The sequence below is a fragment of the Phaeobacter sp. CECT 5382 genome (genome assembly GCF_001457775.1).
In the GTDB taxonomy this organism is placed as follows: domain Bacteria; phylum Pseudomonadota; class Alphaproteobacteria; order Rhodobacterales; family Rhodobacteraceae; genus Pseudophaeobacter.
Genome location: NZ_CYSG01000021.1, coordinates 1 through 57,671 on the forward strand (window position 1 = coordinate 1; position 57,671 = coordinate 57,671).

The 57,671-nt window shown below is 59.4% G+C and carries 49 protein-coding genes and 1 riboswitch; of the genes, 13 read left to right on the forward strand and 36 right to left on the reverse strand.

All coding sequences use genetic code 11. The annotated features are described in order from the left end of the window. Window positions 1–158 precede the first annotated feature (158 nt). From PH5382_RS16680 to bioB, 10 genes are all read right to left on the reverse strand, one after another. Window positions 159–674, reverse strand: coding sequence for a DUF2478 domain-containing protein (locus PH5382_RS16680; protein ID WP_058335533.1), 516 nt, complete (start codon window positions 672–674; stop codon window positions 159–161). A gap of 121 nt (window positions 675–795) precedes the next feature. Then, entirely contained in the window at window positions 796–2,832 is a 2,037-nt protein-coding gene (locus PH5382_RS16685) for an ABC transporter permease (RefSeq protein ID WP_058335534.1), read from the reverse strand. Continuing rightward, on the reverse strand, window positions 2,829–3,884 hold the full coding sequence (locus PH5382_RS16690; protein WP_058335583.1) for a quaternary amine ABC transporter ATP-binding protein: 1,056 nt from the start codon (window positions 3,882–3,884) through the stop codon (window positions 2,829–2,831). The genes PH5382_RS16685 and PH5382_RS16690 overlap by 4 nt, the downstream gene beginning before the upstream one ends. 5 nt (window positions 3,885–3,889) lie before the next feature. Then, a complete protein-coding gene (locus PH5382_RS16695; protein WP_058335535.1) occupies window positions 3,890–4,849 on the reverse strand; it encodes an ABC transporter substrate-binding protein in 960 nt (319 codons plus the stop codon). Window positions 4,850–5,224: 375 nt separating this feature from the next. After that, on the reverse strand, window positions 5,225–6,016 hold the full coding sequence (bioC, locus tag PH5382_RS16700; protein WP_058335536.1) for a malonyl-ACP O-methyltransferase BioC: 792 nt from the start codon (window positions 6,014–6,016) through the stop codon (window positions 5,225–5,227). Beyond that, window positions 6,013–6,630 carry a pimeloyl-ACP methyl esterase BioG family protein gene (locus PH5382_RS16705; protein ID WP_058335537.1) on the reverse strand — a complete coding sequence of 206 codons (618 nt, stop codon included), beginning with the start codon at window positions 6,628–6,630 and terminating at the stop codon, window positions 6,013–6,015. Before PH5382_RS16705 ends, bioC begins: the two co-directional genes overlap by 4 nt. Then, window positions 6,631–7,929, reverse strand: a complete 1,299-nt coding sequence (bioA, locus tag PH5382_RS16710) for an adenosylmethionine--8-amino-7-oxononanoate transaminase (protein WP_058335538.1) — start codon at window positions 7,927–7,929, stop codon at window positions 6,631–6,633. It lies immediately after the preceding gene. Continuing rightward, window positions 7,929–8,576 carry a dethiobiotin synthase gene (gene bioD / locus PH5382_RS16715; RefSeq protein ID WP_058335539.1) on the reverse strand — a complete coding sequence of 216 codons (648 nt, stop codon included), beginning with the start codon at window positions 8,574–8,576 and terminating at the stop codon, window positions 7,929–7,931. The genes bioA and bioD overlap by 1 nt, the downstream gene beginning before the upstream one ends. After that, entirely contained in the window at window positions 8,573–9,712 is a 1,140-nt protein-coding gene (locus tag PH5382_RS16720) for an 8-amino-7-oxononanoate synthase (RefSeq protein ID WP_058335540.1), read from the reverse strand. Before PH5382_RS16720 ends, bioD begins: the two co-directional genes overlap by 4 nt. Beyond that, window positions 9,709–10,689 carry a biotin synthase BioB gene (gene bioB / locus PH5382_RS16725; protein WP_058335541.1) on the reverse strand — a complete coding sequence of 327 codons (981 nt, stop codon included), beginning with the start codon at window positions 10,687–10,689 and terminating at the stop codon, window positions 9,709–9,711. The genes PH5382_RS16720 and bioB overlap by 4 nt, the downstream gene beginning before the upstream one ends. Before the next feature lie 200 nt (window positions 10,690–10,889). Then, window positions 10,890–11,016: riboswitch (TPP riboswitch) on the forward strand. Between the two features lie 123 nt (window positions 11,017–11,139). Between bioB and thiC the strand changes: the two genes are divergently transcribed. The 7 genes from thiC to PH5382_RS16760 are packed head-to-tail and all read left to right on the forward strand — an operon-like array spanning window position 11,140 to window position 17,232. After that, complete coding sequence (gene thiC, locus PH5382_RS16730; RefSeq protein ID WP_058335542.1) at window positions 11,140–12,999, forward strand: phosphomethylpyrimidine synthase ThiC; 1,860 nt, start codon at window positions 11,140–11,142, stop codon at window positions 12,997–12,999. Continuing rightward, window positions 12,996–13,976, forward strand: a complete 981-nt coding sequence (locus PH5382_RS16735; protein ID WP_058335543.1) for an FAD-dependent oxidoreductase — start codon at window positions 12,996–12,998, stop codon at window positions 13,974–13,976. The genes thiC and PH5382_RS16735 overlap by 4 nt, the downstream gene beginning before the upstream one ends. Next, a complete protein-coding gene (gene thiS, locus PH5382_RS16740; protein WP_058335544.1) occupies window positions 13,945–14,142 on the forward strand; it encodes a sulfur carrier protein ThiS in 198 nt (65 codons plus the stop codon). The genes PH5382_RS16735 and thiS overlap by 32 nt, the downstream gene beginning before the upstream one ends. A 3-nt stretch (window positions 14,143–14,145) precedes the next feature. Then, window positions 14,146–14,937 (forward strand): thiazole synthase, encoded by a 792-nt coding sequence (locus PH5382_RS16745; protein ID WP_058335545.1) that lies wholly within the window; start codon window positions 14,146–14,148, stop codon window positions 14,935–14,937. 14 nt (window positions 14,938–14,951) lie between these two features. Continuing rightward, window positions 14,952–15,542, forward strand: a complete 591-nt coding sequence (locus PH5382_RS16750; RefSeq protein ID WP_058335546.1) for a thiamine phosphate synthase — start codon at window positions 14,952–14,954, stop codon at window positions 15,540–15,542. Beyond that, window positions 15,542–16,516 carry a ThiF family adenylyltransferase gene (locus PH5382_RS16755; protein ID WP_197410066.1) on the forward strand — a complete coding sequence of 325 codons (975 nt, stop codon included), beginning with the start codon at window positions 15,542–15,544 and terminating at the stop codon, window positions 16,514–16,516. Before PH5382_RS16750 ends, PH5382_RS16755 begins: the two co-directional genes overlap by 1 nt. Continuing rightward, window positions 16,513–17,232 (forward strand): bifunctional hydroxymethylpyrimidine kinase/phosphomethylpyrimidine kinase, encoded by a 720-nt coding sequence (locus PH5382_RS16760; RefSeq protein ID WP_058335548.1) that lies wholly within the window; start codon window positions 16,513–16,515, stop codon window positions 17,230–17,232. Before PH5382_RS16755 ends, PH5382_RS16760 begins: the two co-directional genes overlap by 4 nt. A 36-nt stretch (window positions 17,233–17,268) precedes the next feature. Here the strand turns inward: PH5382_RS16760 and PH5382_RS16765 are convergent, their stop codons facing one another. From PH5382_RS16765 to PH5382_RS16815, 11 genes are all read right to left on the reverse strand, one after another. Then, window positions 17,269–19,719 carry a response regulator gene (locus tag PH5382_RS16765; RefSeq protein WP_231751914.1) on the reverse strand — a complete coding sequence of 817 codons (2,451 nt, stop codon included), beginning with the start codon at window positions 19,717–19,719 and terminating at the stop codon, window positions 17,269–17,271. Between the two features lie 384 nt (window positions 19,720–20,103). Next, a complete protein-coding gene (locus tag PH5382_RS16770; protein WP_058335550.1) occupies window positions 20,104–20,637 on the reverse strand; it encodes a DUF2478 domain-containing protein in 534 nt (177 codons plus the stop codon). A 13-nt stretch (window positions 20,638–20,650) separates the two neighbouring features. After that, window positions 20,651–21,958, reverse strand: a complete 1,308-nt coding sequence (gene glp, locus PH5382_RS16775) for a molybdopterin molybdotransferase MoeA (RefSeq protein WP_058335551.1) — start codon at window positions 21,956–21,958, stop codon at window positions 20,651–20,653. A gap of 224 nt (window positions 21,959–22,182) precedes the next feature. Then, on the reverse strand, window positions 22,183–22,818 hold the full coding sequence (locus PH5382_RS16780; protein WP_058335552.1) for a hemerythrin domain-containing protein: 636 nt from the start codon (window positions 22,816–22,818) through the stop codon (window positions 22,183–22,185). 24 nt (window positions 22,819–22,842) lie between these two features. Continuing rightward, complete coding sequence (locus tag PH5382_RS16785) at window positions 22,843–23,640, reverse strand: peptidylprolyl isomerase (protein ID WP_058335553.1); 798 nt, start codon at window positions 23,638–23,640, stop codon at window positions 22,843–22,845. 15 nt (window positions 23,641–23,655) lie between these two features. Continuing rightward, a complete protein-coding gene (narI, locus tag PH5382_RS16790; RefSeq protein ID WP_058335554.1) occupies window positions 23,656–24,387 on the reverse strand; it encodes a respiratory nitrate reductase subunit gamma in 732 nt (243 codons plus the stop codon). Window positions 24,388–24,398: 11 nt separating this feature from the next. Beyond that, window positions 24,399–25,112, reverse strand: a complete 714-nt coding sequence (gene narJ / locus PH5382_RS16795; RefSeq protein WP_058335555.1) for a nitrate reductase molybdenum cofactor assembly chaperone — start codon at window positions 25,110–25,112, stop codon at window positions 24,399–24,401. Further along, window positions 25,112–26,635, reverse strand: coding sequence for a nitrate reductase subunit beta (gene narH, locus PH5382_RS16800; protein WP_058335556.1), 1,524 nt, complete (start codon window positions 26,633–26,635; stop codon window positions 25,112–25,114). The genes narJ and narH overlap by 1 nt, the downstream gene beginning before the upstream one ends. Then, a complete protein-coding gene (locus PH5382_RS16805; protein WP_058335557.1) occupies window positions 26,632–30,360 on the reverse strand; it encodes a nitrate reductase subunit alpha in 3,729 nt (1,242 codons plus the stop codon). Before PH5382_RS16805 ends, narH begins: the two co-directional genes overlap by 4 nt. 81 nt (window positions 30,361–30,441) lie before the next feature. Continuing rightward, window positions 30,442–32,049 (reverse strand): MFS transporter, encoded by a 1,608-nt coding sequence (locus PH5382_RS16810; protein WP_197410067.1) that lies wholly within the window; start codon window positions 32,047–32,049, stop codon window positions 30,442–30,444. 59 nt (window positions 32,050–32,108) lie between these two features. Further along, window positions 32,109–33,449 (reverse strand): MFS transporter, encoded by a 1,341-nt coding sequence (locus PH5382_RS16815; protein ID WP_231751915.1) that lies wholly within the window; start codon window positions 33,447–33,449, stop codon window positions 32,109–32,111. A 335-nt stretch (window positions 33,450–33,784) separates the two neighbouring features. On the opposite strand from PH5382_RS16815, the gene PH5382_RS16820 reads away from it, so the two are divergent. Then, on the forward strand, window positions 33,785–34,483 hold the full coding sequence (locus tag PH5382_RS16820; RefSeq protein ID WP_058335559.1) for a cyclic nucleotide-binding domain-containing protein: 699 nt from the start codon (window positions 33,785–33,787) through the stop codon (window positions 34,481–34,483). Between the two features lie 51 nt (window positions 34,484–34,534). Here PH5382_RS16820 and PH5382_RS16825 read toward each other — a convergent pair whose 3' ends face one another. Both PH5382_RS16825 and PH5382_RS16830 read right to left on the reverse strand, forming a co-directional pair. Then, the gene (locus PH5382_RS16825; RefSeq protein ID WP_058335560.1) at window positions 34,535–36,010 is read right to left on the reverse strand and encodes a sensor histidine kinase; all 1,476 of its coding nucleotides are present in this window, start codon (window positions 36,008–36,010) and stop codon (window positions 34,535–34,537) included. Then, complete coding sequence (locus PH5382_RS16830) at window positions 36,007–36,759, reverse strand: response regulator transcription factor (protein ID WP_058335561.1); 753 nt, start codon at window positions 36,757–36,759, stop codon at window positions 36,007–36,009. Before PH5382_RS16830 ends, PH5382_RS16825 begins: the two co-directional genes overlap by 4 nt. Window positions 36,760–37,063: 304 nt before the next feature. On the opposite strand from PH5382_RS16830, the gene PH5382_RS16835 reads away from it, so the two are divergent. The 5 genes from PH5382_RS16835 to PH5382_RS16855 all read left to right on the forward strand — a co-directional run bounded on the left by PH5382_RS16835 (window position 37,064) and on the right by PH5382_RS16855 (window position 42,264). Beyond that, window positions 37,064–38,308 (forward strand): ABC transporter substrate-binding protein, encoded by a 1,245-nt coding sequence (locus PH5382_RS16835; protein WP_058335562.1) that lies wholly within the window; start codon window positions 37,064–37,066, stop codon window positions 38,306–38,308. A gap of 82 nt (window positions 38,309–38,390) precedes the next feature. Further along, a complete protein-coding gene (locus PH5382_RS16840; protein ID WP_058335563.1) occupies window positions 38,391–39,263 on the forward strand; it encodes a carbohydrate ABC transporter permease in 873 nt (290 codons plus the stop codon). Continuing rightward, a complete protein-coding gene (locus tag PH5382_RS16845) occupies window positions 39,256–40,164 on the forward strand; it encodes a carbohydrate ABC transporter permease (protein WP_058335564.1) in 909 nt (302 codons plus the stop codon). Before PH5382_RS16840 ends, PH5382_RS16845 begins: the two co-directional genes overlap by 8 nt. A gap of 4 nt (window positions 40,165–40,168) precedes the next feature. Then, complete coding sequence (locus PH5382_RS16850; protein WP_058335565.1) at window positions 40,169–41,266, forward strand: ABC transporter ATP-binding protein; 1,098 nt, start codon at window positions 40,169–40,171, stop codon at window positions 41,264–41,266. Window positions 41,267–41,268: 2 nt separating this feature from the next. Continuing rightward, the gene (locus PH5382_RS16855) at window positions 41,269–42,264 is read left to right on the forward strand and encodes a glucokinase (RefSeq protein ID WP_058335566.1); all 996 of its coding nucleotides are present in this window, start codon (window positions 41,269–41,271) and stop codon (window positions 42,262–42,264) included. Between the two features lie 32 nt (window positions 42,265–42,296). Here PH5382_RS16855 and PH5382_RS16860 read toward each other — a convergent pair whose 3' ends face one another. The 13 genes from PH5382_RS16860 to PH5382_RS16920 form a co-directional block, all read right to left on the reverse strand. Continuing rightward, on the reverse strand, window positions 42,297–43,268 hold the full coding sequence (locus PH5382_RS16860; protein ID WP_231751916.1) for a TDT family transporter: 972 nt from the start codon (window positions 43,266–43,268) through the stop codon (window positions 42,297–42,299). A gap of 153 nt (window positions 43,269–43,421) precedes the next feature. After that, window positions 43,422–44,144, reverse strand: coding sequence for an SDR family oxidoreductase (locus PH5382_RS16865; protein WP_058335568.1), 723 nt, complete (start codon window positions 44,142–44,144; stop codon window positions 43,422–43,424). Then, window positions 44,141–44,920, reverse strand: a complete 780-nt coding sequence (locus tag PH5382_RS16870) for a cyclase family protein (protein WP_058335569.1) — start codon at window positions 44,918–44,920, stop codon at window positions 44,141–44,143. The genes PH5382_RS16865 and PH5382_RS16870 overlap by 4 nt, the downstream gene beginning before the upstream one ends. A gap of 15 nt (window positions 44,921–44,935) precedes the next feature. Beyond that, the gene (locus PH5382_RS16875) at window positions 44,936–46,195 is read right to left on the reverse strand and encodes an SDR family NAD(P)-dependent oxidoreductase (RefSeq protein ID WP_058335570.1); all 1,260 of its coding nucleotides are present in this window, start codon (window positions 46,193–46,195) and stop codon (window positions 44,936–44,938) included. Continuing rightward, entirely contained in the window at window positions 46,192–47,421 is a 1,230-nt protein-coding gene (locus tag PH5382_RS16880; RefSeq protein WP_231751917.1) for a thiolase family protein, read from the reverse strand. Before PH5382_RS16880 ends, PH5382_RS16875 begins: the two co-directional genes overlap by 4 nt. Then, entirely contained in the window at window positions 47,418–49,073 is a 1,656-nt protein-coding gene (locus tag PH5382_RS16885) for an AMP-binding protein (RefSeq protein ID WP_058335571.1), read from the reverse strand. The genes PH5382_RS16880 and PH5382_RS16885 overlap by 4 nt, the downstream gene beginning before the upstream one ends. Next, window positions 49,070–49,549, reverse strand: coding sequence for an aromatic-ring-hydroxylating dioxygenase subunit beta (locus PH5382_RS16890; protein ID WP_058335572.1), 480 nt, complete (start codon window positions 49,547–49,549; stop codon window positions 49,070–49,072). The genes PH5382_RS16885 and PH5382_RS16890 overlap by 4 nt, the downstream gene beginning before the upstream one ends. Continuing rightward, entirely contained in the window at window positions 49,546–50,892 is a 1,347-nt protein-coding gene (locus PH5382_RS16895; protein ID WP_058335573.1) for an aromatic ring-hydroxylating dioxygenase subunit alpha, read from the reverse strand. The genes PH5382_RS16890 and PH5382_RS16895 overlap by 4 nt, the downstream gene beginning before the upstream one ends. A 23-nt stretch (window positions 50,893–50,915) precedes the next feature. Then, window positions 50,916–51,860 carry a PDR/VanB family oxidoreductase gene (locus PH5382_RS16900; RefSeq protein WP_231751918.1) on the reverse strand — a complete coding sequence of 315 codons (945 nt, stop codon included), beginning with the start codon at window positions 51,858–51,860 and terminating at the stop codon, window positions 50,916–50,918. A 74-nt stretch (window positions 51,861–51,934) separates the two neighbouring features. Then, complete coding sequence (locus tag PH5382_RS16905; protein WP_058335575.1) at window positions 51,935–53,467, reverse strand: indolepyruvate oxidoreductase subunit beta family protein; 1,533 nt, start codon at window positions 53,465–53,467, stop codon at window positions 51,935–51,937. Further along, complete coding sequence (locus PH5382_RS16910) at window positions 53,464–55,629, reverse strand: thiamine pyrophosphate-dependent enzyme (protein WP_058335586.1); 2,166 nt, start codon at window positions 55,627–55,629, stop codon at window positions 53,464–53,466. The genes PH5382_RS16905 and PH5382_RS16910 overlap by 4 nt, the downstream gene beginning before the upstream one ends. Window positions 55,630–55,736: 107 nt before the next feature. After that, a complete protein-coding gene (locus PH5382_RS16915; RefSeq protein WP_058335576.1) occupies window positions 55,737–56,219 on the reverse strand; it encodes a MarR family winged helix-turn-helix transcriptional regulator in 483 nt (160 codons plus the stop codon). 328 nt (window positions 56,220–56,547) lie between these two features. Next, the gene (locus tag PH5382_RS16920) at window positions 56,548–57,567 is read right to left on the reverse strand and encodes a TRAP transporter substrate-binding protein (RefSeq protein WP_058335577.1); all 1,020 of its coding nucleotides are present in this window, start codon (window positions 57,565–57,567) and stop codon (window positions 56,548–56,550) included. Window positions 57,568–57,671 lie beyond the last annotated feature (104 nt).

The following is a 57,671-nucleotide window of genomic DNA, read 5'->3' on the forward strand; positions in this document are numbered from 1 at the left end:
GCTCTTGGCATACCCGTTACCGAGCCCGTAGGATAATTCCGTCCGGGGAAAGGGGAAGTCCCCTCAGAAACCGATTTGTGCAACAAAGCCCATCACACCCGCTCTTTTCCAGCACCCGTCGCCGACTGGCTGCCGATTGGCTAATACGCCCCCTTTGTCTAGCCTTCTGTCAGCGCGTCTTCGACCCAGGCAACCAAAGCATCCAATTCGGTGGCCCCGGCAACCGCCATACCATCCGAGAAAGCCTTGAACGGCTCCACATTCATTCGGTTGACGCCAGAAACAACCACCATTCCCTGCGCCAGTGCCTCGCCGATGACAGGACGCATGCCGCGTCCGTCGGCTTCGTGCTTGCCGAATTTGTTGACAATCAGCACCTGCGGCAACGGGTCGGAGTGCAGGCTCGCTGTCACCTGCCCCACAGCCTGCTCCAATGCCTCGGGGTTCAAACGACAACCGCGTGCACCCGCGCCCAAGGATTGCGAGATGCGGATGGTGTCCCCGGCAGGCAAAACCCGTACATCCATATCGCACAGGGTCTCATCACTGCATTCCGTATTGCTCTGGACGATGCCCGCCAGGCGAATGCCCTTGGCATCAAGCGCCTCGGCCAGGCTGGTCAACAGCCGGTCGGTGGCCCCACGGGTTTCAGTCATGACATAGGCAAGATGCATCGCGTGGCCCTCTTATCGCTACTAGGAATATGCGCGATGATTGCTAACGGCAATTTTACCCAAGCGCCAGAGGGGCTTTTGCCGCGCCACCCTCACTTGGCGGCGCGGCACGCAAAGCCTGCTACAGGCCAAGCGCCTTTTTACGTTCTTCGGCAAAGCCCTGCACGATGCGGTCGGCAATCAGTGCCAGGATCGCCATGGCGGCCCCTGCTGAAATCCCGAGCCCGACATCCGCTTGCCCAAGCGCCAGATAAATTGACTGTCCCAAACCGGTGGTGCCGATCAGCGCCGCAATCACCAGCATGGCAAAGGCATAGAGAATGGTCTGATTGAGCCCCAGCAGGATAGTCGGTGCCGCATAGGGCGCGCGCACATCGCGCATCATCTGCCAGCCGGTTGCACCCGATGCGGTCGCCGCCTCGATCATCTCTTCCGGCGTCGCGATCAACCCCTGCCTTGTGTAGCGGATCATCGGCACAATGGCATAGGCAATGATCGCCAGAAAGGCCGAGAATTCGCCAATCTGAAACACCATCAGAACCGGGATGAGAAAGACAAACAGCGGGATGGTCTGCAGCATGTCACAGATCGGGCGCACCACGCGCCAAGCCAAAGGCGAGGCTGCACTGAGCAAGCCAATGCCACCGCCAAGAATGGCGCAGGCCACGACGGAGGCCCCCGACAGATACAGCGACAACAAAGCGCGCTCCCAAAGCCCCGAGACCAGAATGGTGCTCAGCAATCCTACGCTCAGCATCGCCAGCCGCAGCCCACCAGCCACCCAGGCGAGCGCACCAACACCGACCAGCACAAAAGGCCAAGGCAGCTGTGACACGCCGGTTTCCAGAATGCCGGCCATGATCAACAGCACCAGCGCCCCCGTCAGCTGGCCGCGCAGCGTCAGCACGACCGCCCCAGCCCCTGCGGCTGCAAAGAACCACAGGCTCATGCCGGTGGTCCACTGAAAGCCCCAGGTAAAGGGCAGGATCGCCTGATCCAGACCAATGCGCAGTGGCAACAGCACATAAAACATGATGCTATTCTTAAAGCTGGTCAGTAAGTCCGCATTTGAGCGGGTAAAATCAGTCAGCCAGCTGTCCAGCCCATCGGCCACCGGATCCAGAGCCTGATAGCTACCTGGATCCGCCAGCGCGCGCCAGAACAACAGGCTGCCAACCAGCCCCAGCGCCATAATTCCCAACGAGATGCGCCCATCCCAAAGGCGACGCCGTTCCTGGGCCAAGGTGCCGCTCATCCTGTCGATCAGGATAGCAAAAATCACAATCACCGATCCGGCCAGCATCGCCGGGCCAAACTGCGCCTTGCGCATGGTGAGCAGAACTTCCCAGCCGATGTCCTCAAAGCCGCCAATCACAGCCGCAATGATTACCATCGACAGGGCCGCCATCAGACACTGATTGACCCCGACCATGATCTGCACCTTGGCGGCAGGGATCTCGACCTGAAACAGCTGCTGCATCCGGGTGCCCCCGGACATCACCGCGGCCTCTTTTACCTCGGGCTCCACCCGTTGCAGGCCCAGCAGGACATTGCGCGCCATCGGTGGCGCCGCATAGATCGCCGAGGCAATAAGCCCCACCACAGGACCAAAGCCAAAGAGCACCAGCAAAGGAGTGAGATAAGCAAAGGTCGGCACTGTCTGCATCACATCCAGCAGCGCTTGTACCGGCGCGCGAAAACGCGGAAATTCATTTGCCAGAATGCCAATCGCGGCTCCTGCGATCAGCGCCAGAGGCACCGAAACCGCAACCAGCGCCAGCGTGTTCATCCCCTGCGGCCAATAGCCTGACAACAGCACCAGCCCCAAACCAAAAGCAGCCATTGCCGCCATCCTTACTCCGCCAAGCCGCCAGCCCAGAGCAACAGTCGCGGCAATCAACAGTGGCCAGGGAAGTGCTGCCAGCACATAATTCGTGGCCGCCATTGGATAGGCCATCAGCGCGGAAAACATCCGCGCGGCGGGTTTAACAAAGACCAGACCGGCCTCAACCCCCATGCCAATAGCGTCACTAGCAGGCAGCACCCAGGTCTTGGGATAGGTCGTGAGCCAGGGCAGCGCCCCCTCCAGCAGCAGACAGAGCACGCCGACCACAACCGTGATCAGTGCCGCAAGGCTTCCTTTGCTCAAGCCCCTCATTCGGTGGGTTCCACCTGCAGGGCGGCAGCCAGATCCGCCGGGTTGATTACCCCCACCAGGGTGCCGTCCGCGTCGCGCACCGGCACCGGTTCATAAAGGTCCATGCAGCGCGCCAACGCTGCATCCAGGGTCATATCCCGGCGCAATCCCGGATCATCTGCACCATAGACATGGTTTTCAGGGCTCTGCATGACCGAGGCGACCTTGGCGTGGCGGCCCTTGGCAACATCCTTTGAAAACTCCCGTACGTAGTCATCTACTGGATTCAGAACGATATCTGCCGGGGTGCCGATCTGCACGATCTTACCGTCGCGCATGATGGCGATGCGATCCGCCAGTTTCAGCGCCTCGTTGATGTCATGGGTGATAAAGACGATAGTGGTTTTCAGCTTGGCCTGAATATCAAGGAATTCATCCTGCAGCTGACGGCGGATCAGAGGATCCAGCGCCGAAAAAGGCTCATCCAGAAACCAGACACGGCAATCCGCCACCAGCGACCGCGCAATGCCAACCCGTTGGCGCTGTCCGCCAGACAGTTCGCGCGGATAATGATCCTCGCGGCCTTGCAGCCCAACCAGTTCGATCACATCGCGAGCCTTGGCCTGACGCGCCTTGCGTTTTACGCCCTGGACCCGCAACGGATAGGCAACATTGTCGAGCACGGTCATATGCGGAAACAGGCCAAAGTGCTGAAACACCATACCAAGTGTCTTGCGGCGCAGCTCAATCAGGCGGGCCTTGCTGGCCGAGACGATATCCTCGCCCTCGATGCGAATTTCGCCACTGGTGGCATGCAACAGATGCGAAATACAGCGGATGAGGGTGGATTTTCCGGATCCGGACAGCCCCATGATCACGAAAAGCTCGCCCTCTTTGACCTCGAAATTGGCATCCTGTACTGCAGGCACCAACCCCTGGGCACGCAGCGTCGCCGAGACATCATCTGGGGATTCATGCTGCGACAGCGCTTCTTTCAAAGCGCTGTCTGCGTTGTTGCCAAAGACCTGCCAGACATGCTGGCAGGAAATGGCAGGCGTATCAGAGGAGCTCACTGCGCTCACTTGGTCGCGGCGTCGACAACCGGGCGCCAGGCGTTCTCATTGGCAGCCATCCAGGCCGCAACGACTTCTTCGACTTTGCCACCGTCCACATCAACTGCACCCATCATTGGTTGCTGGTCTTCAACCGCCAGAGTGTAGTTGGACAGGATTTCAAACGCGGCAGGCCAGGTTTCCGCAGTGCCGGACCAAGCGGCTTTGAAAATCCGCGAGGGTGCAAAGTCACAATCGTTCACGGCATTCGGGTTCGGCCCCCAGGCCGGATCGTTAAAGCAGGCCTCTTCGCCCACTGGCAGGTCGACAAATTTCACATCATAGGCTGACATCGCCCAGTGTGGCTGCCAGAAGGTGATCAACAGCGGTGTTTTACGTTCGGTCGAAGCGCGCAGCTCGGCGATCAAGGCCCCTTCGGATCCGGCGGGCACCGCCTTGAACGGCAATTCAAGCCCGGTCATTCTATCAGCACCTGGTGTGCCCCAATCGGCAGGATAGTCAACCAAACGGCCCGCAGGCAGGGTCTCAGCCGAGGCAAACAGAGGCGCGCAATCCTTCAGGGCTTCCCAGGCAGGCAGGCCGGGGCACAGCTCTGCCACATGGGCCGGATATGCGATGCCTTCCTTGGCGTTGAGTTCCAGATCGCCCAGCTCGACAATTGTGCCCTCGGCCACCTTGCCGGCATATTGATCAGACACATTGGAAGACCAGATTTCCATGGTCGCATGAATATCACCATCGGCGATGGCCTGGAACTGGTTCAGCATGCCGGCGGTGACATATTCCACCTTGTAGCCAGCGGCTTTCAGCATCTCGCCCGCGATATGCGTCGAAACATGCTGGCCAGTCCATTCATTGATCGCCAGTTTGATCGGCTTATCCACGGCGCCAAGATCGGCGGCGGAGCCCATGCTGGCGGCCAGCGAAGCAGCACCCAGTACACTTGCAAAAGTTGATGTTTTCATTGTTCTCTTCCCTGTTAAATGGCTGCGTTCATTCTGTTTGAACTGCACCCTTTCCTGTTGGAACCTTCCGGCTCAGATGGTCTCAGTTTCAAGTCGGGGTCACGCCAGGATCAAATCAGCGTCGTTTTTCGCCCCTTCATGCAGACCTGCGTAAAGCGATGCCCTCGAGTGTGACCAGATATGCGATTGCCATTTGACCATATTGCGACGCTTTGTCGATGATTCACGCCAGATTTTTCAAAATTCTTGTAGCGATATTCAATTTTTTGGCAGCTGGAGCAATTTTCCGCCAGATATCTCAAGAATCTGTTTGCGACATGGGCTTAACCCAGCAGGGATCTGCGCTCACCTCAGAGGGGCGATAAAGAGGCCGCGCTAGCCAGGTTTTCGCGCCAGGATCCAAACCGCATCATAGGTGAGCGGCAACTGATCTGCACAGGCAAATCGCTGCCGGTAGCGGCGCTCGAATTGCTCCAGATCACGTCGCCCCCAGCCACGGCTGGCCTGACCATTCACCCCGGTGCGGCGCAGATGGCGTAGCAGGTCAATCGCGCTGGCAAACTGCAAATCAATCGTCTGTTGCCGCATCGCCACCAATTCCAGCCCCGCAGGCAGGATCAACGGCCATTCCCCGGCATCCAGATAATTGGGAGCCGCCGCTTGCGAACCAAGCTCTACCAGCTGGTGAAACTGATGCCTGCCAAACCCGGATAGCGCCAGCCAGCCTCCGGGGCGCAAAGCGTCCGAAAGCCGGGACAGGGTCGCGGGCAGATCGGCGATCCATTGCACCGTCGAGGCCGAGGCAATGAGATCCAGCTGTTGTGGCAAGACCAGCTCCTCGATGGCGCCAAAGCAGAAGCTGGCCGCTTGACCCCGCTGCTGTAGCAACGCTTGCAACGGCTGCTCGGCTTCTGACACCAGATCATTCAGGGTCAGCGCGTCAATATCAAATTGATCGAGCAAAGCAGAGGTCAGATGGCCAGTGCCGCAGCCAAACTCCAGCACCCGTCCCAGCGTCTTCGGCACGCCCTGCGCCGCCAGTATGGCAACCAGCTCCTCGGCGATCTGGCGCTGCACGCTGGCGTTTTCATGATAGCTTTGCAATCCGCGCGCAAAGCTGCGCTGCACACGAGTGTGATCAATGGATGACAGCGACTGGTCCTTCATGCCAGCAACTCCTGCCAGCTGGAAAACCCGGCAAAGGGCATATGCGGCGCTGCAAGGGATGTGATCCTATGCCCGGCCCAGGCGCGCTTCAGATTGGCGGCAGGGAAGATCTTATCCTTTTCGGAAATCCAGACATGGTCAAATCCGGGGTCCGGTGCCGCCCCGCGCGCTGCCACGGCGCGCAATTCTTCCTGACGGGCGGCGATATCAATCACCGCCTCCGGCTGACCTGCGCCAAAGACACGGGTGATAAACCGCTGATAGGAGGCCGCGCTGAGGGTCTCGATGGTTTTCTGCATCACCACTGGCGGAATGCCCGCCTCGCGGTCCACGGGCGTCAGGCTACCATTCACCGCGATCCTGCGCTGAAACAGGTCCGCGCGCGCCCGCTGCCAATGGCCGTAGGCCGCGACACCAAAGGACCAGGCAAGAAGGCTCACCTTCTCATAGCCGCTCAGGTCGGGCAGATCCGCCGCTAGATCACGGTAGTCGCTGACAAAAAGGATATCCTGATCGCCTGCCAGATGATCAAAGACCTCTGGCCCGACAGCCCAGCCGCCAAAGACAACGATGGCCTCGGGGCTTGCTGTCTGTTTCAGCCAGCGGATCTCCATCTACAACTCGCGCGCCAGGCGCAGCATGCCTGCCGTGATTTCGCTCAGCTGGTCGGGCGTGGTGATGAAGGGGGGCATACAATAGATATTATGGCCAAAGGGACGCAGAAAGACGCCCATCTCATGGGCGCGGGCATGGGCCTCATCCGCTGAGACCCGATGCTGCATTTCAATGACGCCAATGCCGCCCAGAACGCGTACATCACGCACATTCGCCAGATCGCGGGCCGGAGCCAGCTCTGCCTGCATCTGTTCCGCGAGACCAGCCACCGTGCCGCGCCAGTCCTGCGCAGTCAGCAGATCGAGCGAGGCCTTGGCGGCAGCACAGGCCAGGGGGTTGGCCATATAGGTCGGCCCATGCATGAAGATGCCGGGATTGCCGCCCCCGACGCCCAGCGCCACGCGGTCATTGGTCATGGTGCAGGCAAACGAGATATGCCCGCCGGTCAGCCCCTTGCCCAAGCAGATGATGTCTGGCTCCACAGTGCAGAAATCAGTGGCGAACATTTCGCCGGTGCGACCAAAGCCGGTGGCTATTTCGTCAAAAATCAGCAGGATGCCCAGATCGTCGCACAGGCAGCGCGCCTGATTGAGGTATTCCGGGTGGTAGAAATACATCCCCCCCGTGCCCTGCACTACAGGTTCCAGAATGAAGCCCGCGATCTGTTCGGCATTGGCCTCCAGCAGCGCCCGCAATGCACCGATGCCATTTTGCGCGGGATCCTCGACCCAGTCTTCACCCATGCGGATTGGTGGTCGCGGCACAAAATGCTGCACGCTGAGCGCGCCCTGAAACAGGTGATGCATGCCGGTATCGGGATCACAGACGCTCATCGCTTTCCAGGTGTCACCATGATAGCCGGACCGCACGGTGGCAAACTGGCTGCGGCCTGCAAACCCACAGGCGTGCTGGTATTGCACCGCCATCTTCATCGCCACCTCAACCGAGACAGATCCACTGTCGCAGTAAAAGATCCGCGTCAGGCTATTGGGGGTGATGTCCAGCAGCTTGCGCCCCAGGTCGATGGCCGGATCATGGGTCAATCCGCCAAACATCACATGCGGCAACCGGTCCAGCTGGTCGTGGATGGCCTGGGTTATCGCCGGGTTGCGATGGCCATGCATCATGCACCACCAGGATGACATGGCGTCAATCAATCGCGAGCCATCGCCCAGCGTGATATGCACCCCCTCGCCTTCCTTCACCACAAAGGTGGGTCCGGGTTTGGCCACATTGGTATAGGGATGCCACAGATGTTGCTGGTCGAACTCCAGCTGACTCAGCTCAGATGCGCTCATCACAGGGCCTCCCGGATCAGATCAAGGTTGATGGTGTCGCCAAATGCCTGAGCCAGAGCTGCGCAGCCCGTTCCGCCTGATGCCGCGCGGCCAAGACCGTCGATCACCGGCAGGCGCCCAAGATGCGACACCCCGCCAAACTGGCAGATGGTTTGCTCCACCTCCGGCTGCGCATTCCCGATGAAGGCCACGCCAACCACCGGGCATCCGGCATCGCGCAGTGCCTTGAGCGACAAAAGCGTATGATTGATGGTGCCAAGCTTGGTGCGGGCACAGAGGATCACCGGCGCGCGCCAGCGGGCGATGAGATCAAGGTACAGCTCTTGCCGGTTCAGCGGCACCATCAACCCGCCAGCACCTTCGGCCACCAGCAGGCCTTCGACGTCAGGCAGATCCAGAGTGGTGCTGTCAATCTCTACCCCTTCGGCTTCGGCTGAAAGATGTGGGGATGCGGGCAGCTGCAACAGGTATCCCTCCGGCAGCGCCGGGCACCCCGAGAGCCGCGCCACGATCTGGCTGTCGGTCTCCTCCTCCTGGCCCGATTGCACCGGCTTCCAATAGGTCGCGTTTAGCGCCTGTACCAGCCCTGCCGAGAACACCGTCTTGCCGATTTCCGTATCCGTGCCGGTCACCACGATCACGCTCATTTCAAGGCCTCCAGCTCACCTGCAAGTGCTTCAAACATCGCGGTTATCACCCTCATAGTCAGAGAGCCGGTCAGCGAAATCCGCAGCCGGGATGTGCCACGTGGCACCGTGGGCGGGCGGATGCCGCGAATATCAAACCCCTGCCCCTGCAACGCCTGCGCCACCTGCATGGTGCACTGATCCTCTCCAAGGATCACCGGCAGGATCTGACTTTGAAACCCCTTCAGGCCACACAGCCGCGCTGCCTCTGCATGAGCATGATTGATCTGGTCCCAGGCCTGCTCCCGCCGAACAAGGGTCTGCGCCAGATCCTGTAAGGCTGCGCGAACCAGAGCCGCATTCAGCGGCGAAGGCGCTGTCGCGAAAATGAACCCACGCGCGCGGTTGATCAGCGTGTCGATCAAGACCTGCGCGCCACAGATCAGCGCACCCGAGACCCCCAGCCCCTTGCCGCAGGTATGCAGTGTCAACACTCGAGAACGATGCGCAATGTCATGTGCCAGCCCGCGCCCAAGGTCGCCAAAGACCCCGGTGGCATGGGCCTCATCCACCACCAGCACCGCCCCAGTAGCCTCGGCCAGCACCGCCATCTCAGCAACCGGGCCCAAAGTGCCTTCCATCGAATAGACCGCCTCGATCGCGATCCAGATCTGTCCAGTTCCGCCTGAAACACGCCAGTCAGAAATCTGCGCGGCGGCGTCCTGCACATCGTTATGGGCAAATCTGCGCGTCTCTGCCCGGCCCAGTCGCATGCCATCATGGGTGCTGGCATGGATCAGCGCATCATAAAGCACCAAATCACCCTGCTGTGGCAGGGTCGAGAAAATCGCCTGATTGGCATTGAAACCACCGCCCATGAACAGGGCGGCCTCGGTGCCGAAGAACGCTGCAGCCTCCTGTTCCAGCAGACCATGTTCAACGTCATTTCCGCGCAACAGGCGCGAGCCCCCTGCCCCGACTGCAACCCCCCGCGCCAGGGCATCTGCTGCGGCTTGTTTCAACACATCACTAGCCGCCAGTCCCAGATAGTCATTGGAGGCAAAGTCATGCCCCGCCCGCGGCATCAGCTGACGAAAGCGACCCCGCTTTTGCAGAGTCTCCAGTGCTGTGGCATGTCGCGGGAAGGCCTCTGTCATGCGTGGCTGCCGTCGCAGCCGACGCCCATGGCAGTGATGCCAAGCCGGTCAAACAGCACCTGATCCTTGTCCTCTTCGGGGTTGTCGGCGGTCAGCAGGGTGTCGCCCACAAAGATTGAATTGGCCCCGGCAAAGAAACACATCGCCTGCAGCTCATCCGACATATCGGTGCGACCTGCGGACAGGCGCACATGGCTTTTGGGCATCAGGATCCGCGCCAGCGCGATGGTGCGGACAAATTCAATCGGGTCCAGCTTGGCCACATCGGCCAGCGGCGTGTCTGCCATCGGGATCAGCATATTGACCGGCACCGAATCTGGGTGCTCCTCCAGCGTGGCCAGCGCCAGGATCATGTCGATCCGGTCCATCTGCTTCTCACCCATGCCGACGATGCCACCGGCACAGACCTTCATGCCGGCTTCGCGCACCCGGTTCAAAGTGTCGATGCGATCGGCAAAGGTGCGGGTGGTGATGATTTCGGAATAATAGCGTTCCGAGGTGTCGATATTGTGATTGTAATAATCCAGTCCGGCATCGCGCAGGCGGAACACCTGATTGTCATCCAGCATGCCCAGGGTCATGCAGGTTTCCATCCCCAGCTCTTTGACCCCGTGGATCATCGCCTCAAGCGCGGCCATGTCGCGATCCTTGGGCGAACGCCAAGCGGCGCCCATGCAATAGCGAGTCGCTCCACCTTCCTTTGCCTTGCGGGCTTCGGCCAGCACCCGTTCAACTTCGATCAGCTTACTCGCCGAGAGTTTTGCGCCATTGCGAGCCGACTGCGAACAATAAGCGCAATCCTCGGCGCAGCCACCGGTCTTGATGCTGAGCAGTTTGGACTTCTGCACCTGATTGGGATCGTAGTGCTGGCGATGCGTTGATTGCGCCTGAAACAGCAGATCCATGAAGGGCTGGTTGTAGATCTTTTCCGCGTCGTTGCGGGTCCAGTCGGTTCGAATGGGGGCAGCGTCCAGCATGGGCTCTCCTGAAGGTCACAGTGTTTTTCATGGACCTGATGGCCCGTTTTCTTTTTATAGATAATTTGCGATCAACTACCAACACAATATGTTGCAACGCGGCAATTTCACCAAAATTCATCTTAATCACATGTTTTTTAATATTAAAAAATATCTATGGAATTTTCCATTGACCTAAACCCACGCTCTCCCCTAGGTCTAAGCCTACGCAGGGGAGTCCCACCGAGGGGACTGAGAGGCTGACAGGGCAGAGTAATCTGACCGGCGATGCGACCCTTAGAACCTGACCCAGTTGACACTGGCGTAGGAAGCTAGGACGCACCGCCAAAGGGCCTCGTACCCCCTCTCGGCTGCGCGCTCCGAACCGGCAGGGTCGTACCCCCTTTGCCGCGGCCTCCCTGCCCAACCTCATCTGGTGACTTTTTTGAGTTTGGCTCGAGGAGCACCAAAATGAATGTAGCGACCCCAAAGATCACCCCAAAGGTGACCACCGGCGCCCTGCCCGCATCGCGCAAAATCTTTGTCCCCGGTGAGATCTATCCTGATATCCGCGTGCCGATGCGCGAAATCGCCACCCACCCGACTGCGGGCGAAGCCCCCCTGCCGGTCTATGACAGCTCTGGCCCCTATACAGATCCGGATCAACAAACCGATATCCGCCAGGGGCTGGCCCAGCTGCGCCGCGACTGGATTATCGCCCGCGGCGATGTCGAAGAATATCAGGGCCGCGAGATCACCGCCGCCGACAATGGTTTTGTTGCGGGTGACCGTCTGACGCCAGAATTTCCAGTCAAGCCTGCACCGCTGCGTGCCAAGGACGGCAAAGCCGTCACCCAGCTCGCCTATGCCCGCGCCGGTATCATCACGCCCGAGATGGAATTCATCGCCATCCGCGAAAACCAGCTGCGCGAACTGTCGCCCTGCCACAAGAATTCCGACCGCGACGGCAATGATTTTGGCGCCAATATCCCCGACTACGTGACGCCGGAATTCGTTCGCAAGGAAGTCGCCGAAGGCCGCGCCATCATCCCGGCCAACATCAACCACCCCGAAATTGAACCGATGATCATCGGCCGTAATTTTCTGGTCAAGATCAACGCCAATATGGGCACCTCTGCCGTCACCTCCTCTATGGAGGAAGAGGTGGACAAGCTGGTCTGGTCGATCCGCTGGGGCGCGGACACGGTGATGGATCTGTCCACCGGGCGCAATATCCACAACACCCGCGAATGGATCATTCGCAACTCCCCCGTACCCATCGGCACTGTGCCGATGTATCAGGCGCTGGAAAAGGTCAACGGCATCGCCGAAGACCTGACCTGGGAGGTGTTTCGTGACACCCTCATTGAGCAGGCTGAACAGGGTGTGGACTATTTCACCATCCACGCGGGCGTGCGCCTGCACATGGTGCCAATGACGGTCAATCGCGTCACCGGCATCGTGTCGCGTGGCGGGTCGATCATGGCGAAATGGTGCCTGCATCACCACAAGGAAAGCTTCCTCTACGAACACTTCGACGAGATCTGCGACATCTGCCGCAAATACGACGTCTCTTTCTCGCTGGGTGACGGGCTGCGTCCCGGATCCATTGCGGATGCCAATGATGAGGCGCAGTTTGCTGAGCTGGAAACCCTGGGAGAGTTGACCAAGATCGCCTGGGCCAAGGATTGCCAGGTGATGATCGAAGGGCCCGGCCATGTGGCCATGCACAAGATCAAGGAAAACATGGACAAGCAGCTGGAGTGCTGCCACGAGGCTCCGTTTTACACGCTGGGGCCGCTCACCACGGATATCGCGCCGGGCTATGACCACATCACCTCCGGCATTGGTGCGGCGATGATCGGCTGGTTCGGCTGTGCGATGCTATGCTACGTGACGCCCAAGGAACACCTGGGCCTGCCCGACCGTGATGACGTCAAGGTCGGCGTCATCACCTATAAGATCGCCGCCCATGCCGCTGACCTCGCCAAAGGGTTGCCGGGGGCACAGCGCCGCGATGATGCTCTGTCACGCGCAAGGTTTGAATTCCGCTGGGAAGACCAGTTCAACCTCTCGCTCGATCCCGATACGGCGCGTGACTACCACGACCAGACCTTGCCGAAAGAGGCGCATAAGGTGGCGCATTTCTGCTCCATGTGTGGGCCGAAATTCTGCTCGATGCGGATCAGTCATGACATCCGCGCCGAGGCTCAGAAAGAAGGCATGGAGGCCATGGCCGCCAAGTTCCGCCAGGGCGGAGAGCTTTATGTGCCCGCCTCTGACGCAGTATCAGAGGCATCTGCCGAGCCCGCTCTGGAACCGGGCGAATGATCTCTATCGCGGGGGCGGGGCTTGCGGGCCTCGCCACCGCTTACGAGCTGTTGCAGCGCGGCGCTGAGGTGCAGATCTTTGAGCAGGGCCCCGGCCCCGGTACGACAAGCGTCGCGCGATTTGCCGGCGGTATGCTGGCCCCCTGGTGCGAACGCGAAAGCGCCGAGGAAGAGGTGATCACCCTCGGCAGCCGCGCCTGCGACTGGTGGGCCAAGATCACCCCCGTGCACCGGCGCGGCACGCTGGTCTTGGCACCAAGGCGCGACCGGGCAGAACTCACCCGTTTTGCCCGCCGCACCAGCGGTCATCACCCCGTGAGCCAAACGGATATCGGCGAACTGGAGCCCGCGCTTGCCGGGCGCTTTGCACAGGGGCTGTTTTTCAAGCGTGAGGCCCATCTGGACCCCCGCCGCGCTCTGCGCGACCTCAGCCGGGCGATCACCGATCTGGGGGGAGAGATCCACTACAACAGCCCGGCCCCTGCCAAGATTGACCTCAACTGCACCGGCATGGCCGCCGCCCTGCCCGGCCTGCGCCCGGTGCGTGGGGAGATGGCGATCCTGCACTGCCCGGATGTTGCGATCAGCCGCACCCTGCGGCTGCTGCATCCGCGCATGCCGCTTTATCTGGTGCCACGCGATGACCAGCATTTCATGATTGGTGGCACCATGATCGAAAGCACATCAAGCCGCCCGCCCTCGCTCCGGTCAGTGACAGAACTGCTGAGTGCAGCCTTTGCGCTGCACCCAGCCCTGGCAGAGGCTTCGGTGGTGGAGCTGGGCGCAGGGCTGCGGCCAGCCTTTTGCAACAACCTGCCGCGTCTCGTCGACCATGACGGCGTGCTGCATCTCAACGGGCTCTACCGGCATGGCTTTCTGCTGGCCCCGGCCATGGCGCAGCGCGCAGCCCAACGCCTGCTGCCCGCACAATTCTCGGAGGTGACTGATGAAAATTCTGGTCAACGCCACTGCGCGTGACATCCAATCCGGCACGCTGGACAAAGCCCTGGCTGAGCTGGGCATGACCAGCCCGGCGCTGGCCACTGCGCTCAACGGCATTTTTGTTTCGCGCGCGAAACGCGCGGACACCCAACTGTCTGAAGGGGACCGACTTGAGGTTCTCAGCCCGATGCAGGGAGGCTGACGAATGCAGCTCTATGACACCACGGTACAGTCGCGCCTGTTGCTTGGCACCGCACTGTACCCTTCACCGCAGGTCCTGAACGAAGCCATCGCCGCCAGCGACACCGAAATCATCACCGTCTCGCTGCGCCGTGAAGTCGCCTCAGGCGCGGATGGTGGACCAGATGGCAGATCGGGTGCCGGTTTCTGGGACAGCCTGCGCGCGACAGGCGCGCATATTCTGCCCAACACGGCCGGCTGTCACAGCGTTCAGGAAGCCGTCACCACCGCCCAGATGGCCCGTGAGGTCTTTGACACCAGCTGGATCAAGCTCGAAGTCATTGGCCATGCCGACACCCTGCAACCAGATGTCTTTGGTCTGGTCGAAGCCGCAGGCATTCTGAGCCGCGATGGCTTTCAGGTCTTTCCCTATACCACCGAAGATCTGGTGGTGGGCGAACGCCTGCTGGAGGCCGGCTGCGAAGTGCTGATGCCCTGGGGCGCACCTATTGGGTCGGGTCAGGGGCTGCGCAACCCAGACGGGCTGCGCGCCATGCGGGCGCATTTTCCCGACACGCCACTGATCGTGGACGCCGGAATTGGCCGCCCTTCGGACGCCGCACAGGCGATGGAGCTGGGAATGGATGCGGTCTTGCTGAATACCGCCGTCGCCAAGGCCGGTGATCCTGCCCTGATGGCCGCGGCCATGGCGCAGGCAATCGCGGCCGGACGCGCCGGATTTGTCGCCGACCCGATGGAACGCCGCAATATGGCGGTGCCCTCGACCCCGGTGCTTGGCCTGGCGGAACTGGCATGAAAGGACAAAGCCCGATGGAACGCTTCTACCTGATTGTCGGCCACGTAGGTCGGCTGGAACTTATGGTACCGCAGGGCGCGCGGCTGGTGCAGCTGCGCCTCAAGAACGAACCCGACGCCGAAGTGCACCGCCAGATTGCCCGCGCCCGTGATTTCTGCGCAGTGCAAGGCGCCCAACTGGTGGTCAACGACCACTGGCAGACCGCGCTGGATCTGAATTGCTCCTTTGTGCACCTAGGCCAGGAAGACATGGAGACAGCTGACTTCAAAGCCCTGCGCCGTGCCGGCATTCGCTATGGGCTGTCGACCCATGACGAAGACGAGCTGGAGCGTGCCCTGAGCCATGATCCGGCCTATGTCGCGTTGGGGCCAGTCTATCCAACGTTGCTGAAGAAAATGAAATGGGGTCCACAGGGGCTGGATCGGGTGACCCGCTGGAAGGCCCTGGCGGGCAAGGTGCCACTGGTGGCCATCGGCGGCCTCACCCCCGAACGCCTGCCCGGCGTGTTTGCCGCCGGGGCCGACAGTGCCGCCGTCGTGACCGATGTCCAGCAAGCCCAGGATCCCGAGGCGCGCTGCAGGCTTTGGGCCGAGGCCTGCGCCTGATGTCACGCTTCGCCCGGCAAATGATCCTGCCCGAGGTCGGCGCCAAAGGGCAGGCCCGGCTGGCCCGCGCGCATGTTCTGGTGGTGGGTGCAGGAGGGCTGGCCGCCCCGATCCTGCAATATCTCGCCGGGGCCGGGCTTGGCCAGATCACCCTGATGGATCCCGATCATGTTGAGGAAAGCAACTTACATCGCCAGCCGCTGTTTACGATGGCAGACATCGGCCGCGCCAAAGTCGCCGCTGCGCGTGACTACCTGCTGGCCCGCAACCCGGATCTGCAGTTGCACGCACGCCTTGACCTTTTGGATGCCTGCACTGCAGGACCCGCTGTCAGCCAAGTCGATCTGGTGCTGGATGCGGCTGACAGTTTTGCCGCCTCCTATATCCTGTCGGATGCCTGCAAGGCACAAAGCAAGCCACTGATCTCTGCGTCGGTGCTGGGACAAAAGGGCTATGTCGGAGGGTTTTGTGGCGGCCAGGCGCCCTCGCTCCGGGCGTTATTTCCCGATCTGCCCGACAGTGCCGCCAGTTGTGTCACAGCGGGTGTCATGGGGCCGGTGGTTGGGCTGATCGGGGCCCTACAGGCGCAGATGGCGCTGCAGGTTCTATTGCAGCAGCAACACCCGTCACCACTGGGCCAGCTCATGCAGGTAGATATGGCCAACCTCACCCTCTCGGGATTTCGTTTTGATGGCGCCGAAGAGCCCGATGCACCGCTGCGTTTCACCAGTGTCGCGCGCTTGACCGCACAGGACCAGATCATCGATCTGCGCCCGCCCCAAGAGGCTCCGAAAACAATTACCCCCGCAGCCCGGCGCATTTTGCCCGGTGACATCAACGCCCTTGAGATCGACGTGCAACGGCCATTGGTTCTGTGCTGCCGTTCCGGGGTGCGCGCCTGGAAGGTCGCGCGCCAACTGCAACAGAAAGGGATCAGCCGGATTTCAATCCTGGCGGCCGGAGACACGCAATGAGCCGGATACTGGTCATTGCCGGCACAGATAGCAGTGGCGGCGCCGGGCTCAGCCGTGATGTCGCCATGGCCACCACGCTGGGCTGCGCTGTCGCCCCGGTCGTGACCGCCGTGACAGTGCAAACCAATGCGGCAGTGATCGCGATCCAGCCCATTGACCCCGACCTCGTTGCCGCGCAGATCCGGGCTGCGTTCGACAGCAAGGATACCGCCCCCAAGGCGGTGAAAATCGGCATGCTGGGCACGCCGGAAATCGCCCAGGCAGTGGCCCGGAGCCTGCCCCTTAGCCTCCCGGTTGTTCTGGACCCCGTCCTCAAAAGCACTTCTGGTGGGCAATTGATGCCTGTGGCGGCGCTGGCGTCGCTGCTGCGCCATGTCACGCTGTTGACGCCAAATCTGGCCGAAAGCGCCTTGCTGAGCGACTCCGCTGAGACGCAGGATCGACAACAGCTACAGGTCCAGGCCCGGCGCCTGCTGGCACTGGGGCCGAAGGCCGTGCTGATCAAAGGTGGTCATGGTGACGGCCCCTGCGCGACGGATCATCTGTTTCACGCCACGGGGCATCAGGCCTTGTCCTGCCCGCGCCTGGCACGGGGAAAGCGCGGTACCGGTTGCAGCCTAGCTACTGCCGTTGCCTGCCGACTGGCCCTTGGCGATGAGCTGACAACGGCCTGCCATACGGCCAAGAACGCGCTATTTCGATGGTTGAAGACATAGCCTGAAAGCAATCTATTTCCCAGTTGCGGACTTTCTTCAGCCCGAAAGTCCCTGCAGCTCGCAGCGACCCGCATGCAGCATCGCCAGGGTCTGGATTAGAACCGGTTTGCTGATCGGTTTTTGCAGGAAGTAATCCATTCCCGCGGCCAAACAGGCATCACGATCGGAATCAAAGGCATTTGCGGTCAGCGCGATGATCACCGGTTGCACAATGTTGAGCGCGCGAATTTCACGGGTGGCTGCCAGACCATCCAATTCCGGCATGGACATGTCCATCAGGATGATATCCGGCAGGTTTTCCTGACACATGGCAACTGCCTCACGTCCATTTCTGGCCTCCCGAAGGTTCAAATCCAATCCCTTAAGGTATTTGCGGATCAGCAGGCGATTGGTCTTGTTGTCTTCGGCCAGAAGAATGTTGCACCCATTCAGCACCGCCGCATCCACCACGGTCTCTGTGTTTGGCAGTTGGTTGAGATCTTGTGCCGCCGCCAACTGGATCTGCAGCCGGAAGCAGGACCCTTTCTCCTTTAGGGTACAAAGATCAATTCCCCCCCCCATGCGCTTGGCCAAAATACTGGAGATCGTCAGGCCAAGCCCGGTGCCGCCAAAGGCGCGGGTGATTGCGGCATCGGCCTGCGAAAAGCGGTCAAAAATATGCGCGGCCTGGCTGGAACTTACTCCGATCCCGGTATCGTCGACCTCGATCAGCAAGCGGTAGGGATCCCCATCAAGACTGCAGATGGAAATATCAACGCCCCCAGACGCAGTAAATTTTACCGCATTGCCGATGAGATTGACCAGAATCTGCCGCAACCGGCCATCGTCACCATGCATCCGTTCCGGCAAGCCCTCTTCGAAACTGACCGAAATCCACAACCCCTTTTCGCGGGCACGGGGGCGCAACAAATTGACCGCACCGGCAACGCAAAGACGCAGATTGAAATCAACCGGCGAGATCACAAGTTGCCCAGCCTCCAGTCGAGACAGGTCCAGAATGTCATTGATGATTTTCAACAAAGCATTGGATGAGTCACGAATGGTGTCCAGATACTGGCGCTCTTCTGTGCCCAGATCTGATTCAGCCATCAGATCCGCCATGCCGAGAATACCGTTCATTGGCGTGCGGATTTCGTGGCTCATGTTGGCAAGAAATTCTGATTTTGCCCGGTCTGCCCGCTCTGCCGAAAGTTTCGCATCATTCAGCTCACTGTTGCGCTGCAACAGGGCCGAGTTCGCCTCGATAAGTTTTTCACGCAGATGCACATCGCGCGAGACGTCAAGATTAACGCCGATCATCCGCAACCAGCCTTCGGCATCGGCATAGGCGGCACCCATGGCACGGATGTGCTTTACCTCGCCGTTGCGCAGCACAATACGGAACTCGGACGTATGGCTACCGCCGACATGCGAGGCCTGTCGATGAGCGTCCACCGCCTGTTGCCGATCATCGGGATGAAGGAGATTCTCCCATGTTTCGAAAGTCACGAAATCATCCTTGGAAACCCCATAGATGCTACGCAGATTTTGATCCCAGATCAGCTCACCCGTCTTTGAGTTCAATTCCCAAATGCCAATTTCAGAGATATCAACGGCGATTTCCAGGCGGCGTGACAGGGTTTCCAATTCCCGTTCGCGCCGGGTCAGCATCGCGATAACATCTTTTCGCGCTTCGGACAGACGCCCGGCCGTATAAGTTGGGATCAAGATCAGCGCACCGGCCACCAGAACCAAAACGCGCCAAGCCCAGGGGCTGCCGCTGCGCGACGACCAGCCGCCCTTTGGCCGGGCCGCAAACTGCCAGGATCCGACGGGCAGAGGAATATCCAAAAGCACAGGATCATCTTCAAAGATTTCAGGGTCGCCGTAGAACTGAGCCCCCTGCGCGCCCATCCCGTCACGCCCCATCAGCGCGATTTCAATGCCAAGATCCGGGTTGTCAAAACCATGCGCCTCATAAAGCAGTTCTGCCTTCATCACCGATGACAGGATCCCCCAGAAACGGCGATTTTTCCCACCACCGGTGAAGACGGGAAAGCGGCCGATAAAGGCCGTCCCCCCCTGCACCAGATTGACAGGGCCGGCCAGAACCATTTCACCGCCATCGCGCACCTTATAGGCAGCCTCACGCTGGGCTCGGTTTTGATTGTAATCCAGCCCCAATGCCGCCTCGTTGCCCTGCAAGGGGTAGATGAGAGAGATTACCAGATCCGGTGCCGCCGCCACATGGCTGATGCCACTATGCGTGCCAATCACCATTTCACCAAGTTCACCAAACCGTTCCTGGGTCATCTCCGGTTCAGTCGACAGCACGGCCACCAGCCCGCGAACCAGCTGAATATCCGCGTTCAGAGCGCCTTCGAGGCTGGATTGAATTTGACTGGCCTCGCGACGGACCTCAGCGCGCTGGTTTTGAAGGTGAATCGTTGCGTTTTGCTTTTCAAAATAGAACGCAGCAAAGAGCACCACAAAAAATGCAACCCACACTGGGAGATAGGCGCGTTTTGAGAGGCCGCGAAAAAGGGATCTCTGGAAACGCTTTGTCACGAAATCAACACCATGTAACCCACACTCAACAGAGTTCGTATTTGGTGAAATGTGCCCGAAAGGAGTTCACATTGACTTAACAAAAACACTGCGCGCAACAGACAGGCGCCAAGCGATGCCCTACCTTGAACTGTCAATATCATATAGAAAAGATCGAATGGGAAGTGAATTCAGCAAAACGCTAACGTAAGAGCGCCCACAAACCGAAAAGTCCCAATCTTTGACAGGCAGAGAAACAGGAAGGAGGTCACACGCCGGATTTGTGGCTGAAACCTTCCTGCAGCGCAGGCAGGACCGGGGCCTCAGTGCTGAAGGATCGCCTCCTCAGGCAGCAGTTCGGGCAGACCTTTCGTCAGCAGGTTGCAGGCTCATCGCCCAGGCCTGCAAACAGTCCACATCCGGCTCCAATGCGCAACCGATGCCGCCGACAAACTCCAGAAAAGCGTCCTTGTTCAGCTGATTGAGCCCCACCAGAACCGGAATTTCCTGCTCCAAAGCTGTCGCAATTGCAGCGCGGAAACCGCGGCCCTCGGCTTCGTGTTTGCCGAATTTGTTGACGATCAGGAAATCTGCGCCTTTTGACAGCGCCGCTTCGGTCAAACTAACCGACTGTTCCAACGCATCTGGATCCAGCCGACACCCGCGGGAGGCTTTGCCCAGGGACTGCGAAATACGGATCACCGGTCCCTGAGGCAAGACCTGAACATCCATGTCGCATTTGCGCCCGTCGCTGCGCTCGGTATTGATCTGGACCGTGCCACAGGGGGTCACCCCCGCCTCTATCAGCCGTTGGGCCAGTTGAAACAGGATCAGGTCAGTGTCGCCGCGCCCCGGCGCCATTGTATAGGCAATATGCATGTCACTCGCTCCTTCAGCAGTCAGGGAAAGGCAGGAATTCGGCCAACCCGCCTGCTGCAATTTCTTCGGTATCGCCGGGGATAAAGATCACCCCGTCGGCTTTAGCCAGGCTCGACAAACGCGCCGAATGGGTGGTGGCACCAAAGCGCGCAATCTCTCGCCCCATGCCATCAAAGCCCGTCAGACTGGCGGGGCGCAACTCGCAGCGCCCCGGACGGTGCCGCGCAATTTCACCCAGCACCACGTGACGCCGCCGACCCGCCGTAGGTGTTTCACCACTGAGGCAACGCAACAGGTGACGACCAAACAGGCTCCAGGTCACGAAGGCCGAAACCGGGTTCCCCGGCAGCCCTAGCCAAGTGGTGGCCGCTAGACGCCCACAGGTCACCGGCTTACCCGGCTTGATGGCGACACCGCTGAACACTTGGTCCAGCCCCAGCCCAAACAGGGCCGGTTTGACAAAATCCGCCTCTCCGACGGACACACCACCTGTGGTGATCAGCAGATCAGACTGCTCCAGAAGCTCTTCCAGATGGGCCTGCAGCCGCACCGGATCATCCGCTGCCGTGCTATGGCTGACGACCTCAAAAGCATTGGCCGGAATAGCCGAGGCAATCATCGGCGTGTTCACATCCCAGATCTGCGCCTGACCCAAGGCCTCTCCGGCTGGGGTCAACTCGTCCCCAGTGGTTAGAAAGGCCACACGAATGCGCCGCCGGACCGTGACACTGCCCTGCCCTGCCGCCGCACAGGCCGCGATCTCGCGCGAGCCCAACAGGCATCCCGCTTCCAGAACCAGATCCCCCGGACGCATGTCTTCGCCACTGCGGCGGATATGACTGCCCGCTTGAGGACGTTCTGTCAGAGTGATGCAGGTGCCACAGCGTTCGACCGCTTCCTGCATCACCACGGCATCCGCCCCGGCAGGGATCGGTGCCCCGGTAAAAATCCGCACCGCCTGACCGGCAAGCTCCTGCTCTGCGGCCTGACCGGCACCTCTGGCAACAGTCCCGACAGAGCCCGCCGTGATCCGCCCCACAACCTCTAGCTGCCAGGGGCCATTGCCCTGCAACGAGGCTGAAGAAATCGCATAGCCATCCATGGCGGAATTATCAAACGGCGGCGCCAAAGCCTGCGCCAGCACAGGTTCCGCCAGAACGCGGCCCCGCGCCTGCATCAAGGGCAAGACTTCAACGCCATCGACGACAGGCACGGCCTCGGTGATCGCCGCCAGAGCCTCGTCAATCGAAATCAGTTTCTTTTGATGGTCAAAAGCCTCGCAGCCACAGCCCGGTCTTTCGATCATATCAACAACACTCATTCTGGCCTCTCCAGTCCTTGATGGCCTTGCCACCACAACAGACATAGGTGCTGCTGCGGCAGGTTTCTTTGATCTGGATCGTATAGAGCACGGATTTTCACCTCCGCATGTTCCGACCCCAGCCAGATCGCGCCACAACAACTAGCCGCCATTACGACCCTCTTCCTTGCGGTGCGACAACGTTCTTCAACAAAGGGATCATCCCCTATCGTCCTGTTTCGAAATTATTCTGTTCCGGGATCGACCTCCGGAAGCGGAATGCCGCGCCGCTGCATCATGCACAGACGCAGGCTTTCGTGATCACAGGAGCGCAGGCGCAGGCGTGCGATTGGCAACACCACAGCGTTTTCAAGAATGAGATGGCGCCGGGCATGCGATGCAAACTGCGCCAGAACCTGCCGCTCTTGCTCCGTCGGCGGGCGTGATTGCAGATCTTCAAGGATCGCGATCACCTTTGGCGTGTCCTTTGCGGCGTGGCTGTGATCCAGCAGGAGCCGTTCAATCACCCGGCCGATCTCATCTTCCGGGGCGCAGCAGCGGCGCATCAGCGGAAACAGATCCTCTTCTTCATCCGCCAGATGCAACGGCAGCTCCCGGGTCAGGAAAGTCAGCGATTGGGCAATATCTTCGGGGTCCGGATATCCAGGGGCTGAGCTTGCAGAGACTGGCAGGTCGCCAGCCGAGGTCCGGTTCCGTTTGTCCTCCTGATCCGTGGCGGCGAGACGCTCAAGGGCGGCGCAGATTTCGCGCTCGCGCCAATGATCTTCGGCAATGAAATCCAACGGCGTGGCGAGACGCGCAAGATCCGCACTGGAGAGGGGACATTCGGGTTGGCGATTGCGACCTGTCAAAGGTGTCATGACACAGCCCCCTCTCCTGTGGGGTTAGATGGGTTTCAGATCCGCCCCGGTGATCTGAGCCGCGGCAGCCAGTTCCTGCACATATCCATGGGCAGATCGCGCCCAGGCCGCTTTTTCCATGGCGATGGTGATCGCGCGTTTTGCGGCTTCAAAGGGCAGTTCCTGACCCTTTGCCACCGCATCCATCCGCACGATGTGATAGCCATGACGCGACAATACCGGCTCGGGCGTGATCGCACCTTCATCTAGATCAAGTAGAACCTTTTCAAATTCCGGGACGGTATCCCCAGGCCCAAGCTGCCCCAGAGCGCCGCCAGAAGATTTTGAGCCGCAGTCACTGTCTGTTTTTGCCAGAGCAACAAAGTCCCTGGGTCTCACCTTCAGGCGTTCGCTCAGCACATTGGCCCTTTGCAATGCTTTTTCCTTGGCCTCTTTGTCGCGGGGGTCGCAAGCGCACAGAATATGCGAGACCTCCCACAAAGGCGGCGAGCGAAAACGCGAGGGATCCCGCGCCCATTCTGCCTTCACTTCTTCTTCGGTCGGCGCATCCACCGCGACCGAGGTTTCGAGAAGGCCCCGAATCAGGGCCTCCTCGTCGGTTTCAAAACGGCCCGGCCCGACCTCGGCGGGTTCCGGCGTCAGGGCCTGACGGTGTGCCTCCTGCAGCAGCAGGGTGCGCACAGCCACCGCATTGGCCGCCTTGCGCCAGGCAATACCGGGTTTTCCGGCAGGGGCGTCGTGGTTCTGCGCCTCTGCCGCAACCACGGTATGAGGAACAGTTTCACCGTTGACGATGAGATCGGGAAAAAGGCCAGCTTTCATCTTGTCACCTCCGGCTTATTTGTTGGTGGACCGGCCGGGAGCAACCGGACCAGCACGGGTTGGAAGAGGCTCAGAGCGACGCGAACGAACCACCTGATAGCCAGGGCGGAAGATGTAGCGCACCGGCACCGACAGCATGTGCACCAGTCGGGTGAAGGGAAAGATTAGGAAGATGGTCAGACCCAGAAACAGGTGCAGTTTGAAGATGAAAGCCACATCGGCAATATGGGCGGCAGCGCCAGCCTGGAAGGTAAAGATCCCCTGCGCCCAGGCCATGAATTTGGTCATCTCGTGACCGTCCAGATGTCCCAGGGATGCAAAGATCGTCAACAGCCCCAGCACCAGCTGCGCCAAGAGCATCGCCAAGATAGCAATATCCGCTGTGCTGGAGGTCTTGCGGATGCGTGGATCTGTCCAGCGACGGTGAAACAGCATACCACCCCCCACCAGCGCCATCACGCCGGCAATGCCACCAACAACAACCGCACCGACCTGTTTGAACCCATGGCTGATGCCAAGCGCGTCAAAGATGCCAATTGGTGTCAGCAGACCAATGAGGTGCCCAAAAAAGATGATCAGCACCCCAATGTGAAACAGCACCGAGCCCATGATCAACTGCTTGCGGCGCAGCATCTGGCTTGAGGAAGTTTTCCATGTGAAAGGGTCCCGCTCGTAGCGCGCGATCGACCCGATGATCGCCACCGAAAGAGCGATATAAGGATAGATACCGAATAGGAAATTATGCATGAGAGCCTCCGTTATTCAGCCGCTACGCCGGTGGAACCGGACGTAGGTTTTAGGGGTTCATCCATGCGCGACAGCATATCGCGCACTTGCGGGCAGCCGGCGTTGGGGTCGGGACCAAAGAGCACTTCACTCTCCTCCCAGACCTCGTCCAGCGCTTCCAGATCGTTGGGGTCTACTTCAGGCTGCTCCAGCAGCTCAGCCACCGCAGCCTTGTCGGCCTCGACACCTGCGAGCTGTAAAAGAGCGGCGAACACAGCACCATAAGCGCTTTCGCGACGGGCAAGCCGTTCGCTCAAAGCTTCAAAGATATGGGCCGCGTCCGCCAAAGTATCCTGTGCTTCGGCAAGGGGACGCGTCGACAGGAATTCCAACAAAACAGGCAAATGATCCGGCAGCTCAGAGGTATTGGGCTCAAAGCCACCATCACGGTAGGTCTCAATCAACGACACCATGGCGCCGCCACGATCGCGGCTCTCGCCGTGCACGTGCTCAAACAGGTTGAGGCTGAGGGTGCGCGAGCGATCAAAGAGCATGACGTATTTCTCTTCGAGGTCGTAGATATCATCACTGCGCAGGGTATCTACCAAGGGGCGCAACGCGCGCCGTGCCGCCGCCGTCAGCCGGGTATCAGAGGCGAGAACGCCTCCGATTTCAGACATGGCACCCTGAAGCTCCCTGGTGGGGTAGCTCAAAAGCAGGGAAATCGCTTTTAACGTCCGGTCCATCAGCGCAGCTCCTCAGGCATTTTCAAAGGTTTCTTGGAGCCGCCAAACAGCGAGCCCTTGTTGATACCAGGGGAGCACCCATTGGTGTCGGTAAAGCCGCAGCCGCCGCGTAGATCGTAGGCTTCCTCGACCTGTTCACGGTGGGTTGTGGGGATGACAAAGCGGTCTTCGTAGTCCGCCAAAGCCATGATTTTATACATGTCCTCGATCATCTCCCCATCGAGGCCCACCTTGGCCGCGACGGCCTCGTCACGAACACCGTCAACGGTTTTGGCGCGCATATAGCTGCGCATCGCCAGCATCCGTTCCAGCGCCAGCGCCACGGGCTCCTCGTCGCCTGCGGTCAGCATATTGGCGAGGTAGCGCAGCGGGATGCGCAGGTTGCGCACGTCGGGCATGGCACCATCCATACCAATCGCGCCGGCCTCAGCCGCGTTCTGGATGGGCGACAGTGGCGGGATGTACCAGACCATGGGCAGCGTGCGATATTCGGGGTGCAGCGGGAAGGCCACCTTCCACTCCATCGCCATCTTCCAGATCGGGCTGGCCTGCGCCGATTTGATCCAGTCCTCGGGGATACCATCGGCGCGGGCGGTTTCAATCACCTGCGGATCGTTGGGGTCCAGGAAGACATCCAGCTGCGCGTCATACAGATCAGTTGTGGCGGGCGCATTGGCCGCCTCTTCGATCTTATCCGCATCATAGAGCATCACGCCCAGATAGCGGATCCGACCGACGCAGGTCTCGGAGCAAACCGTTGGGTTGCCGCTTTCAATCCGGGGATAGCACAGGGTGCATTTCTCGGATTTGCCGCTCTGCCAGTTGTAGTAGATCTTTTTGTAGGGACAGCCCGAGACACACATCCGCCAGCCGCGGCATTTCTCCTGATCAATCAGGACGATGCCGTCTTCTTCGCGTTTGTAGATCGCCCCCGATGGGCAGGCGGCAGCACAGGCCGGGTTCAGACAGTGCTCACACAGGCGGGGGAGATACATCATGAATGTATTCTCGTACTCCCCGTAGATCTCCTTTTGGATGCCCTCGAAGTTGTAGTCCTCAGACCGTTTCGAGAACTCACCGCCCAGGATCTCTTCCCAGTTCGGACCCTTGTTGATCTTCTCCATCCGCTCGCCGGTGATCTTCGATCTTGGACGTGCGGTGGGAAAGGCTTCCAGTTCGGGCGCTGATTTCAGGTGATCATAGTCAAAATCGAAGGGCTCGTAGTAGTCATCGATTTCGGGCAGATCCGGGTTGCCAAAGATATTGGCCAGGATCCGCCATTTGCTGCCCTGTTTAGGCTGGAGTTTCCCCCCGCGGGTCCGCTCCCAGCCGCCATTCCAACGGTCCTGGTTTTCCCAGTCGGTGGGATAGCCTGTGCCGGGCTTGGTTTCCACATTGTTGAACCAAGCGTATTCGACACCGTCGCGGCTGGTCCAGACGTTTTTACAGGTGACGGAACATGTGTGGCACCCGATGCATTTATCGAGGTTCAGCACCATGCCGATTTGAGCGCGTACTCTCATTCTGCTGCCTCCTTCTGGGTTGCTTCCCGGTCGAGCCAGTCGACCTTTTTCATTTTGCGCACCACAACAAATTCATCGCGGTTGGCACCGACAGTTCCGTAGTAGTTGAAGCCATAAGACTGCTGCGCATAGCCGCCGATCATATGGGTGGGTTTCAGCACAGTCCGGGTCACAGAGTTGTGGATCCCGCCACGTTTTCCGGTCTTCTCAGAGCCGGGCGTGTTCACGATTTTCTCCTGCGCGTGATACATGAACGTGGTGCCATCCTTGATCCGCTGCGACACCACCGCCCGCGCGGTCAGTGCGCCGTTGGTGTTGTAAAGCTCGATCCAGTCGTTGTCCTTGATGTTGGCCTTTTTGGCGTCGTTTTCAGACAGCCAGACCACCGGACCACCGCGGTTGAGCGTCAGCATCAGCAGGTTGTCGGAATAGGTTGAATGGATCCCCCATTTCTGGTGGGGCGTGATAAAGTTCAACACCAGATTGTCGCCATCGTCCTGCACATCCTTGGTGATGGTTTTCAAATCCACCGGAGGCCGGTAGGACATGAATCCTTCACCAAAGGCGCGCATCCACAGGTGATCCTGATAGAGCTGCTGACGCCCCGTCAGGGTCCGCCATGGGATCAACTCATGCACGTTGGTGTAGCCCGCATTATAGCAGACCTTCTCGCTTTCCAGACCGGACCAGGTCGGAGAGGAGATGATCTTGCGCGGTTGCGCCGCGATATCGCGGAAGCGGATCTTTTCGTCTTCCTTGGGTTTCGCCAGATGGGTGTGATCAATGCCAGTGAACTGCGACAGGGAATCCCAGGCTTTCACCGCGACCTCACCGTTGGTTTCCGGCGCCAGCATCAGCACAACCTCGGTCGCGTCAATGTCAGTGACGATCTTGGCACAGCCCTTGGCCGGGCCTTCCGTCCATTCCCCGTTCAGCTCGCGCAGATGCTGCACTTCGTGTTCGGTGTTCCAGGCGATGCCTTTGCCGCCATTGCCGATTTTATCCATGAGCGGGCCAAGTGCGACGAAGCGGTCGTAGATCGCCGTATAGTCACGCTCAACCGGGATGTAGTTTGGTGCGGTCTTGCCGGGAATGAGGTCACATTCGCCTTTCTTCCAGTCTTTGACCTGATCCTGCGCCAGTTCCGCCGGCGTGTCGTGCAGCAGTGGGAGTGCTACAATATCGGTCTCCTTACCGAGGACCTCAGGCGCAACTTCCTGCACCTTCTTGGCGATGGATTTGAAGATCTCCCAGTCGGATTTGCTCTCGTAGGCCGGGTCCACAGCCGCCTGCAGCGGGTGGATGAACGGGTGCATATCCGAAGTATTGAGGTCGTTCTTCTCATACCAGGAGGCCGTTGGCAGCACGATGTCGGAATAGACCGCGGTGGTGCTCATCCGGAAATCGATGGTGACCAGCAGATCGAGTTTACCTTGCGGGCCTTCCTCGTGCCATTTGGCCTCTTTGGGCAGTTGCCGTCCTTCTTCGCCAAGATCCTTACCCATGACGCCGTGATCGGTGCCAAGCAGGTGCTTGAGGAAGTATTCATGGCCTTTGCCGGAAGATCCCAACAGGTTAGAGCGCCAGACAAAGAGGTTGCGCGGCCAGTTTTCGGGCGCATCCGGATCTTCGCAGGACATTTCCAATTCGCCAGACTTCAGCTGCTCAGCAACATATGTCGGGATATCCTTGCCAGCCTCTTTGGCCTGTTTCGCCACTTCCAGCGGGTTGGTCTTGAGCTGCGGTGCCGATGGCAGCCAGCCCATGCGTTCAGCCCGGACGTTGTAGTCGATGAGGTTAATGTCCCAGTCGCCTGCGGGGGCGGTGGGCGACAGGATCTCATCGGCGTCGAGGGTCTCGTAGCGCCATTGATCGGTATGGGCATACCAGGCCGACGTTGCGTTCATGTGACGTGGCGGGCGACCCCAGTCGAGGGCAAAGGCCAATGGCTGCCAGCCAGTCTGCGGACGCAGTTTTTCCTGGCCCACATAGTGCGCCCAGCCACCACCGGACTGCCCCACGCAACCACACATGACCAGCATGTTGATGACCGCGCGATAGTTCATATCCATGTGGTACCAGTGGTTCATAGCCGCGCCGATGATGACCATGGATTTGCCTTTGGTCTTTTCAGCGTTCTGGGCGAATTCACGGGCAACGTGGATGATCTTGTCACGCGACACGCCAGTGATCTTCTCGGCCCAGGCAGGGGTGCCGGGCATCTCGTCGTCATAGTCCTTGGCAACCCAGTCACCGCCCAGGTTCCGGTCGAGACCATAGTTGGCGCAGTAAAGGTCGAAAACCGTTGCGACCTGAATATCGCCTTCAGCAGTCTTGATTGTTTTGACCGGGATATTACGGGTCAAAACATCTGGGTGATCCGCGTCTGTCGCAAAGGCTTCGGTTGCTTCGCCACCAAAGTAGGGGAAGTCCACACCCAGCACATCATCATGGTCTTCTTCCATGATCAGCGACATTTTCAAGTTGGTGTCGGCGTCCTTGGCTTTTTCTTGCAGGTTCCATTCGCCATCTTCGCCCCAGCGATAGCCGATCGAGCCATTTGGCGCGACCAGACCACCTGTGGCCTCGTCCCAGGCGATGGTTTTCCATTCCGGGTTATTTTCTTCACCCAGTTTGCCATCCAGATCATCGGCGCGCAGGAAGCGGCCCGGCAGGATACGTCCGTCTTTTTCTTCCAGCTTCACCAGCATGGGGAAGTCGGAATACTTGCGGCAGTATTCTTCAAAGTACTCGGCCTGACGGTCGAGGTGGAATTCACGCAGGATCACGTGGCCAAAGGCCATGCCAAGTGCTGCATCGGTGCCCTGTTTGACGTTCAGCCAGACATCGCCAAACTTGGCGGCCTCGGAATAGTCGGGGCAGATGACGGCGGATTTGGTGCCACGATAGCGCGCTTCAGTATAGAAATGCGCATCCGGTGTACGGGTCTGCGGCACGTTGGAGCCCCAGAGCAGCAGATAACCAGAGTTATACCAGTCCGCAGATTCAGGGACGTCGGTCTGCTCGCCCCAGACCATCGGCGAGGCCGGTGGCAAATCGCAGTACCAGTCATAAAACGACATGCAGACGCCGCCCATCAGCGACAGATAGCGCGAGCCCGCAGCGTAAGAAATCATCGACATCGCCGGAATGGGCGAGAAGCCAAAGATCCGGTCCGGGCCGTAGGTCTTGGTGGTATAAAGATTGGCAGCCGCCGTGATCTCGGTGGCCTCGTCCCAAGTGGCGCGCACAAAGCCGCCCAGCCCCCGGGTCTCCACGTAAGAGGCCCGCAGGATCGGGTCGTTCTGCAGCTTGGTCCATGCCTCAATCGGGCTCATGGTGGCGCGCATCTTGCGCCAGATCTTCATCAGGCGACCCCGCACCAGCGGGTTTTTCACCCGGTTGGCGGAATAGAGATACCAGCTGTAGCTGGCGCCACGGGCACAGCCGCGGGGTTCATGGTTCGGCAGATCGGGCCGCGTACGGGGGTAATCCGTCTGCTGTGTTTCCCAGGTGACGATCCCGGACTTCACATAGATCTTCCAGGAACAAGACCCGGTACAGTTCACCCCATGGGTGGAGCGCACGATTTTATCGTGGCGCCAGCGGTTGCGGTAGGTGTCTTCCCAGTCGCGGTTTTCACGGGTGACCTGGCCGTGACCGTTGGAGAACGTTTCAAGTTCTTTGGACTGAAGGAAGTTTAGCCGGTCGAGCAGATGGCTCATGGGGTCTCTCCTTGGGGTAGCGGGCGGATTGGCGGGCTGGCCCCGGCCAGCAGGTGGCCGGGGCGAAGGTGCTTTGGGAGTTTAGGGGTTCTTGATGTAGGCGCCGGGGCGCAGGTAGAACCACCAGTTGATCAGGATGCAGACACCGTAGAAGACTGCAAAACCGTAGAGCGCGTACTCAGGAGTTGCGGCTTTGATCTGCTCACCAAACACTTTGGGGATGATGAATGCGCCGTAAGCAGCAACAGCGGCGGTCCAGCCCAGAACCGGGCCAGCCTGTTCTTTGTTGAAGGCCACCGCGATGGTGCGGAAGGTCGAGCCATTGCCGATACCGGTGGCAGCAAACAAGATCAGGAACAGTACCATGAAGGGGAAGAAATACTGCTCAGGCGTTGCCGAAACATAGGCCTGCTTGAGGAAGTAAGCGACGCCCAAGGCCGAGGCCACCATGACAATCGAGATCCACTGCGTAACCCGGGCACCGCCCAGTTTGTCAGCAATCATACCACCAACGGGACGGATCAAGGCGCCAATAAAGGGCCCCATCCAGGCATACATCAGGGCAGATGGGCCATTGGGATTGGCAAGATCGTGGGTCATGATGCCGTCAACTTCAACGTGCTGGAAGCCAAAGACCACTTTGATCGCCAGAGCAAAGGTCGCCGCATACCCGATGAAAGAGCCAAAGGTCATGGTATAGATCACGGTCATCGCCCAGGTGTGCTTGTTACCAAAGATCTTGTATTGACGGGTGAGGTTTTGACCAACCTGCCCAGGGATCAGCTTCAGCATGAACACGGTCAGCGCGATCACGATGGGCAAGACGATCCATTTCGAGATCATGAAGCCAGACCCACCAACCTTAGCAGGCAGCATCAGCCACAACCCGATTGCAGCAGCAACAAAGCCAATCAGCAGCATGAAGGTAATGGTCGAGAAGGCACCAACAGGGCTGGGGATATCCGGGCTGACATGTTCATCGCGGATATTGTTCATGCCAAACCAACCGGCAAAGGCCAGCGGAATCAGAGCCAGGAGCCAGACATAGCCCGCATTGTGGATATAGGTCTCGGTGCCCGCTGGGATCTTACCAATCAGAGTACCAGAGGTGTTTTCGAGGATCATTGGCTCGCCGCCAAACAGACCAAATGTCATCACCAGTGGGATAACGATCTGCATGGTGGTCACACCAAAGTTGCCCAGGCCTGCGTTCATGCCCAGCGCATAGCCCTGCACTTTTTTGGGGTAGAAGAACGAGATGTTGGACATCGAGGAGGAGAAGTTACCGCCACCGATACCCGACAGGAAGGCCAGCACCTGGAACTGCCAGAGCGGCGTATCAGGGTTTTGCAGTGCAATACCGGCACCCACGGCGGGGATCATCAACAGGGCTGTTGTAAAGAAGATAGTGTTTCGACCACCCGCGATGCGGATAAAGAAGGTCGAAGGAATACGCAGCGTCGCACCAGTCAGACCGGCGATGGCGGCAAGCGTAAACAGCTCGGATTTTTCAAAGCTAAAGCCAAGGTTGATCATCTGCACGGTGATGATGCCCCAGTAGAGCCAGACCGCAAAGCCGCAGAGCAGCGAGGGGATCGAGATCCACAGGTTCCGGGTGGCGATGGCTTTCCCCGTAGAGGCCCAATAGCTCTCGTCCTCCGGGGTATAGTTTCTTAGGTCTTGTCCCACGTTTTTCCTCCTCATCATGAGGTTGCGGCGGACCGGGAGAGGTCCGCCAATTTTTGAATTCAGGATTTCTGTGCTTCTGGGTGGTTGGCGTTCCACTCCTCGACCACTGCGACCGACTGGGCCAGCGCGGTGTTGGCGCGCTGTGCACGCACTCGCAGGGCGTCCAGGGAAGCATGTTCAAAGTTGGCTTTCTCCTCTTCTTCCTGCGCTTCAGAGAAGCGGACAAAGAAGGCGAGAACCGAGGCACAAGCGACAGTGACACCGATGACAAAGAAGACATCTGGCCACTCCATGGTGCCTTTGAACAGGAAGCCCGCAGCCACCGCACCGGCGTTACCGCCCGCACCAACCACACCGGCAACCGCGCCAAGCGCTTTTTTGTTGATGAAGGGAACCACCGAGTAGGTCGCGCCTTCGGCCATCTGAGTGAACAGCGAGAAGATGATCAGCATTGGCAGCGCCAGGAACAGCACCTGCATCTGGCTGAACACCATCAAAGCACAGCCTTCACCCAACAGCACGATGAAGAGCCAGAAGCTGCGACCTTTGAGGCCCCAGAGAGCGCCGAAGTTGTCGCCAAAGATGCCACCAAGGGTCCGGGCAAAGATGTTCATCAAACCAAAGGAAGCCGCAACACCACCCGCAGCCACCAGGCTCAGGTCGAAGTAGTCATAGAAGTAGAGCGCTGCGACGTTGTTGACGGTGAGCTCGATGCCAAAGCAGGCACCGTAAATCAGGAACAGGATCCAGACGCGGTAATCTGCCATGGCTTTGAAGTAGTCTGCGGTGACCGACTTCTTGTGCGGCAGCATGTTTTTCTCACGCAGCTCTTTGAAGTTGCCGTCAGGCGCATCCTGGGTCAGGAAGTAATACGCGATACCGACCACAAAGATCACGCCACCCACAACCATCATCGACATGCGCCAGCCTTCGGCGTCGGTGAAACCAAAGCCGATGACAAACATCGAAAACACCATGGGCATGGCAAACTGAGTGACGCCGCCACCAAGGTTACCCCAACCGGCCGACGTGGCGTTGGCGGTGCCAACCACATTGGGCGCGAACATCACAGTGGTGTGGTATTGGGTGATCACAAAGGAGGCCCCGATCACACCGATCAGCAGACGGAAGAACAGGAATGTTTCAAAACTGTCCGCCAGACCGATGCCCGCCACTGGAAAAGCGCCAAAAACCAGCAGGTAGGTATAGGACAACCTTGGACCGATGCGGTCACAGAGCCAGCCGATAAAGAAGCGCGCAAAGACCGTCACCGCCACCGAGGCGATGATCGACCAACCAACTTGCGATTTTGTCAGCTCCAGCTCTTCGCGCACAATGATCATCAGCGGCGCGATGCCGAACCAAGCAAAGAAGCAGGAGAAAAAGGCGAACCACGTCATGTGGAACGTCCGGATCTGCACCATCCGAACGTTGAAGAAATTTCGCCGGAGGCTTGTTGCCTTTTTCTGGATTTCCATCGGTGTCCCTCCGAATTTGACGAAAGACCCGCTGAGGCGGGCGTTGCATGAGACCTGCGCCCATACTCCCCCCGCCGGTTTGATTTAGATCATAAATCACCAAAAAAACGTTCAAAATAAACGCCTTACAAACTTTTGTCATGTGAGAGAATAGGAATGCGCATGTAGAAATCCGGCGGAAATCAAGCGGGCAGTTGACATTTATCAAGTGAACGCGTGATCTACATGCGAACAAAACTCAGCTGGTGACGCTAGGCATGCCCGATTCACATCTCTCGGAAATTCGGGACCTGCATCTTTTTGCCGATATGCAAGAAGCCCATTTTGAACGGCTCATCCGCGCTTCATATGTGCAGAATTTCCCGCCTCAGATTGAACTTATCTCCGAAGGCGATCCAAGTGATTTTCTGCATATTCTGGTGACGGGCTCGGTGGATCTGTTTTCGTCCTGGAACGACCGTGAGACCAGCATGGCTACGGTCCGCCCCATTTCGACCTTCATTCTGGCAGCCACCGTAAAGGACGCGCCCTATTTGATGTCGGCCCGCACCATGGAAAAAAGCCGCATTATGCTGATCCCCAGTCAGGACGTGCGCGAGGCGTTTTCAAATGACGGCCAATTTGCCCGTGCCATCGTCGATGAGCTGGCTCAATGCTATCGCGGCGTTATCAAAAACACCAAGGATCTGAAACTGCGCACCTCGCTGGAGCGGCTGGCCAACTATCTGTTGCGCCAGCAGATTCGTTCGGGTGGAGGGGCAAGTTTCACGCTGGACGCGGAAAAACGCCGCCTCGCCTCGGTCCTTGGCATGACTTCGGAAAACTTGAGCCGCGCCTTCAAGGGGTTGCGCCCCTACGGTGTGCAGGTGAAGGGGGCCGAGATCACCATCACCAATCAGGCCGATCTCGAAGGTTTCGCCAAACCGAACCCGCTGATCGACAACCGCAGCCCTTGAGCTGATGTCTGTCTGGTCAGGAGATCCCTGACAACCCATCCCTAGCAGACGTCAGTGCCGCAGGATTTCAAGCCGGGCGCATAACCCCTTGCTACGTCCCTGACTGCCGCCCTCAGTTCGACTGCCCTGCTCAAAGCTGAGACTGCCGCCATGCTGTTCGGCCACCGTCGCCACGATGGTCAGGCCAAGACCAAAGCCATCGATTGATTTGGTATTGGCGCCGCGTTGAAACGGGGCCAGCACGGCTTCGATATCTGCGACGGTCAGTTCTGACCCTTCATCCTCGACGGTGATTACCGCCCGTTCAGATGTCGCTTCCAGGCGCACCTCGGCGCGGCGGCCATATTTCAGGGCATTATCCACCAGATTGGTCAGTGCGCGTTGCAACAACAGCGGGCGGGCCGTGACGAGAACCCGGCGCGCATCCGCCAGGCCGGACAGATCCCCCTGCCCCGTGCGCAGCGAAAACAACGACTGTGCCCCCTGCATCACTTCGGGTGGGGCTGCGACATAGCTCACGGGGCGCCCCAGATCCTGATAATCGGCCACCAGTGCTTCGACCAGCGCGCTCAGCGATATCTGGCGCGGGGTCTCCAGGCTGAGCTCGGAGCGTGTATAGGTTAGAACACTTTCGATCATGCCAGTCATACTGTCGATATCGGCCTCCAGCCTGCCGCGCAGTTCCGCGTCTGCAATCAGCGCTGCACGCAGCCGTAAGCGGGTGGCAGGCGTGCCCAGATCATGACTGACCCCGGACAGAACCGTCGCCCGTTTGGTAATCTGTTGGCGCGCGCCTTCAAGGTGGTCGTTCACCGCGCCCACGATCTGTTGCAGCTCTTGGGGGCCTTCGGCAGAATACCGATCAGGCCCCCCCAAGGTCCGGCGCTGGCGCAGCTGGCTAGCAAAGGCGCCAAAGTTTGCCACGGTGTCGGCGCTGAGGCTGAGCAGGATCGCCAGTGCCACAGCCGCCAGAAGCACCGCCAATAGCCGCAGGTCAGCGGGAGCGGCCGTGCAGCCCCAAACCTGAGTGCCATCAATGCGCTGCCAGCTGCCCTCGCCCAGGCGGGCAAAGACAATCGGCATGCTGCAATAGCGCGCCAGAAGACGCGTGATTCCGCCCAGTTTCTGCGCCGCCGTCTGGCCTGCGTCCGAGACCAGCTCTGACACGGCATATTGCAGATCGCCGGAGACCACCGCCAGACGCAGTACCGCGCCGCCGGGGTCAGGGCGGATCGACACATCCGTGACAAAGCCCGGTTTTGGCAGATCGGGCAACTGCCGGATCCACTGGCTGCCGGTTTGGTGCGCCAGCGCCTGCGGCACGGGTTGAACCGTCACCCCAGTCGGCACAGGCGCCCCGTGCTGCAGGCTGTGAAACAGCAATACACCAGCGGTTTCACTGCGGTTGAGATGGCTTTGCCAGGCGCTCACCGACTGCAACCAGAGACCTGCTGTCACAAGGCCGATCACAAACCCTGTCACCACCCAGATCCGGCTCAGCGTCTTGAGCCGCAGCGCCCGCCTCATTGCGGCTCTTCCACCGTGATATCGACTGCAAGGATATAGCCGGTCCCACGGGCAGTACGCAGCATCTGCGGCTCTTTCGGGTCGGTTTCGATCTTGGAGCGCAATCGCCCGACAAGCATGTCGATGGCCCGCCCCGAGATTTCTGCCCCGCCCTCGCCTGTCCCATCACCTGCGCGCGCGTCATCCAGCGCCAGATGGATCTCTTCGCGGGTCAGGGGAATATGCGGATTGGCCAGAAACACCTTCAGCAGATCCGTCTCGCGTTGCGACAGTGCCACCTGAAAGCCCTGCGGCGACAAGACTTCATCGCGCTTGCCATCATAGATCCAGCCGCCAAAGCGAAACAGCGAAATTTTGCGGCGGTACACCAGCGACGCACTGCGGCTGGCGCGCAGCAAAACCGCCCGCAGCCGCGCCAGCAACAGCTGCGGATTGAACGGCTTGGCAATATAGTCGTCCGCACCACCCGCATAGCCGGCCATGCGTTGATGATCCTGCGATAGGGCCGACACCAGAATAATCGGCACATCCTGGTCGGCGCGCAGCCGGGCGCAGATCTCAACGCCATTCTCAGCCCCCAGCATCACATCCAGCAAGATCAGATCAATGCGCCCCGCCTGCAGATGCGCCTGTATCTCCGCCTCAGTCTCGGCAGGCAGCGCGATAAAGCCATTCTGCTGCAGAAACTGCGTCAGCATGGCACGCGTTTCGGCGTCGTCATCAACCACCAAAAGACGGGGAATCGTCATATCTGTTGTCTCTCGCCACTCATTGCGCCATGCAAATCACCTGGCGCCGGTTTCTGGTCTTTGTTGCGACAGGTTTCGATACAGACTGCCCCATTTTCAAGTCTCAGGTAACAAGTTGTAACGGATCAGCAGGTTTTCTTTGTATCGCCCCCATGATGCCCCGGCTCAGCCATTGCGACACGGGCCCGCCCTGACGCAGGCTATCCGCATACTGCCAACCAATAGGCAGCGCACAGAACAAAGCACAGAACTAACCGGGAAAGACAAAGAAAAGACCACACGACAATTCTGGGAGGAAATCGTCATGAGAAATTCCGTATTCGCCGCCACATCAACTTTGGCGCTGCTGGCCGCAGTCAGTGTCAGCGCAGGCCCCCAAGCAGAAGTCTTACATTGGTGGACCTCGGGCGGGGAGGCAAAATCCGTCGCCGTGCTGCAAGAAGAGTTTGCCGCAAATGGTGGCACCTGGACCGATATGCCCGTGGCCGGCGGCGGTGGTGATGCCGCCATGACCGCCCTGCGTGCCCGGGTGCTGTCCGGCAACGCGCCCGCCGCCGTGCAACTGAAAGGCCCGGCCATTCAGGAATGGTTTGATGAAGGCGTGCTGGCTGATATCTCGTCGGTCGCCGAGGCCGAAGGCTGGGACAAGGTGCTGCCCGCCTCCATCGCGGCGCATATGAAATGCGAAGGCAGTTGGTGCGCCGCCCCGGTCAATGTGCACCGGGTTGACTGGCTGTGGGCCAATGCGGAAATCCTGTCCGCAAATGATATCGAGATGCCAACTAGTTGGGCAGAGTTCAATGCTGCCGCCGACAAACTGCAGGCCGCCGGGGTGATCCCGCTGGCCCATGGCGGACAGGCCTGGCAGGACGCCACCGTGTTCGAGGTGGTCGCCCTGGGCATTCTGGGCGTCGAGGGCTTTCACAAAGCCTTTGTCGAGCTGGACCCAGCAACGCTGACCTCTGACAAAATGCATGCGGTGTTTGACCAGATGCGCAAGATGCGTGGCTATGTGGACAGCAATTTCCCCGGACGCGACTGGAACCTTGCGACCTCGATGGTGATGAATGGCGAAGCCGCCTTTCAGATCATGGGCGACTGGGCCAAAGGTGAATTCCTGGCCGCAGGCAAGGTGCCGGGCGAGGATTTCCTCTGTGCCTCGGCACCGGGCAATGGTTTTCTGTATAATGTCGACAGCTTTGCCATGTTCGACGTGGACGGCGCAGAAAAACAAGACGGTCAGGCGCTCTTGGCCAAACTGATCGTCGGGCAGAACTTCCAGAAGGTCTTCAACCTCAACAAGGGGTCGATCCCGGCCCGCGTCGATGTCAACATGGCGGAGTTCGACAGCTGCGCGCATCTATCGGCGGCCGAAATGACCTCCAGCTCAAAAGAAGGCTCTTTGCTGCCCAGCTATGCCCATGGCATGGCGCTGCGCGGTGCCCAGTCCGGGGCCATCACCGATGTGGTGACAGCACATTTCAACTCTGACATGTCCTCTGACGAAGCCGTGACGATGCTGGAAAATGCGGTGAGAAACTCTCTCTGATCTATCCGATCACAGTTCACATCAGTGCCCCATCCCGCGTTAACATGCGGGGTGGGTCGGGGCTAAGAGGGGCGTAAATTCAATGACTGCATGGCTGGAACGGCAGATCCCAAAGATGGTGCTGGCGCCTTCTTTCGTGGCGGTCCTGATCTTTGTCTACGGCTTCATCGGCTGGACCGCATGGGTCTCTCTGACGCGATCACGGCTGCTGCCGAAATATGACCTGCACGGATTTATTCAATACAAACGGCTCCTTGCGTCGCCACGCTGGGATACGGCAATGGACAATCTGTTTGTCTTTGGAGCCCTTTTCATTGGCATATCAATGCTGTTGGGGCTGCTGCTGGCGATCCTGCTGGACCAGAAGATCCGCGTCGAAGGCGTGCTGCGCACCATCTATTTGTATCCGATGGCGCTGTCGATGATCGTCACTGGCACTGCCTGGAAATGGATCATGAACCCCGGTCTGGGCCTGGAGGCAATGGTGCGCAGCTGGGGCTTTGAAAGCTTCTCCTTTGCCTGGGTGATCGATCCCAAGATGGCGATCTATGCCGTCGTCATCGCAGGTGTCTGGCAGGCCTCCGGCTTTGTCATGGCGCTGTTTCTGGCCGGGCTGCGCAGCGTTGATGGTGAAATCATCAAGGCCGCTCAGGTCGATGGCATCCCCGGCTGGCGGATCTATTCGGCCATTATCCTGCCCTCGATGGCACCAATATTCCTGTCCGCCTTTATCGTGCTGGCGCATCTTGCGATCAAAAGCTTTGATCTGGTTATCGCCCTCACCGGTGGCGGGCCGGGATATGCCACAGATCTGCCCGCCACCTATATGTATGCCATGGCCTTTTCGCGCGGTGACATCGGTCAGGCGGCGAGTTCCGCCATGGTGATGATGGCGGTCGTCTTTGCCATCGTGGTGCCCTATCTCTATTCCGAATTGAGAGCGAAACATGACTGATTTCATCTCGTCCACGGGCCTGCCTGCTGCCAGTCGCGCACCATCCCGGCCTGCCCAGATTGCACTGCGCTGGCTGCTGTTCACCCTGCTGGGGGTGTTTGCGCTGTTCTATCTGATGCCGCTCTTTGTCATGGTAACCACCTCGCTCAAAAGCCTTGAGGAAATCCGCACCGGCAGTCTGGTGGCCTTTCCGCGTGAGATCACGTTCGAGGCCTGGCGCACCGCCTGGTCCGGGGCCTGTACCGGCATCCAGTGCGAGGGGCTGCGCCCCTATTTCTGGAATTCGGTGATCCTAGCGGTGCCTGCGGTGCTGATCTCGACCTTTCTGGGGGCGGCCAATGGCTATGTCATCGCCCAGTGGAATTTTCGCGGTGCCAACCTGATCTTTTCGGCGATGCTGTTTGGCTGTTTCATCCCCTTTCAGGTGGTGCTGTTGCCAATGGCGCGCATGCTGGGCCTGATGGGGATTGCCGGCACAATTCCGGGGCTGATGTTTGCCCATGTGATCTATGGCATTGGCTTTACCACGCTGTTTTTCCGTAATTTCTACGTCACGGTGCCGGGCGATCTGGTCAAAGCTGCCAAGGTCGACGGCGCGGGTTTCTTCCGTATCTTCTGGTCGATCTTTTTGCCGCTCAGCCTGCCGATTTTCGTAGTCACTGTGATCTGGCAATTCACCCAGATTTGGAATGATTTCCTGTTTGGCGTGAGCTTCAGCCAGGCGGGCACCCAGCCGGTCACGGTGGCGCTGAATAATATCGTCAACTCCACCACCGGGGTGAAGGAATACAACGTCGATATGGCCGCCGCCATCATCGCTGCCCTGCCAACACTGCTGGTCTATGTGGTTGCCGGTAAATATTTTATCCGCGGTCTCACCGCCGGTTCCGTGAAAGGTTGACCCCATGGATCCTATCCTCAACATCAAGAACCTCAGCAAGAGCTATGGCCAGCTGGAGATCCTGCAAGAAATCAATGTCGCCATTGATCGCGGTGATTTCCTGGTTCTGGTCGGCCCCTCGGGCTGTGGCAAATCCACCCTGCTCAACTGCATTGCCGGGCTGGAGCCGATATCAGCCGGGTCGATCAGCATCGACGGGCGCGACATGACGCATGTCAGCCCAAAGGACCGCGATATCGCCATGGTGTTCCAGTCCTACGCGCTTTATCCCACCATGACGGTCGCGAAAAACATCACTTTTGGCATGAAGGTGCGCGGCGTGGATACCGCCACCCAGGCACGCAAGCTGGACGAGGTGGCACGGCAGTTGCAAATCGAGCCTCTGCTCAACCGACGGCCCGGTCAACTATCGGGTGGACAGCGTCAGCGGGTCGCCATGGGGCGTGCGCTGGTGCGGGATCCGAAACTGTTCCTGTTTGACGAACCCCTGTCCAATCTGGATGCCAAACTGCGTGTCAGCATGCGCAGCGAGATCAAGAAACTGCACCAGAGCCTCGGCGCAACCATGGTCTATGTCACTCATGATCAGATCGAAGCGATGACACTGGCGACCAAGATCGTGGTGATGAAAGGCGGTATCGTGCAGCAGATCGGCACCCCGGCCGAGATCTACAACCATCCCGCCAATCTGTTTGTGGCCGATTTCATGGGCTCACCCGCGATGAACCTGATCCCGGCCCGCACCCGGCGAAAGGGGCAGGAAACCCTGATCGAAATTGCCCGCGCCGAAGGAGACCCGATGCTGCTGGCTGGGCCGGATGGCAGCGATCTGCCCCAAGATATCATTCTGGGGCTGCGCCCCGAAGACATCGCCGAGGCCGGTTTTCGCAGTGGCGATCGGGTGCAGGCCGCCCAGTGCCGCATCGATCTGGTGGAGCCTGCCGGGGCGGATACTTATGTGGTGTCACAACTGGGGGGCAGACAGGTCACCGCCCGTCTGCATGCAGAAACCAAAGCCCAACCCGGCGCCATGCTGGAGCTTGCATTCGATCTCGCCAAGGTGTCCTATTTTGCACCAGATACTGGCGAAAGGCTGAACTGAAGATGGTCCGACTGGTAGCAGATCTTGGCGGCACCAATTGCCGCCTGGCGCAGATCACGGATCCTAAAACTTGCGCAGGCAGCGCGCCACAGGCCATTCAAAGCTATCGGATCGATGGGTTCAACGATTTTGCCAGCCTTGTGCGGCGCTATCTTGAGGACAGCGGTCAGCCTGATCTGTCAGAAATGGTCATCGCAGTAGCCGGTCCAGTTTCCGATTGCCGCCTTGCGGGGAGCGGCCAGATCGCCAAGGTCACCAATTGGGACTGGCAAATATCATCCACTGAACTGGGACAAGCTTTTGGCGATATTCCTGTTGGTATCATCAATGACCTAAACGCACTGGGGCATAGTCTAACCGACCTGAAGAGCGGCGATCTGCAGGCGCTTCATCCGCCAGAACTGGCACAGGATTACGCCCAGGATGACGGCCTAGGACAGCAGCAGCGCTTGGTCATCGGCATCGGCACCGGGTTCAATCTGAGCCCGGTGATCACCACCCAGCAGGGCAGCAGCTGCCTTGCGGGTGAATATGGCCATGTCGCCTTGCCACAGGATGTGCACCTTGCCCTCGCCGCACGGCTGGGCGGGCGGGCCGACCAGTTTCGCAGTGTTGAATGCTGTTTTTCGGGCCGCGGCTGCGAAGCACTTTTTGCTGCGTTTACCCCTCAAAGCACACTGAAAGGTGCCGCAGATATTCTGCACCTGGCACCACAGGCAGAAACAAAGGCATTTCAGGAGTTCTATGCCAACCTTCTGGCCCTGCTCTGTCGCAACCTGCTCAAAGGGTTTCTGCCACGCGAAGGGATCTATTTTGCCGGCAGTATCGCACGCAGCCTGCTGACGGGCCCGGCCTCGGCCCGATTTGCCAGCCAGTTTTTCGAACCGGACCCGCAGTTTCCTGACATTGCCGCGCCTGTCTATATCCTTTTGGACGATGCTGCCGCGCTGAAAGGCTGCGCCCGGTATAGGTTCAGCCCGGTAGAGGTTCAGGGATAATTTCGGCGTCCCTAACCCGCCGCACGCGGCCTTCAGGCGATCGCAGCTTCCGTTTTTTCAGCCAACTCGCCTGTGATCCATTCAACGGCAAACCTGAAGGCAATGATCAAAACCAGTGGCGTTGCCAGAGCCAGGCCGGCAAAAACACCTGCCATCGCCGGGGCCCCCGCCCCCATCTGAACAGCGATGATCTGCACCTGTACAAAGGCCGTGACTGGAAAGGTGAAACTGGCCCAGGCCGGGCTCCAGCCGCCCTGTGTCAGCCAGGCTGCCGACACTAAAAACCCTAGGGCCACAAGGCTGGACAGCCAGTAAAACACCCAGAATCCCGTCTCAAATCCCAATAGGGCGAAACTGATGGCAAACAGACAGTTGGGCGACAAAAAGATCACCAAGGCCGGACGCATCTTAACAGCCAGAGGCGCCTGCAACAGCCGCCGCCCATAGCCAAGGGTGATCACCACAAAGGCCCCAAAAGCCGCCAGCGTTAGCAAAAGACTCTCGGTGACATAGCCCAGCGACACACCGGCGATGGGACCAACAACCGGCCCGACAAAGCTCAAATACTGAAACGGAGAGAACTGTCGGAGCGCTGGAGCATCTTGCCAAATGGCCCAGCAGACAGTTGCACTAGCGAGAATCTGCAACAGCACCCCACACCACCAGACCTGGGCGACGGCGATGTCCAGCGGCATCAAAGCTGCTGCGAGCAGCATCATGCACATGGCAGCGGCCGCAATCCCGGCACGGGCCGGTGCCTGAACCAGGTCCTCCAGGACGACTTTCGGACGTGACAGAGTTTTGACCAGATAGAGCGCCAGAAACCAGAGGAAATATGCGGTCGCAAACCCCAAAATCAGATCACCGATCTGATTTGCGACGGGCAGGATTTCAGCCGACTTGCGCCAGGCCAGGCCCAGCCCCATCACGCCGAGACAAACCGGAAAAACAGCTGGCGGCGCCCGGCGCCAAAGCAGACCTTTTTGCACGTTTGCCACCTTCACCTTCGCTGATCCGAAGCCCTGTGAATACGGGTTGAAAAACGCGCTGTCCATTCTGGGTAGGGTGACAAATCCGTTATGGCCGCCTGCTCTGGAGCGGTCCAGACCATACGTCTTTACCGCATCCCACAATCCCTTGAAAAAACGAGGGGTTAATCAGATCGTCAAGGTCCCCACGCTGGCCCCGCCACAAACATAGAGCGTCTGGCCGGTGACAAAGCCGTTTTCGGGATCACAGAAATACAAAAAGGCGTTGGAAACATCACGCGGCACGCCCAGACGCCCAACAGGCAGACTGGCTGCCAGCTTTGCCTCGCGCTCAGACCCCTGGGCCACAATGCCCCAAAAATTATCCGTCTGTACCGGCCCAGGTGCCACCACATTGACAGTGATGCCGTGTGGCGCGAGCTCCAGCGCCCAGGTGCGCGCCATGCCGATCACCCCGGCCTTTGACGCGGCATAAGCGGTGCGGGTCGGCACGCCCAGCGCCGCACGCGAACCATTGAACAGCACCCGGCCAAACTGGCGCGCCTTCATGGCCGGCAAAAAGGCCTGCAGCAATGTCAGAGCAGACCCCAGCTGCAGCTGGGCCAGACCGGTGATGTCACCGGGCGTTGCGTCTTCGAGCAGATTGGGCCAGATCACCCCGGCGTTTTGCACAAAATGCGTCACCTCATAGGCGCTAGCAATCTGGGCTGCGACCTGTGCGACAGCCGCAGCGTCCAGCAGATCGGCCTGCATCTGAATCAGCGCCTCAGGCACATCCGAGGCCTTGCTGCGGGCGATCGAAATCACCGTGTAGTCCAGATCCAGCAACCGTTTGGCCAGATCCAGACCTATGCCCTTGCTGCCTCCGGTGATCACGGCGGTATGTTTCATGCCGTCTCCTCCACCAGGGCGAGCACCCGCAGGGGGCTGCCGGTACCGCCTTTGATTTTCAGTGGTGCTGCAATTAGCATTGCCCCTGTGGCAGGCAGCTGATCCAGATTGTTGAGACATTGCAGACCGTATTTTCCGGCCCCATGCAGGATGAAATGGGCCGGATAAGGCGGCACATAGTGCATGCCCTGCCCGGCATCTGTGCCAACGGTTTCGGTGCCAAAGCCGCGAATGTTGCGGTGTTCGACCAGATAGCGCATTGCTTCAGGGTCAGGCCCCGGCGAATGTGGCCCGTCATCCTGCATGTTCAGATAGGCAGCGCCGCGCCGTTTCGACCAATCCGTTCGCATCAAGACCCAGGCGTCTTCCGGGATGGGGCCATGTTCCGCCTCCCAAGACTGAATTTCCGCAACGGTGAGTTCAAAATCATCGTCCGCCGCCGCGCCTTCGGAACAATCGATCACCACCACCGGACCAACAAAGGCCTGCAGCGGGATTTCATCCACCGCCCCATGGGCCACATCGCGCCCCGAGATCCAGTGGCTGGGAGCATCAAAATGGGTGCCGGTATGTTCCGACATCGAGATATTATGCCATTTCCAGGCGGGGCCGCGATGATCATAGGCGCTGACCTCCTCCATGCGGAAACGCGCGCATTGACCAAATTCCGGCGGCAGTATGATCACCGGAAAATCAGGATCAAGCCGATGCGTCAGATCCACCATGCGGATCGCCCCCGAGGCCAGCGCCTGGGCCAGGTCTGCAAGCTGTGTCATGACGATCTTCCTATTTTACAGTCCATCTGCGGCCCCCATGGTCATCTCCCGTTCCAGCACCTTGGGATCCCGGCGCATCCGGGCAATCAGATCCTGTGCGACATCGCCGCAATACACATCCTCCAGCCCGTCGTGCAGCCCCGCCACAATGGATCGTGCAAGCCCCCTGGGCAGCACCTTGGGCGGCGGCAAGGGCTGATGCCAGTCATCCTCCGTGGGGCCGGTAAAAACATTCATCAGCCGCAGGCCTGCGCCGCGAAATTCTCCCCGCAGGCTCTGGCTGAGCGACAGGGCTGCCGCTTGTGAAGCCGAGAAACTGCCAAACCCGGGCGCGGGCATCAGCGCATGGGCCGACAAAATGTTGACCCAGGCAGTTGCCGCGTTTACCCCGTCTGCCGTGCGTGCGCACATGCCGGGGCCAAAGCTTTGCGCCAACCGCATCAATCCCAGATAGTTCACGTCCATTTCCTGCTGCGCAAAGGCGGTATCGGCCCGCGTCAGAGCACTGCCCGGCCGGATAAAGCGGGCGGTGTTGATCAGGATATCCACCTTGCCGCCAATCTCCCCAGCCAGTTCACGGGTGCTGCTGGCATCCGTCACATCCAGTGGCAGGATTTCGACCTGGGCGATCTCTGACAGGGCCTGTTGTTGCGGGTTAGGGCGCCAAGTCTCTGAAACGCCCACAAAGATCGTGCTCGCCCCCGCAGTCACCAGGGCTTTGGCCAGAACCGGCGCCAAATCACTACGCCCTTCGGTGATCAACACCCGCCGGTGTTTCGGATCCGATGTCAGGGCGCGCAGTTGCGGGTCGTCTTCCATGTTCGGGCTCCTGTCCAGCGGCAGGGCAAAGAGCACCCCCTGCCCGGCGCGATCCAATCGGTTTATCAACCTCACCGGGCTGCGCGGAGCAACGTCGCCATGCACATGGCACAGGATCACCGGCCCCGCGTTCAGTTTGACAGAGCCCAGTCGCCATGGCGCACGTTCACGGAAATAGAGGTTGGTCGAAGTGCGTACCGTGGTTTCAGCCAAAAGGTCCCCATGCGGGTCGATATCGCGCCAAGGCAGATTGACGGACAGGCATGTGCTGCAGGCATCGCGCGGCGGGTATTGTACAGAACCGCAAGCCGCGCAGACCTGTAGCGCAAAGCGTCCTTCGGCAGCCGCAGCCGTCAGTCCCAGTGCTGCACGGCTGCGCGCTTCGGGGGGACGGGTTGGCGACAGGGTGCGGTTTTGCGGGTTCTTCTTTGGCGGCGGCTGCAATGGGGTGCTCATGCCTGACCTCCTTGCAAAATGGCAGCGCTGGAACAGACACCGCGATCATAGTTGATCATGCCAAAGCCAGACACCATAGCCCGGCTTGCGCCAGCCACCTGGGTCGGCCCGGCCTGCCCCGTTACCTGGCGGATTGCCTCGACCAGGCCAATAAAACCACCCGCCGCCCCTGCCTGCCCCCCGGACAGCTGCCCGCCCGAGGTATTGTGGGGAAAATCACCTGTCACGGTCAGATCATGATCGCGAACAAATTGCGCCGCCGTGCCCTTGGCACAAAACCCCAGATCTTCGATCTGCATCATCGAGATCACCGGATAGTCGTCATAGGTTTGCAGCAGGTCGATATCTGCTGGCGCACAGCCTGCCTGACTCCAGAGATCGTCGATATCGATCGTCCAGCCGCCCCGCAGCTGGATCGGGTCTGATGCATGGGCATTGTGGCGCTCGATCGCGCCTGAAATGGTGGCAAAGGGAAGATTGCGCCGCTGTGCCTCCTCTACGGTCATAACCAAAAAAGCCTCGGCGCCGGCACAGGGCATGACGCAATCAAACAGCGCAATCGGGTCGGCAATGGGACGCGCATCCAGATATTGTTCCAGCGTCAGCGGTTTTTTCATCACAGCACCGGGATTGTTCAGCGCATTGTGCCGCTGTGCGACGCAGATACGACCAAAATCCTCGCGGGTTGCGCCATATTCATGCATGTAACGGTCTGTCAGCAGGGCAAAATTCGCATTTGGCCCGCCATATCCATAGGGATAGGACGCATCCATCGCAAAGCGGCTGAACGACGACAGCAAAGAGCGGAAACTGTCGATGTGATTGGTATCACCCGCTACACAGGCGACGATGTCAGCGTCTCCGGCCTGCACCGCGCGGGCCGCCTTGCGTAGCGAAATCACCCCGGAGGCACCGCCCATCGGAATATGATCCAGCCAGCGCGGTGTCAGGCCCAGATGCTGCGTCAACCCAACAGCGGTATCGGGAAACAGGGTAAAGCTAGAGACCGAAAACCCGTCGAGCTCTGCCGGTTTCATCCCTGCCGTCCGCAAGGCCGTCCCAAGCGCGCGGGCAATCCACCAATGCGCCGTCTCGATCGAATAGCGCTGATAGGGGATCGAGGTCGGCGCGACAAGCGCCACCCCCTCGTAGGACTGTTGCGGGCGGGAGATCCCTCCGCCATTCTGGTCGACTGCCTGCCCGCCTGCTGCTCTGGAGTCGCTCATGCCACTTGCCTTTTCTTCAGATGCGCGACGCTGACTGTCGCGGGATCCGTCATCAGCTCTGCGGCAAGCGTTTTCAGCGCCGCCCTCTGGATCTTTTGTGTCGCAGTCAGCGGCAATTTTTGCACAAAGGCGATATGGCCGGGCACTTTATAATAAGCCATCTGATCCAGCGCCCAGCGACTGATCTCTTCTGCCAGCTCTGGCCCTGCGTTGGGACTGTTCTCTCCCTCCGACACCAAGGTCAGGCAAGCAAAGACCTCATCACCGCGAATAGCATCCGGCACTGGGGCGACGGCGGCAGCTTTGACAGCCGGGTGGCGCATCAGGATCGACTCGACCTCGACGGCGGCGATATTTTCGCCCGAGCGACGAATGACGTTTTTCTTGCGATCAACGAAGAACAAGAAACCCGCCGCATCCGCGCGCACCACATCCCCGGTGTGAAACCAGCCGCCTGCCCAGGCTTCATCGGTGGCATTCGCATTTTTATAGTATGACTGGAAAAAGCCCGCACGCGGGTCTGCCCCTTTGCGCCGCACCAGCAGTTCACCAGGCGTGCCTGTTGGCACTGGCTGGCCGTCTTCGCCCTGCAGCAAAACTTCCAGCCCCGCGGGCACTCGGCCCAGCGCCGAACATCCGATCAGCCGATCCGTCTCATGATTGGAAATCACCGCCCCCGCGCCAGTTTCAGTCATCGCCCAGGCCTCCATCAGTGGAAAGCCAAAGCGGGTCTCAAAGGCTGCGTGCAATTTTGGGTCAACCCCGGCGCCAAAGCCGAACCGCACGCTATGGCTGCGCTCAGCTGCACTGGGTTCCAGCCCCATCAGCATCGAGGGCATCACGCCAAGGTAATGCAGACAGGTGGCGCCGCTGTCTTTGACATCCTGCCACCAGCTGCGCGGATGGAACCGGTCCAGCACCGTCAGACAGCCGCCTGTCGCCAGCATGGCCATGAAAGAATACGCCATTGCATTCATGTGAAAGATTGGCAGCGGCGTGATCATGCGCTCGCCTGTGGTGGTCAAAGACACGATACCGCCGAGCCCGGCATACCAGCGCGCCACCTGCAGGAAGTAGTCATTGGTGAGCACGCAGCCCTTGGGCTGCCCCGTAGTGCCAGAGGTATAGAGAACGGCGGCCTCTTGTGATGCGGCCCCATCGCCCGATGTGTTGCAGTGCGCGACGGCAGCTCCCGGGCGCGGTGCGGGGAGATCTACAGTCAGCGTGATCACCGGCAAAGCCAGACCGCTTGCCTCTGCCGCCAGTTGCAGTTCTGCCCGGCGCCCGGTCAGTGTAATCACCAATGCAGGTTCGGCATGCGACAGCAGATACTCCAGTTCGGCGGCGCGCAGATCCGGGTTGATCGGCACCACCGAGGCGCCGATCCGGTTGAGCGCGAGCCAGATCAGAAAGAACACCGGCCGGTTTTCCAACAACAAGGCCACCCGCATTCCAGGGCCATATCCCGCCAATGTGAAGCGGTCTGCCCAGATCGATACCGCCTGTTCGGCGGTGCCATAGGTGATTTCGCCCGGCGCAATATCGTAGATCTCTGCCGTGGCAGGCAGGACGTTCAGCATTGGACGGCTGGGATACTGTGCGACCGAGGCTGCAAACAGATCATAAACCCGCTGGTGATCTGTCTCTGTCATGGCAGCAACTGGATGTTGCCAAAGGCCGCATCGCAATTCAGCAGATCGACCCGTTTGTTGGCGATCCGAAGGTTTCCGTCGACCAAGCGCAGCTCATGCGTGGCCACCAGCGCCAGCAGGAATTGCTCATCTAGTCGGGTTTCGACGTAATGCATCGATGTATTGGTGACAAAGCGTCCGGCTTGCGCATCGAATTCATCAATGAAGGGGCGTTGGATCACGTGACTGCAGCGGCTTTTGGGTTTCTGGCTGAAGGTCCGTTCGCCATTCAACCGTTCCACCCTCAGGCGCCGCATGAAGTGGTCCTCATAGAGCAAAGAGGTCACCAGATCTGGATCAGCCTGCTTGTAGTCCAGCGGCATCCAGTAATGCCCCTCCTCCAACCAGAGGTCGAGCCATTCGCTGAACCGTCCCTCGTCCAGCATCCGCACCTCGGCGTAGAGAAAATCTATGACATCGTCACGGCTGACAGTCATTGGGCGGCCTCCTCTGTCGTGCCGCCCATCGAGACAGTGATGAAATGTGCCCAGGCCTGCATCTGGTTGCGCATCTGTCGCTCTGTGGTGCCGTTTTCGACCTGCGCCGCACTGTAGTCTTCGACCTCAGTGTGCAGGCGCTGGATATTGATCCATTCCAGCCCGTCCACATGCAGCCCTTCCTGGGCGCGCTCGTACATTTCCAGATCATCATGCCCCACCATCGAAGTCGGGGCGTTGATCAGCCGGTTATACATCGCGGTGCGCTGTAACAGCACATCCGGTGCCCCGACCAGCCGGTAGACATAGCTTTCCACCAGGGTGCGGTCCGGCCCCAGCGGAATGAAATTGCGCAGCTGCTGCACCGGCCCTTTGATCATGATATTGGGGAAATAGACAGTGTTATGGCGGTTCTCGCCCAAGATTTCCTGCGCCTTTTCAGCACCATGGGCGGCGGTCATGCTGTCCAGATAGTCCGGCGCCATGGAATAGTCGGAATGGATCGAGTGATGCACCCCGGTGTGGCCATGCCCATTAGGCCAGGTGCGGATGCCCATTTCCTCAAAGAATTCATAGGGCGACATGAAAGGCGCGATGATCTCCATCGCCATGGGTTTGGGCCTGTCGTCTGGCCAATCGCTGTCCTCAAACAGCTTGATGGCAGTACCGGCGCTGCTTTCATGGGCCACCATCGGGTGACAGGTGTCGGTCTGGTTATCTACCAACATCTTCCAGTTGCACTTGTGCATATAGCGCAGTGGCGGCCCTGCGACCTCCAACCGGCCTTCGGGGGCGCGATCCACCATATTGTCGAGGCTGCTGAGAGACTCGCCAAAATAGTCGTCAAAGCTGATGCCGGTCGCAGCCAAACGCGCAAAGACAAAGCCGCGATGGTTCTGCACGGCCCCCACCGGCAGCATGCCATGGCTGGCTTCGCTTTCGCTGAAATCGGTGTCGGCATAGCCCTTTTTCAGCGGGATCGCCAACAGGCAGCCGTTGGTTTTGAAGCTCCAGGCGTGATAGGGACAGCGGAAGAACTTGCCGGTATTGCCGCTGCGATCAATGGCGATCTTGGTGCCTTTGTGCGGGCAGCGGTTGAGCAGCACATGGATTTCATTGTCCGTGTGGCGCACCATGATCACCGGCTGATCACCGATTTGGGTGGTGATATAGTCTCCCTTGGCCGGGGTCTGGCTGTCATGACCGACAAAGACCCAAGTATTGGCAAAGAGATGTTTCATCTCCAGCGCATAGATTTCCGCATCAATATAGGTGTCGCGGTGCACCTGATGCTGCTGCACCAGGGCCGAGACCGCCGCCGGATTGTCGCTGTATTTTCCCATCACGTTCCCCTCCGCTTGTCTCTTCAGATATCCAGCACCAGACGCGCTGATTTTGCCCGGCTGACGCAGATCTGCATGACTTTGCCTGCTGCCCGCTCCGCCTCAGAGAGCACCACATCGCGGTGATCGGGGGTGCCGCTCAGCACATCTGTCTGGCAGATGCCGCAATCGCCGCGGGCACAGTCAAACATCACATCGACACCTGCCTCTTCCAGCACCTCGACGATGGTTTGGTCGGCGGGCACGGTGAAGACACGGCCATCGCCGATCTCCACCTCAAACGGCTGATCCCCTGATTGAGTTTCCGGCGCAGTGAACAGCTCGAAATGGATCTGCGTTTTGGCAAACCCGGCAGTCTCTGCCAGATCACGCACCGCGTCGATCATGCCCTTGGGGCCGCAACAATAGATATGTGTCTTCGGGCTGGCCGCCGCGATCAGTGCCGCCAGATCAATCGCTGCGGTGTCGTCAAACCAGCAGGTCAGCCTGTCGCCAAGCAGCGGCGTTAGTCGGCCCTGAAAGGCGCAGAGCTCCCGCGTCCGGCAGGCATAGTGCAGTGCAAAATCCTCGCCGCGCGCGCTCAGCTCCGTCGCAAAGGAGATCAGCGGCGTCACCCCGATCCCGCCAGCAAGCAGCAGCGCAGGGGCCGCGTCATCGTGAAGCTCAAAATCACTTTTGGGCAGGCTCACAGAGATCTTGTCGCCGGGGGCCAAGGCGTGCATCGCAACCGATCCCCCTGCCCCTGCGGCCTCACGCTGAACCGCTACACGGTAGCTTTCCGGCACTGCTGCGGGAGAGGTGAAATCCACCAACGAATAGGAGCGCAAACCCAGCGGGCCGAGGTCAAAATCCAGATGCGCGCCCGGCGCATAGGCTGGCAGTGCCGCCCCATCGGGCGCAGCCAATGTAATCATGCGGATATGGTCCGAAAGCGCCTCGCTCGACGTTACTGTCAGGCTCTGTGTCACCGGCACGCCTCCCTGGTCAATTCTGTCTGTTGTTGCGTTACTTGATATTTTGTATGATTTTTCATGTTTAAATGTCAAATATCATCTGTAAAACTGCGCAAAGTGCGCATCGCGCCCGTCAGGGCCTCACCCTCGGCATCCATCAGTGCCGCCTGTCGTAGCCTGCGGAGCCAATCCGCGCCGTCGTCGCGCGCTTCAATCAAGGGTATTGCGCTGAAAACAATATAAAATTTTGACAGGCCGCGTTTGTGTGTATCGGAATAGCCCTTGATCAGGCGCTGGCAGGCCAGGAGTTCGCAGGCCAGATCATAGCGCGCCCCCGCGAGTGCCAGTGCCGCAGATTTCAGCCGGTGCAGATGCGCGAGCTCAACCTGATGCCGCATCAAACGTGGTCGCCAGGGGCGGAGCGCCGCCAAGAGCCAGAGCAACAAAAAGCCGCGTAACCTATCACTGCGCAGACGTCGGCCCCGCCGCGTCAGCCGCGCCAATAGTCCTTGCATCCAACGGTTCTGCCCTACCCGATTGGCCAGCCCCGGCGGCAAAAGCGACGTCAGCTCTTCGGGGCGGGGGTGGAAATATTCCGTGACCTGCACGATCTGGCCTGTGCCAATTTCCTGTTCGCGCCGCAGACGGTGCTGTCGCGCGCTGCGAGTTTTCAGATCGGCCACCCGCAGAATATCATCATAACACATTGCATTAGCGATGTATTTTGCGGCCTGTTGCGACAGCTGATAGTCTTGTGCCGGATCGTCCAGCGCCAGAAAGTCATCAAGGTGCTCCAGATAAGCGCGCCCATAGGCCAAGTCTTGATAATCCACCACCCGGCGCAACCCGGCATTTGCCATGGCGTGCACTGGCAATGGCAGCGCCTGAACCCGCTGCTGCATGTCCTGCCATTGGCGCATCAGGGCAGGCTTGCCTGCGACAGGCTTCGCCCCCGCCTGCGGCGCTCGTTCAGCCGCCTTCGCAGAGACTCGATCGTAGTTCAGCGCTGCATGAAACGCCGCCAGACTGGCCTCGACCCCGCGACCGGAGCCTTTGATCACCGTCTCAAACATCTCAACCGGAAACGGCAGAACCTCGGCCCGCGCCAAGCCGCCAAACAGGCTGGCAGAAATGACGCTTCCCGCGTCGCGCGCCAGAGTTTCCATATCAAAACAGACCAGCTGCCGCGCTGCACTGCGCAAAGAGGTCAGAACCGCTTCACTCTCTTTGCGACCATCCCCCGGTTCCTGCTTTTCCGACACAGCCAGAATACGATGCGACGAGGCAATCAGCGTGGTCCGGTCCGGCGTTACAAAGCCGCGCAGCACCGCACGCCCGGCCTCCATTAGCTCAGAGGCGATGAGCACATCAATATCCCCCGGCGCAGGGCTCAACCCAAAGACCACCGGGCGCGTCGATTTGGGCGCCATTTCAACGTAGTATATCGTGGCCCCGGTTCGCTGTGCGACCCCGGCCACTGACGTGACCTGAACGCTGTAACCGCCCAAAGTGGCGAGATCTGCCACCCAGTTTGACAGCACACCGCCGCCCTGCCCGCCGACCGCAACGATGGCCATTTTCAAGATCTCTGATGAACTATCCATCGCAGTTTCGGCGCTCATGTTGCGGCCTCTGGATCAAACTGCAGGCGGCGCCGCGCCCGCAGATGTTGCAGGGCACCAATCACCCTGCCCCGCCAGCCTGCACGCAGCCTGTCATAGCGGGTCGGGTTCTGCACAAGGTCGGCCTGATAAAACGAGGGGCAAAGCACTGCCGCATCAGCGACTTCGCCGCAGGTGCCACAGCCGACGCAATTGTTGTCGATACTGGCCACCGGATCGTCGCGCAGCGGGTCCGCCAGCGGTTTCAGCGTCAGCGAGGGGCAGCCCGACAGCCGGATACAGGCGTGATCGCCAGTGCAAATGTCCTCGTCCACGCCAAAGCGGCTGCGCAGCAGGCGCTTGCCTTCGACCTCTGCCTGACGCTTTATCGGCTTTTCGCGGCGTTGCCGGTTCAGCATGCATTCCGAAGCCGCGATGATGACTTTGGGGCCTGCGATATCAGTGGTCAGCGCTTCATGCAGCGTGTCGCGCATCCGGGTTACGTCATAGGTGCGATCAATCTGGCGGATCCATTGCACGCCGACCCCAGCTACAGCCTTGGCAATCGGGTTCTGGGTGGTGCGGTGCTGGTTATCTGCCCGCGAGGACAGAATGTCCTGCCCACCTGTGGCCGCCGAATAGAAATTATCGACAATGACGATGACCCCATCATCCTGATTATACACCGCATTCCCGATCGAGCTGGTCAATCCATTGTGCCAGAACCCGCCATCGCCCAAAAAGCTGATCGACCGCTTGCCAGCCGATCTGTCATTCAGCGCCGAGGCCGAGGCTGGCCCAAGCCCATAGCCCATGGTGGTGGCCCCAAGATTGAAGGGCGCGTTGATCGAAAACAGATGGCAGCCGATGTCGCTGGCGATGTGATGCGGCCCCAGCTCCTGTTCGACCAGCTTGGTGGCGGCAAAGATCGGCCGCTCAGGGCAGCCAACGCAGAACCCGGGCGGGCGGGCGGGCACGTTTTCTTCCAATGCAGCGGGGCGCAGGATTGGTGGCGTATTCGGAGCGCGCGCCCGGGCAGGCAAAAGATCTGCAGCCTGCTTGCGCAAAAACTCACCGATGGCCTGCAGCATCACCGGTGCGGTCAACTCTCCGGCCTCTGGGAACAGATCCTGCCCCTTGCCAAACAGCTGCGCTGTGGCACCTGCCTTGTGCAGTATGGACCGGATGTTCTGCTCAATGTAGTCGGGGTGGCCCTCTTCAACCACCAAAAGCGCGTCTTTGTTTGCGGCAAATTCCAGCAATTCTTCATCAACCAGCGGATAGACCACATTCAGCACATAGAGCGGGATCTCGGTTTCTCCGTGAATGTCGGCCAGACCGAGCCGTTGCAACGCCCGGATTACACCATTGTACATACCGCCCTGCAGGATAATGCCGCAGCGATGGTCAGGATTGCCAAACTGCTCGTTCAGCCCCTCGGAGCGAATAAAGGCGCGTGCAGCTGGCAGGCGCTGCGCGACTTTCTCCTGCTCATGCAAAAAGGAGGCCGGTGGCAGCACGATCCGGTCCAGATCCCGTTTCGGCTGTTCCAGCGCGTCTCGCACCGTCATCGACGGGCGTTGATTGTCGCGCGCCTCGAATTCGCCAAGCAGATGACAGGCACGGATGCGGATCTGCAGCATCACCGGCGCATTTGACGCCTCCGACAGGCGGAAACCATCGCCGACGGATTTTACAATCGCGGGCAGATTGGGGCGCGGATCCAGCAGCCAGATCTGGCTTTTCATTGCAAAACCATGGCTGCGCTCCTGCATGATCGAAGAGCCTTCACCGTAGTCTTCGCCCACGATCACCAATGCCCCGCCCCTGACACCTCCCGAGGCCAGATTGGCCAGCGCATCCGAGGCGACATTGGTGCCAACAGTGGATTTGAACGTCACTGCGCCGCGAATGGGATAATGTACCGAAGCCGCCAGCGAGGCCGCAGCTGTCGCCTCAGAGGCACTTGCCTCGAAACGCACACCCAGCTCCTGCAGCAATGGCGTGGCATCGGCCAGAACATCCATCAGATGGCTGATCGGAGAGCCCTGATAGCCACCGACATAACCCACACCGTTTTCCAATAGTGCCTTGGTGATGGCCAAAATACCCTCGCCGCGAAAGGTTTCACCCGCGCCGATCCGAAGGTGCTCCACCTCTTGCTTGAATGATCTCTCTGCCACGGCGCGCTCCATTATTTATGATTTATCATATAAAGAGCTGTGCAAACCTGTCAATCACCAACCGCGCTGCAAAACACAGGTGGAGCGAAGCTGATTTGGAACCTGATCTAGATCGGATTTTTTCTGATATTCTTGAGCACCGTCATAAGGATGCGCTGCAGTGCTTCGCGGTCCTCTGATGAGAGACCCTTCAGCATGGTCTCATTAGCGCCGGTCAGGACGGGCCAGACCTGTTCATAAAGCGCCGCACCGCTTTCGGTCAGCTCCACCACCCGCGAGCGGCTGTCTTCTTCACTGACGCGGCGGGTGATACGGCCTTCGGCTTCGAGCTTGTCCAGGGCACGGCTCATGGCGGGCTGTTCGGCGATGGCATGCACACAAAGTTCATTCACTGTCATCTGGCCATAGACCTTGAGACTGACGATGATCCGCGTGGCGACTGTGGTCAGACCTGCTCCCTTGATATCTGCCTTCACCGATTGATTGTAGCGATGCACGATCCGGTTCAACAGGTAGGAGGTGATATTGCCCAGCTTTGGGCCCTGATCGGCTTGATCTGTGTCGATATGATCTTTGGCGGTCCGGGTCACAACTAGGCTCCTATTCAGGCGGGCGGTCTCAGGCAAGAAGATCTCTCAGCCGTACAGACATATGACAATTCTCAGCGCCTGTCACAATTCTCTGTCCCTGCTCTCTGTCCCTGCTCTTTGGGTCTGACACATGGCTTCGGGCAGACGTAGCCTCACCGTCGGCTCTGTCAACAAATGATACACGGGGTTTGGGCCGAAACGTCCGAAGCTCTGGCCATTGGTCTCGCCAGCCCAACCGCAGCAACATCCAGACCGATCGCGTGTTGGTAAATGCATTCTCAACGACAACGCCGGGGGTCAGGATCCCCCGGCGCTGTTTTTAGCGCCTTTATTTCGCGGCAGCCATTTCTGCTGCAATCATGTCATAGGCAGCCTGCGCATCAATGCCCGTTGCGGCCACTTCTGTCAGGATCTTGCTACGAACGTGCTCTGCCATTGCGGCAAATGCGGCTTGGTCCGCCTCTGATGCGGTGAATATCTTGTTGTCATCAGCAGCCTCGGTCACCGCGCGAGCAGCCGCGTCATGAGCATCCCATGCTGCGCCAAAGACCCGGCTTGCGGTCTCACCAAAGACCTTTTCATCTAGTGCGGTGCGCACGTCTTCCGGAAGGGCATCAAAGGTTTCCTGGCTCATCAGAACCGCAAAAGAGCCACGATACAGGCCGCCGGGCATCTCATAGACGTTCTTGGCCACTTCGGTCAGCTTGAAACCTGTGCGTTCACCGATATTCATCGCCACCGCATCCGCCGCACCTGACGACAGGGTTTCATAGACTTTGGGTGCCGGAACCTGAATGCCAACCAACCCCAGCTCTGCCCCGACATCCGCCGAAACACCGCCCCCAAGGCGGGTCTTCAGCCCCTTGAGGTCCGCCAGCGACGCGACATCGGAATTGGTATGGATCTGCCCGGGACCATGGGTGGTCAGTGCAACCAGTTTAACACCGCGATGTTCGTCCAGCGCTGCCAGATGCGCTTCGTGGACGCGCCAATAGGCCACCGAGGACGCCTCGGCGCTGCCCTGATAGCCTGGCAGTTCGATCAGTTTGGTGGCAACAAACCGGCCTGGCTGATAGCCATGAAAGATGATGGTCATGTCGGCGGCACCGTCCATCACCAGATCCATCTGCGCCGGAGGTGGAGCCAGCCCGTGCTTCAGCTCGCCGACCACTTCGCCATCGGTGGCTTCCGACATCATGTCGATCAGAACCTCAAGCATCTGGGTGTTGATCGGATGGGACGGCGGCAACCAAGTTGAGACGGTGAGCTTGGTTTCGGCAACAAGCGGTGTCGCCAGAACCGCAAGGCTCAAGGCTGCGGCTGCACATCTGCGCGTGAATGATTTCATTGTGTTCTCCCTGGTATCGTTCTTGGTTGGTGCATTTTTCTAATTATTATTGAAACGTCATTAACATGATTTTTCATGTAATTCAAGATTTCTGACCTCATCGC

Coding starts and splice junctions, on each gene's coding strand:
- PH5382_RS16875 (WP_058335570.1), bottom strand. CDS start 46,195: ATGAGCACCCCATTGCAGCCGCCGCCAAAGAAGAACCCGCAAAACCGC.
- PH5382_RS16750 (WP_058335546.1), top strand. CDS start 14,952: ATGGAACGCTTCTACCTGATTGTCGGCCACGTAGGTCGGCTGGAACTT.
- PH5382_RS16840 (WP_058335563.1), top strand. CDS start 38,391: ATGACTGCATGGCTGGAACGGCAGATCCCAAAGATGGTGCTGGCGCCT.
- PH5382_RS16885 (WP_058335571.1), bottom strand. CDS start 49,073: ATGACAGAGACAGATCACCAGCGGGTTTATGATCTGTTTGCAGCCTCG.
- PH5382_RS16720 (WP_058335540.1), bottom strand. CDS start 9,712: ATGACAGAGGCCTTCCCGCGACATGCCACAGCACTGGAGACTCTGCAA.
- PH5382_RS16805 (WP_058335557.1), bottom strand. CDS start 30,360: ATGAGCCATCTGCTCGACCGGCTAAACTTCCTTCAGTCCAAAGAACTT.
- PH5382_RS16780 (WP_058335552.1), bottom strand. CDS start 22,818: ATGACACCTTTGACAGGTCGCAATCGCCAACCCGAATGTCCCCTCTCC.
- PH5382_RS16815 (WP_231751915.1), bottom strand. CDS start 33,449: ATGACGTGGTTCGCCTTTTTCTCCTGCTTCTTTGCTTGGTTCGGCATC.
- PH5382_RS16850 (WP_058335565.1), top strand. CDS start 40,169: ATGGATCCTATCCTCAACATCAAGAACCTCAGCAAGAGCTATGGCCAG.
- bioD (WP_058335539.1), bottom strand. CDS start 8,576: ATGAGCGTGATCGTGGTGACCGGCACGGATACGGAAATCGGCAAGACG.
- PH5382_RS16905 (WP_058335575.1), bottom strand. CDS start 53,467: ATGAGCGCCGAAACTGCGATGGATAGTTCATCAGAGATCTTGAAAATG.
- PH5382_RS16865 (WP_058335568.1), bottom strand. CDS start 44,144: ATGAAACATACCGCCGTGATCACCGGAGGCAGCAAGGGCATAGGTCTG.
- narI (WP_058335554.1), bottom strand. CDS start 24,387: ATGCATAATTTCCTATTCGGTATCTATCCTTATATCGCTCTTTCGGTG.
- PH5382_RS16705 (WP_058335537.1), bottom strand. CDS start 6,630: ATGGAGATCCGCTGGCTGAAACAGACAGCAAGCCCCGAGGCCATCGTT.
- PH5382_RS16785 (WP_058335553.1), bottom strand. CDS start 23,640: ATGAAAGCTGGCCTTTTTCCCGATCTCATCGTCAACGGTGAAACTGTT.
- thiS (WP_058335544.1), top strand. CDS start 13,945: ATGAAAATTCTGGTCAACGCCACTGCGCGTGACATCCAATCCGGCACG.
- PH5382_RS16770 (WP_058335550.1), bottom strand. CDS start 20,637: ATGCATATTGCCTATACAATGGCGCCGGGGCGCGGCGACACTGACCTG.
- bioA (WP_058335538.1), bottom strand. CDS start 7,929: ATGAGCGCATCTGAGCTGAGTCAGCTGGAGTTCGACCAGCAACATCTG.
- PH5382_RS16695 (WP_058335535.1), bottom strand. CDS start 4,849: ATGAAAACATCAACTTTTGCAAGTGTACTGGGTGCTGCTTCGCTGGCC.
- PH5382_RS16820 (WP_058335559.1), top strand. CDS start 33,785: ATGCCCGATTCACATCTCTCGGAAATTCGGGACCTGCATCTTTTTGCC.
- PH5382_RS16755 (WP_197410066.1), top strand. CDS start 15,542: ATGTCACGCTTCGCCCGGCAAATGATCCTGCCCGAGGTCGGCGCCAAA.
- PH5382_RS16845 (WP_058335564.1), top strand. CDS start 39,256: ATGACTGATTTCATCTCGTCCACGGGCCTGCCTGCTGCCAGTCGCGCA.
- PH5382_RS16920 (WP_058335577.1), bottom strand. CDS start 57,567: ATGAAATCATTCACGCGCAGATGTGCAGCCGCAGCCTTGAGCCTTGCG.
- PH5382_RS16685 (WP_058335534.1), bottom strand. CDS start 2,832: ATGAGGGGCTTGAGCAAAGGAAGCCTTGCGGCACTGATCACGGTTGTG.
- PH5382_RS16760 (WP_058335548.1), top strand. CDS start 16,513: ATGAGCCGGATACTGGTCATTGCCGGCACAGATAGCAGTGGCGGCGCC.
- narJ (WP_058335555.1), bottom strand. CDS start 25,112: ATGGACCGGACGTTAAAAGCGATTTCCCTGCTTTTGAGCTACCCCACC.
- bioB (WP_058335541.1), bottom strand. CDS start 10,689: ATGCTGGACGCTGCCCCCATTCGAACCGACTGGACCCGCAACGACGCG.
- PH5382_RS16745 (WP_058335545.1), top strand. CDS start 14,146: ATGCAGCTCTATGACACCACGGTACAGTCGCGCCTGTTGCTTGGCACC.
- glp (WP_058335551.1), bottom strand. CDS start 21,958: ATGAGTGTTGTTGATATGATCGAAAGACCGGGCTGTGGCTGCGAGGCT.
- PH5382_RS16855 (WP_058335566.1), top strand. CDS start 41,269: ATGGTCCGACTGGTAGCAGATCTTGGCGGCACCAATTGCCGCCTGGCG.
- PH5382_RS16735 (WP_058335543.1), top strand. CDS start 12,996: ATGATCTCTATCGCGGGGGCGGGGCTTGCGGGCCTCGCCACCGCTTAC.
- thiC (WP_058335542.1), top strand. CDS start 11,140: ATGAATGTAGCGACCCCAAAGATCACCCCAAAGGTGACCACCGGCGCC.
- bioC (WP_058335536.1), bottom strand. CDS start 6,016: ATGAAGGACCAGTCGCTGTCATCCATTGATCACACTCGTGTGCAGCGC.
- narH (WP_058335556.1), bottom strand. CDS start 26,635: ATGAGAGTACGCGCTCAAATCGGCATGGTGCTGAACCTCGATAAATGC.
- PH5382_RS16825 (WP_058335560.1), bottom strand. CDS start 36,010: ATGAGGCGGGCGCTGCGGCTCAAGACGCTGAGCCGGATCTGGGTGGTG.
- PH5382_RS16880 (WP_231751917.1), bottom strand. CDS start 47,421: ATGAGCGACTCCAGAGCAGCAGGCGGGCAGGCAGTCGACCAGAATGGC.
- PH5382_RS16870 (WP_058335569.1), bottom strand. CDS start 44,920: ATGACACAGCTTGCAGACCTGGCCCAGGCGCTGGCCTCGGGGGCGATC.
- PH5382_RS16895 (WP_058335573.1), bottom strand. CDS start 50,892: ATGGGAAAATACAGCGACAATCCGGCGGCGGTCTCGGCCCTGGTGCAG.
- PH5382_RS16830 (WP_058335561.1), bottom strand. CDS start 36,759: ATGACGATTCCCCGTCTTTTGGTGGTTGATGACGACGCCGAAACGCGT.
- PH5382_RS16890 (WP_058335572.1), bottom strand. CDS start 49,549: ATGACTGTCAGCCGTGACGATGTCATAGATTTTCTCTACGCCGAGGTG.
- PH5382_RS16835 (WP_058335562.1), top strand. CDS start 37,064: ATGAGAAATTCCGTATTCGCCGCCACATCAACTTTGGCGCTGCTGGCC.
- PH5382_RS16680 (WP_058335533.1), bottom strand. CDS start 674: ATGCATCTTGCCTATGTCATGACTGAAACCCGTGGGGCCACCGACCGG.